The sequence below is a fragment of the Ensifer sp. YR511 genome, assembly GCF_900103045.1.
GTDB classification, from domain to species: domain Bacteria; phylum Pseudomonadota; class Alphaproteobacteria; order Rhizobiales; family Rhizobiaceae; genus Ensifer; species Ensifer adhaerens.
This window is the reverse complement of record NZ_FNGR01000043.1, coordinates 1-48,045: the sequence shown is the minus strand read 5'-3', so window position 1 is coordinate 48,045 and position 48,045 is coordinate 1. Positions and strand designations below refer to the sequence as shown.

Here is a 48,045-nt window from a genome sequence, read left to right as displayed (position 1 = left end):
TGAGGCGGCGGTCAGGTCATGCGACATAGACATATCTCCGCCGGCTCCAGGCCTGGATCGAGTTGATGAGGAGCAGCATGGCAAACGAGATCGCCAGCATGACCGCGGCAATTGCTGTCGCAGCCGCATAGTTGAACTCTTCGAGCCGGATGACGATCAGCAGCGGCGCGATCTCGGAGACATAAGGCAGGTTGCCGGCGATGAAGATCACCGAGCCGTATTCGCCGACACCGCGGGCAAAGGCGAGCGCAAAGCCGGTGAGGCCGGCTGGCAAGAGCCCCGGCAAAAGCACCCGGCTGATCGTCTGGAAGCGGCTGGCGCCAAGGGTGGCGGCAGCCTCCTCCACTTCCTTGTCGATCTCCTCCATGATCGGCTGCACGGTCCTGACCACGAAGGGCAGGCCGACGAAGATCAGGGCAATGACGATGCCGGCCGGGGTGAAGGCGATCTTGAGGCCAAGCGGCTCCAGGAACTGGCCGATCCAGCCGTTCGGGGCATAGAGCGTCGTCAGCGCAATGCCGGCCACCGCGGTCGGCAGCGCAAAGGGCAGGTCGACCATGGCGTCGATCACCCGTTTGCCGGGGAACCGGTAGCGCACCAATACCCAGGCGAGGATGACGCCGAAGACGAGATTGATAACGGCAGCGATAAAGGCCGTGCCGAAGGAGATCTTCAAGGCATTGAGCGTGCGCGGATCAAGCGCCAGCGCCACGAACTGCGCCCAGCCGAGCCCGCTGGCCCGAAACACCAGTCCCGACAACGGGATCAACACGATCAGAACCAGCCAGCTCAGCGTGATCCCGAGCGACAATCCAAATCCAGGCAAAACACTCGGCTGGCGAAATCGCCACCGGTTCCCATTGCGTCGCTCCGTCACCTTTCGGTCACCTCTTAGCCCCGCAGCCGCGAGCGGCTGCGCTATCCCCTCATCCAAACCGATCTTCAAACCGCCGGTTGGCCGGCTTGTTCGAGCGCCAGTATCTTTCGGCGCCAAACTACCAATTTCATGGGCTCCAACAACGCAAATTTTTGACGCTTCGGCGGCCGGAAGGGAAACTGATTTTCGCTTCTGACCGCGTCTCAAGAAACACTCTGCTCCCAACTTTGTTCCATGCCTGACATCTAAAATGATGGAAGGCAAACGATGCAGCTGAAAAGTTATGCTATAGAATTTATAGATATTGAATGTTCCTTGCTTACGCGCTGTGTCCCACTCTTCCATAATCAAGCCATGAATCGGGCGCGGCAGAATGCGCGGCCGTTACTTTGAAACATTCTCGTAAGCGGCTGATGTCATGGCAACAACGCTCATCATTCCCGGGCTGTTCGGATCGGGCAGCGGCCACTGGCAGCGCCATTGGCTCAATGACAATCCGCAGGCGGTTCTTGTCGAACAGGACGATTGGGATCGCCCGAGGCTCGATCTCTGGCGCGACAGGCTCGAACACGAGATCTTCCGGCATGGAACAGTCGACCTCGTGGCCCACAGCCTCGGCTGCCTTCTGGTCGCCAATCTCGTGCGGCGCCCGCTCGCCCGGCAGGTGCGCAGCGCCTTGCTCGTCGCGCCGTGCGATCTCGGTCCGACCGATCGGCTTCATCCGGGCGCCATCGACTTCGGGTCGATGCCCGACCTGCCCTTGCCTTTTTCGAGCCTCGTCGTCGGCAGCCTGAACGACCCCTATATGCCTTTCGACCGCCTGCGTCATTTTTCGACCCGCTGGGGGAGCCGCCTCGTCGATCTTGGCCATGCCGGGCACATCAACATTGCCAGTGGTTTTGGCCGCTGGTCGCATGGCTATGACCTATTGAGGGTGTTGAACGGGATTTCGCGTCGGGAGTTTGCACGTGCGCAGCCGGGCGAATTTTCAGAGCAGTTACCCTTGCCAAACGGCGTGGCTTGAACGCTCCAGAGCATGGCGAGGGAGACCGCTTTGCGTGGTCGTGTCACACGGCCCTTGATGTCGGCGCCGTTTCGCGCTCTAATAACGCACAAAGTTTATAGAGTATACCGTCTAGGGATGCGCATGCGCCAAGGTGCCAGGCCAGCCGGGATAGGACATACGGGCTCGACCGTCCTTGCGGCGGACGATATCTTCTCGCGACCCTGCAGATGGTCGCCGATACCCTCACAATTCGGTCGGTGTCTGCGTTGAGGACCGAAACAGCCATGCATTTCAAACTTTGCCGGCGGGGCCGGCCATAGGAGAGTGCACATGACTGTCCATGGATTGTTTGCCAAGACGTCTCCGACGGAAATGAGTTCCAGGGGCAAGCCGCATATCGCCATCGTCGGCCGCGGTTTTTCCGGTGTAATGATGGCTATCGCCCTGATGAAGTCTGTGCGGGCCGCCTTTCACGTCCATCTCTTCGATCCGCAACCGACGATCAGCGGCGGGCAGGTCCTGGCCGCCGCCCAGAGCGGCGAAATCCTCAACAGCCGCGTTCGCGACCTTTCGGTGGCCGCCGGTCAGCCCGAAGACTTCAACGACTGGCTCTCGGCCAATGCCGAGTTTCGCGCCGCCGTGCCGGCCGCCATTCCCGGATTCCAGCAGATCTTCGTGCCGAAGAGCATCTTCAGCGACTATGTTTACCAGCGCTTCTCCGAGGCGCTGACGCGCCGGCCGGATATTTCGATGCAACTCTCCTGTCAGGCGGTGCTTGGTCTTCGCAAGCAAGCCAATGGGCGCTTTCTCGTGGTGCAGGACAACGCGACGGTGGAATGCGACGCCGTTGTGCTGGCGACCGGTTTTGGTCTGCGTCGCGGCGAGATGGAAGTTGCCGACGAGGAAAAGCCACTGGTGCGCGCCCGTCGTCTCGTCGTGCCGCGCCACACGGTCCTGCTCGGTAGCGGAGTCCGGGTGGTCGACCGCCTGCTGCAGCTTCGCGATAACGGCTTTGCCGGCGAGGTCACCATCCTCTCCCGCCATGGTTTCCTGCCGCAGCCGCATACCCGTCTTTCGGCAGCGCCGACATTTCCGGTCGAGCCGATGCCGACGCGGCTCGGCGAGATCGTTCGCTTCGTCCGGCAGGCCTGTGCCGAGGCAGAAGAAGCAGGGCTCGGCTGGCAGGCGGCCATGAACGGCCTGCGTCGACGGGCGCGGTCCTTGTGGCAGGCGCTGCCTGAGGAAGAAAAACATCGCTTTAACCGGCACCTGCGGTCGATCTACGACAGCCACCGCAATCGCCTGCCGGCACCCCTCTACCTGCGTCTCCGGCAGGAGCTTGCCAGCGAGCGGACCGTGCTACGCAAGGGCTGGGCCGGCCGGCGCCGTCCGGAAGGGTTGATGGTGCGCTTTGCCGGTGAAAGCCAGGAGACGCTGCTGTCAGCCGACCAGGTGATCGACTGTCGTTGTTCGGCGCCTGACCTTCAGGCGCCGTTGATGCAGAGCCTTTTTTCCGGCGGCCTTGCCGAGCCCGACGAACTCGATCTCGGCATTGCCGTCAGCCCGGCGGGCGAAGTGCTCGCGGGCGGAGCCCCGACGCGCGATCTCTACGCAATTGGGCCGCTCGGCGTCGGCAGCCTGCCCGACATCGATCTCGTGCCGGAAATCGTCACGCAGACCTATGCCGCGGCGCGACTGATCGCAACCCGGAACCGGGTCACTCTGAAGACTGGCTAAGGCTTGCCGCTTAACGCCGCGTTGCCCAGGGCACCAGCCAGCGCTCGATGAGGCGTGCCGCCAATTCGAACAGGAAGGCGACAGCGGCGATCACGACGATACCGGCGATGACCACGTCGGTCACAAGGAACTGGGCGGCGGACTGGATCATGAAACCGAGGCCGCGGGTTGCGGCGACGAGTTCGGCCGCCACCAGCGTCGACCACCCGGCGCCGAGCGCGATACGGGTTCCCGTGAGGATCGAGGGCAGGGCGCTCGGCACGATGACATGGCGCAGCACCTGCAGCCGCGACGCGCCGAAGGAGCGCGCCGCATTGACGTGATCGGCCGACGCGGAACGGACGCCCGTTGCCGTCGAAAGGATGACCGGCGGTAACATCGCCAGTGCAATCACCGCAATCTTCGACGCTTCGCCGATGCCGAGCCAGATGATCACCAGGGGAAGATAGGCAAGCGGCGGCAGCGGTCGCAAGAATTCGACGATCGGATCGAGGATGCCTTTGCCGAGACGGCTCGCTCCGATGGCAAGGCCGGCGGGAATGCCGGCGACGAGGGCGACGGCAAGCGCGCCGAAGATCCGCAGCAGGCTGGCGCCGACGTGCTCAGCGAGCGTCGCATCGACAAAACCGGTGATGGCAAGGCTCCGGAGTGCCTGGTAGACGGCAACCGGTGACGGCAGGAACAGCGGCGAGACGAAACCATAGCTGGAGGCAAGGCTCCAGAGGAAAAGCAGTGCCGTAATGGTCGCGAGCGAAATCCAGACAAGCGGCAATGGTGGTCGGTCGGCGCTCTGTTCCGGTTGCTCGTCTAGGTGACGTGCCGTCGGCATGATGGGCGGCAGGCCTTCAACCGAGATGCTCATGCGGCAATTCCTTCTTCTTCGGCATGGATGAGCACGGTCAATTCGTCCTGCAGGCGGCGAAAGGCGGCTGAGCTGCGGATTTCCGAAAGCGGTGTCCCTGCGAGGTGATCGCGGCCGAAGGTCGTGAAGATTTCGCTGGTGATCCGGCCGGGGTTGGGGGCAAGCACGATAACCCGCGTTGCCAGCAGCAGCGCCTCCTCGATGCTGTGGGTGATCAGGAGGGCGCCGACGCGATTCCGTTGCCATATGTCCAGAAGAAAGCCCTGCATACGGCTGCGGGTCAGCGCGTCGAGCGCGCCGAGCGGCTCGTCCATCAACAGAAACTTCGGGCTGGAGGCGAGCGCACGGGCAATGCCGACACGCTGGCGCATGCCGCCCGACAGTTCCCAGACATGCCGCTCGGCTGCATCGCTGAGCCCGACCTGATCGAGAAGGGCTCGCGCCCGCCGAAGCCGATCCGCCTTGGAAAAACCGCGCAGGCGCAGGGGAAAGGCGACATTGTCGAGGGCAGTCAGCCACGGATAGAGTGCATCGTCCTGGAACACGACGGCGCGCTCTGCCCCTGGGCCGGCGACCGGCGCGCCATCGAGCCGAACGCGGCCGCTGCTTGGTTTCACGAAGCCAGCAGCAAGATTGAGAAGGCTGGTCTTGCCGGAGCCGGAGCGGCCGATGACGACAACGAACTCGTCGTGGTCGATCGACAGATCGATCGATGCAAGCACCGGCGTGTTCCGGCCGGCATCGGCCGCGTATCGCAATGTGACATTCTCAAGCGAGAGGACGGACATGCTGTTCTCCTGGCATGGCGAAGTGCGCCCGCCCGAAGATTTCATCCGGGCGGGCAGCAATTGAGTGAACGTCAGAACGAGAGCTTTGCCGCTTCCTGCGCCCAGCGGGCGGAAACGTAGGGCGCGTAGTCGGGGAGGACTGCCGGGATCTTGCCCTGTTCGAGCAGGAAGGCCGAGGTCTGGGCGATCGCCTTGACGGTCGCGCCGCCGAGAAGATCAGCGCTCGCCTGCTCTTCGAGCGAAGGGAAGTAATAGCCCTTTAGCAGGTTCGGCACCTCCTCGGGCTTTGCACCGGTGAGCCGTGCGATCTTCTCGGCCTGGGGCGAGCCCGCGCTCCAGGCCTCCGGCTTGGTGCGGTAGTCCGCATAGGCGTCGCCGGTCACCTTGACGAAGCCGGTGACGATTTCAGGATGTTCCTCGGCAAACTTCTTGCTGACGATCCAGGCGTCGAAGGTCGGGCCGCCCCATTTCGCGACGTCGCTCGATGTCGCAAGCACGGTCGCGGTCTTCTTGATTTCGGAGAGAACCGGATCCCAGACATAGGCGCCATCGATATCGCCGCGCTGCCATGCAGCGGCGATCTCCGGTGGCCGGAGGTTGAGGATTTCAACCGCCTTCGGGTCAATGTTCCAGTGTTTCAAGGCGGTGAGCAGGCTGTAATGCGCCGTCGAGACGAAGGGCGTTGCAATCTTCTTGCCGGCAAGCTCTTCCGGCTTGTCGATTCCCTTGACAGCCAGCGCCTCTGCGTCGCTGATCAGGCCGACGACGAAGATTGTTTCAAGCGGAATTTGGCGGCTCGCGGCGGCGGCCAGCGGCGAGGATCCGACATAGCCGATGTCGATCGACCCGGATGCAAGTGCCGCAATCACGTCTGCGCCACCGTCGAATTTCTGCCAGGTGATCTTGGCGCCGGTCACCTTCTCATAGGTCCCGTCTGCCTGCGGCACGCGCGACGGCTCGACGATGGGCTGGTAGCCGATGGTCAGCGTCGTTTCGTCCGCATGGGCTGGAAGGGAAAGCTGGCTCGCCGCCAAGAGGGCGGCACTGGCGGCAAGAAGGGTGCGTCTGCGGATCGTCATCGTATGCTCCTCAACGGTTGCGGCTTCCTCGGGAAGTCCTCACATTATGTTGATTAAAAGCATGGATTTTATGTAGATAAATTATTCCGCTTTTTGTGGCTTTGCAGAGAGCCCATTCCAAATTTGAGATCCGTGGCAGCGCTCTGTGCCATGCATGGAAAGCAGCGTCAGAACTGCACGCCGCCGTAGCGGCCGTTGTGGTAGACGATCGGTTCGCCGGTCCCCGCGCTAATCGCCACCACCCGACCGAGGATGATCGCATGGCTATGGCGCTCGATGATCTCCTCGACCTCGCAATCGATGGCGGCAAGCGCGCCGGCAAGCGCCGACGCGCCGCTGGCAAGCCGGATCCATTCGGCGCCATCGTAGCGAGCGGCGCCCTTGGTGCCATCGACACCGGAGAAACGCTCGGCGACCCTTTGCTGTTCGCGCGACAGAAGGTTGACGCAGAAATGCCGATAGCGCTCGATGACCGGCCAGGTGGAGGATGTGCGGTTGATGTTGACGATCATGGTCGGCGGATCGACGGCGAGCGCGGTTGCGGAGGTCACGGTGGCGCCGGTACGCTCTTCGCCTATCCCTGCGGTGATGACGGAGACGCCACCTGAGAAGTTGCGCATGGCCGCCTTCAGCGCGGGCGTGGTGATCGACCCGTAACCATTGGCGGTCGGAACGATGGCATCGAATGCGGGAGAAGCGGCAAGCGCAATGGTCATGGCCAAATCCTCGAAAAATTTAATCTAATTCCCGGTCGCTCACGGCTGATGCGGGAAAAATTTTTCCTCACATCAAGGATGATCGTCCGAATTCTTATTGTCAATAAATTTTATAGAGTTTATGCTTTTTGGCAATCGAGGGACGCTCTTGCGTGCCTCCGAAGGAACCTGCGAGGAGGCTTGCGCGAATGGGAATTGTGCCCGACGAAATCCCCGAGAAGATCCCTGAAAAGATCAACGTGCTCTGGTTTCTGCCGACCCACGGCGATAGCCGCTATCTCGGAACCACGCGCGGCGGCCGAAACGTGGACCTCAATTATCTCAAGCAGGTCGCGCAGGCCGCCGATACGCTCGGCTACTATGGCGTGCTCATCCCGACGGGGCGGAGTTGCGAGGACAGTTGGGTGGTCGCTTCGGCGCTGGCGCCGCTCACTGAAAAGTTGCGGTTCCTGATCGCGGTTCGGCCCGGCCTGCTTTCGCCCACGCTCGCGGCACGCATGACGGCCACGCTGGACCGCCTCTCGGGCGGACGGCTGCTGATCAACGTCGTTACCGGCGGCGATCCGATCGAAAACAAGGGCGACGGCATACATCTCGCGCATGGCGAACGCTACGAGGTGACCGAGGAATTCCTGAACATCTACAAGGCCGTGCTTCGCGGAGAAGAGGTCGATTTCAAGGGGAACCACTTCGATATCGAAGGCGGGAAGCTCCTGTTTCCGTGCGTACAGCAGCCCCACCCGCCGCTTTATTTCGGCGGCTCCTCCGGCAAGGGCCAGGAGGTGGCAGCGCGTACGATCGACAAGTACCTGACCTGGGGCGAGCCGGTCGAGGACGTTGCCCGCAAGATCGCCGAAGTGCGCGCCCTGGCCGAAGCCGAGGGCAGGGACGTTACCTTCGGCATCCGCCTTCATGTGATCGTTCGCGAAACCGCAAGGGAAGCGTGGCAGGCCGCCGACGAACTGATACAATATGTGGATGACGACACGATTGCTGCCGCACAGAAGGTGTTCGAGCGCATGGATTCGGTTGGTCAGAGCCGCATGAGCCGCCTGCATGGTGGTCGCCGTGACAAGCTCGAAATCGCTCCCAATCTCTGGGCCGGCGTCGGTCTGGTGCGCGGAGGGGCAGGAACGGCGCTCGTCGGCGATCCCGATCAAGTCAGGGCGCGCATGGAAGAATACCGACAAATCGGCATCGACAGCTTTATCCTGTCCGGTTACCCGCATCTCGAAGAGGCCTATCGGTTCGGTGAACTGGTTCTGCCGCATCTGCCGCTGGCCCACGCCATCCCGGCACGCGAGACGTCGATCAACACCGGGCCGTTCGGCGAAACCATCGCCGGCGATCATCGCCCGAAGCTGAAGGTCTCCCAGTCGTGACAGCTGTGCGGCGACCGGTCATTGCCATTGTCGGCGGCGGCTTCACCGGCGCAGTGGTCGCGGCGAACCTTGCACGCCATGCCGCCAGCGACGGCGCCGCCATCGTGGTCTTCGAGCCGCGAGACCGGCTCGGCGCCGGGCTTGCCTATGATAGCGGCAATCCCGCCCATCGCACGAATGTGCCTGCGGCCCGCATGAGCCTCGTTCCTGATGATCCTGACGATTTTTTGAACTGGCTGGCGGCCCATGGCGAGCCGCGCGGCGACCCGGACGCAAGGGCGGCCGATGGCCATCTTTATGTGCGGCGGGCGGTGTTCGGGCGATACGTCGGCGCGTTCGTCGCGCCGTTCGTGCGGAGCGGCAAGGTCGTGCACCGGCGCGAGCGCATCGCGCGCATCGAGCGGCGTGGAGCGCGCTGGAAGCTGACCTCCGACGCTGGGACGGAGCTGCTGGCCGACATCGTCGTGATCGCCACGACGCATCCCTCGCCTTGTGCGCCGAAGCGCGTTGCACAGGCGCTCGAAGGCCACCCGCGTTTCGTCGCCGACACTACGGTCGCTGGGTCTCTTACCTGCCTTCGTCCCGATGATCACGTTCTGGTGCTTGGAAACGGCCTGACGGCGGCGGACGTGATTGCGTCGCTGAGGCTCGCCGACCACCGCGGCTCGATCGTCGCCCTGTCGCGCCGCGGACTTCGTTCGCGAGGCCATGCGGGAAGAGCACAGGAACCCTTCGGCGATTTTGTCGGTACCCCGGCGCGAACCGCGCTCGAACTGCTTCGACGCGTGCGCCTGGCGGTGCGGCAGGCCGCTCAGGCGGGGCTCAGCTGGCATGCGGTTTTCGACGCTTTGCGTAGCCAGGGCGGACAAGTCTGGCGGGCGTTGCCGGTTGCAGAGCGACGCCGCCTCGTGCAGCGCCTGCGACCGTTCTGGGACGCCCACCGGTTCCGCGTGGCGCCGCAGATCGATGACGCGATCCGGCAGGCAATCGAGACGGGACAGTTGCGTGTCCTCGGCGCTTCGATCGAGGGCGTCGAGCGCTACGGTCAGGTCATCGCGGTCGATATCCGTCACCGGCAGACGCGCATCCGGGAACGCCTGTTGTTCGATGCCTGCGTCGTGACGACCGGCCCGGCGCATACGGGTATTCTTTCCAGCCAGGACTGGCTCGCGGATCTGGCGTCGAAGGGCTGGCTGCGCCTAGACAGTGTCGGACTGGGGCTTGCCTGCGATGAGGCGAGTCGGGCGATCGGGACGAGTGGCGTGGCCGAGAGATCGCTGATCGTTGCCGGGCCGCTGGCGCGCGGCACCTTCGGCGAACTCATGGGCCTGCCGCAGGTCAACGATCACGCCATCTTCATTGCCGATGAGATCGCCGAGATGCTGGCGCGGCCGGACAGGGTCGCCACCCGCCGCAGGTCGGCGTCATCCGTTCGGCAACGACTGGTCACGACCCTCGACGGCGCCGCCAGGCGTTGAAGCCGGAGCCTCGCCGTCGAGCCGGCGGGACCAATCTTCGACAGCCCGCGTCTGCAGGCGCTTGGCTGCATAGTCCCGCCAATTCGGGGGCAGGATGGCGAGATCGGCGATTTCGGACAGGGCATCGCAGTTGAGCGTATCGACATAGAGATAGTGCCACAGCCGGGCGATCGTCCATTCGGGATAGCGCCGCTCGACGAGTTGCATCCGCTCACCGGGCGAAACCAAGCCGGTTTCGATGACCCGGTAGTACCATCCCGTTCGGCCGGTCTGCTGGACGCGGCGGGCCATATCCGGCAGATCGAAACGGCGGTTCAGCTTCCAGCAGGGTTGCCGGCCCTGGCTCACCTCGAGAAGGGCTTTACCAAGGCGAAACCGGTCGCCGACCGCGACATCGCTTTCCGTCAATCCCAAGGCCGAGATGTTCTCGCCGAAGGCGCCCGGCTGCTCCAGCCTGGTTACGCTTCCGAGATCCTTGACCCAAGCCTCGTAGTGGTCGCGCGGGTAATGATGCACGGCCTTATCCGGGCCACCGTGCCTCTTCAGATCACCCTGATGGTCGCCGGCAAAGCCGGTTGTACCGAGATGTACCGGCCCGAGAGCCGGGTGTTTGTCGATACCGCTTAAGGTTCCGCGGTCGTCGATCGGCGTGAGGGTGCCGATGAGCAGGGCGTCGAGCGCAATCGGGGCCTGCTCAACCATCGATGTTCTCCAGCCATTCGCCGATCATCGACGCGGCCGCCGCCTCCAGGCGAGGCCCGTGACGTCGGGCGTCGGCGCGTAGGCCCGGCACGCTGAGCCCGGCGGTCGCCAGTTCGCAGGCGTGACCGACGAGCCAGCGTTCAAAGGCCGCGCCGGCTTGGGCCTCCGGGTGAAACTGAAGGGCGAGCACTGTATTGCCGCGCGCGAAGCCTTGCTGCGCGATCAGCGATGTCGAGGCCAGCAGGTCAGTGCTGGCCGGCAGGTCGTAGGTGTCACCGTGCCAATGCAGGACGGAGACGTCGGCGAGATGGCGGAGAGCCGAGGCCTCGCCTGCGGCGCTAAGGCTCAGCGGCGAAAACCCGATCTCCTTCAGGCCGGAAGGGTAGACGCGGGCACCGAGCGCGCGGGCGATCAGCTGGGCGCCGAGGCAGATTCCGAGCGTCGGCCGGTTGCCGGCAAGACGTGCCTGAAGCATGGCGATTTCCCCGGCGATGAAGGGATAGGCCTCGTCTTCATAGACCCCGATCGGACCGCCGAGCACGATGACGAGATCGGGCTCCAACGGATCGAAAGAGAGGTAATTTTCGTCGCCGACATCGCGGTACTCGATTTCAAATCCCGCCGCCCGCAGCGGTCCGGCAAAGCTGCCGAGATCTTCGAAATGCACATGTCTGAGGGCGAGTGCCATTCTGGTCGTCATCGTCTGTTCTCCCATGCTCAGAGGTTCTAGCCGGCCCGCGCGTCGGGCACGCATCCTTCGCTCGTGCACCCGGCTGAAGTGGCGGTGGCCGCGCTGAAATCGGGGATCGGGGCGGAAAGGAGTGTCGCAAGACGCGCGCCGATGACCATGTCGTCTTCGATGCCGAAGCGGTGGTGTTCGACATGACCGTCGCGTCCGATGATGATTGCCGTCGGCGTGCCTCGCATGCCGTAGCGCTCCATCGTTTTCGGTATCGGTCCCTGCTCGGAAGGCTGGTCGACGGCGATCGGGAAGGTCAGGCGATACTCATGAATGAAAGCCTTCAGCGCCTCGGGTGTCATGACCGCGTGATGCTCGAACACCGAATGCAGGCCGAGGACCTGAAGATCGGTATCCCGAAAAATGCTCTGGACGCGCTGCATCTGCGGCAGTCCGTGCGAAACGCAGGCCGGGCACAGCATCTGAAACGCATGAAGGAAAACGACCCGGCCGCGAAGCTGCGCAAGGCTCGGACGTTCCTGTGTGTTGAACCAGGTCGAAACGGCGAGTTCCGGAGCCGCGGTCCTGTGATTGCTGTTCATTGTTCTCATCTCCAAGACGGCCGGGCGAACGCTCGTCGCCCGGCCTTTGCGACATGTGCGGATCAGGCGGCTTCGCGAACGAGCTTCACGCCGGGGAAGTCGACCGGAACGGCAAGCGCGACGTTGATGTAGTTGGTGAACAGGTTGAGCGCGACATGCGCGATGATCTCGACGACGTCCTCGTCATCGAAGCCGGCGTCGCGCAAGGTGCGCACATCCGCGTCGGATACCTGTCCGCGCGCCTCGACGAGCTTCTGAGCAAAGGTAAGGGCCGCAGCCGTCTTCGGATCGGAGGACTTGCCGTGCTGCGCTGCCGTCATCTCCTCGGCGGTCGCGCCGGCCTTGCGGCCAAGTGCGGTGTGCGCCGCCAGGCAATAGTGGCAATCGTTGCGATCCGCGACGGCAACGGCGATCTGCTCGCCGAGCTTGGCGCCGAGGCGTCCCTTGCCGAGCGCGCCGAAGGAGCCCCACATGCTGGCAAGGGCCGCCGGTGAACTGGCGACGGCGCGGAACATGTTGGGTGCTACCCCGAAGGCGGAGCGGATTTCGCCAAGCAGTTCGGCGCTGGGGCCAGTTGCCGAAACGGGGTCGACTAGATTAATTCTGCTCATGGTTTTCTCTTTCTATTTGCTGGAGGGAGAAAATTGCCGGTCCGCCGATGGCAGTCGTCGGACCGGCGCCGACATCATCGTCTGTCCGCTTGCGACGCAGGAAACAGCGCTCGCGAATTCCGATGGTGAAGCTTGTGGCGAGGCGCCGGGGGGGAGCGACGCCTTCGGGACCGCCGGCATTGGCGCCGGCGGCTGGATCGTTTCGCATGATCAGACCGTCTCGCGATTGTAGAGACGCCAGGCCGCCCTTTGTGCTTCGGGTTCTGCCGTTTCGTATTCGCCGCAATCGACGCGCAGTTCCGCCGGTCCGAACGCAGCATCGACGAACGCGCAGTGATGCGGCGCCTTCGGGTCGTCATAGACATGCGGCCGGAAGTATCGACAGTTGACGCACATGCGCTGTTCCGGGATGGCGCCAGCCGCCTGCAGACCACGGATGATCTTGACGAGATGCATGAGCAGATCCTGCTGCTCCAGCCTCGAAAGCGAAGCGATGGCATCCTCCGTGGCCGATGCGAGCCGCCCCGCCTGTCGTACTGCGTCCTCGCCGGCCGGCGTGGTGGCAACCGAAAGGGCGCGCGCGTCGCTCGGATCCGGCCGCTTCTCGACCAGCCCCTTGCGCAAGAGCGCGTTGACCGAGTCCGTCGTCGTCGGCTGGCTGACGCCGAGATAACCGGCGATCTGTTTTACCCGCATTCCGCCGCGTCTACGGGCAACCAGGAAGGTCAGGATCTGCAATTGCGTCGGATTGAGGCCGATCGCTTCCGCACTCGACCAGGCCTCCGTGCGCATGGCCGTCGCTACGCGGGAAAGGCCGTCGCCGATACGGTCGATCAGGGGCGGTGTCGTGTCAGGTTCCTTGCTCATGCGGTCGTTAATATAGGAATCCTATGTATTGTCAATGCCGACAAAAAAGCGGCGCGAATTTGACGCGCATCAAAGTGGAGGGGGCGTCTCAGGCTTAATCCTCTTCTCGAACAACCCGAGCACGGGCTGGTCGCTCAAATGGAGAAGACGATGTTGAATGCAATCAAGAGCGGATTTGGTATCGCGATCGCGGCAATGCTGGTCGCCGCACCGGCAGCCGCCGCGGACTTCGAAGTGCACATGCTGAACAAGGGCAAGGACGGCGCGATGGTTTTCGAGCCGGCGTCGCTGAAGGTTGCGCCTGGCGACGCGGTCACCTTCATCCCGACCGACAAGGGACATAACGTCGAAACCATCAAGGGCATGATCCCCGATGGCGCCGAGGCTTTCAAAAGCAAGATCAATGAAAACTACAAGGTGACTTTCACGGCGCCGGGCGTCTACGGCGTAAAGTGCACGCCGCACTACGGCATGGGCATGGTCGGCGTCGTTCAGGTCGGCGATGCGCCGGCCAACCTGGAAGCGGTCAAGGGAGCGAAGAACCCGAAGAAGGCTCAGGAACGCCTGGACGCAGCCCTCGCGGCGCTCGGTAACTAAGCGACTTCTAGCGCTTCGGAGCGGGGTGGGGACAGGCCGCTCCTGGCGTCTGCGCACTGGGTGAGGCGCGGGCGCCATCATGCGGAACCAATGCGAAGCATTCGCGTTGGTTCCGCATGGATCAGATCACTGCCGAATTGTTTCCGCCATCACAAATTTCCTATCCGGTCATTTTTGCGCGCATCGTTGGGGCGCTGCTGATGGGCGCGCTCATCGGCTTCGAGCGCGAGGTCAAGGCACGACCAGCCGGCCTCAAGACCCATATGCTCGTCTGCCTCGCAGCCTGCACCTTCGGCATCATCTCGATCGAAAGCGTCCGCCTCGGCGGCTTCTTCGACGAACGCGTCCGCATCGATCCTCTGCGCGTGGTGGAGGCGGTCACAGCCGGTGTCGCCTTTCTTGCAGCCGGCACAATCGTCTTGTCTCGCGGCGAGGTTCAGGGCCTGACGACCGGGGCCAGCCTCTGGCTTGCCGGCGCGATCGGCATTTCGGTCGGCTTCGGCCATTGGATCGTTGCCGGCCTGGCGGTCGGTTCCGCCTTCGCCGTTCTCACCATCATCGGCTACTTCGAAGCCAAGGCCGTGCGACACCAAAAGCCTGACGTGGAGCCGGAGGGTAAGGCGAGCGACGAGGGCGGCAAGAAGCAAGCCTAACGATAGGTTTGCGATAGTCCTGAGCGCCGTCTCGAGTCTTAGGGTAATACCCTGCCGTCTCAGGCTAGGTGCAACGCAATGCTAATATGCATGGAAAGGTTGCATCTCGCTGGCGCCCTCGACCCGGCGTCGCTGTCGTGTCTTCAGGGGCGAGCCCATCTGTTTATGGTCCGGTGAAGGCCGCCTGCGCCATATGGCGTGGCGAGGAAATGTGTTCGGCAATCCCGATCGAAACGGCTAAGCTCGTAAGCGGCCTGTTTCCAAGGAAGGTTCAATGGACGCCACCGGTTCCCTTGCTGCCAAGCTGTTGTCGGAGACCCTGATGTTCGACCAGACGTCATTGGCTGCGTTGGAAGCGTTGGCCGCCAATTCCGATCGCGGCATCGTGCGGCGTGGCGAGATCCTGGTCCGCCAAGGCGAGCCGTCGGACCGGTTTTTCGTGGTCCTGTCCGGCCGCTTTACCGTGCACCGGGATGACGTCTCCGACCCTATTGCCGAGATAGGGCAGGGCGAGCTCGTTGGCGAGGTCGGTTTCTTCGCCGGGCTGCCGCGCATGGCTACGGTCGTTGCTGCTCGCGATTCCATTGTTCTTTCGATCTGTGACCACCAGTTCGAAAAGGCGGCGAGTGCCCTGCCGAGCCTGCGCCAATCGGTCACCACGTTTCTGGCGCGACGGTTTGCCAAGCAGGCACCGGCTTCGCCGCATGCCAAGGGCGCCTGCCGGATAAGGACGCTCGCAATTGTTGCTGCCGGAAGCAGCCGGGTTTCTCCCCGCTTCATCGACCTGCTGCGCAAGGTTTTTTCCGGATCCACGCGCACGGCTTTCCTGGCGAGGGCCGACATCGAAGAGCGCTTTCCCGGCGTTCCGATCGATGATCAGCCGGTGCTGGACTGGCTCAACCAATTGGAAGCCAAGACCGGAGGCCTCGTCTACATCGCCGACGACGAACCAAGCGACTGGACGCGTGTCTGCATCCGCCAGGCCGATGGTGTCCTGTTGGTCGGCGACCCGTCCGGCTCTGCAAAACTCAGCCCGTCAGAGCAACTGGCGCTGTCCGTGCACTCGCCATCGAGCGTGCGGCTCGTTCTGGTGCATGACAAGCGCGCCGCAACGGTCGTCGGCACCAGCGGCTGGCTGAACGAGCGCCCCGGACTCCGGCAGCATCATCACGTGGCGCTCGAAGACATTGAGGATGTCGAGCGTTTGGTCCGCTTCATTGCCGGCGAGGCGAGGGGCTTTGTCGCAGCCGGCGGGGGCTCGCTCGGATGCGCGCATCTTGGCGTCCACAAGGCTTTTATCGAGGCCGGCGCCTCCTTCGACTATCTGGGAGGCACCAGTTCGGGAGCGGCGATGATGGCGGGCTTTGCCCGCGGCATGAACGCCGACGAGATCAATCGTGGGACGCACGAGATCTTCGTCCGCAGCCGCGCGTTCCGTCGCCTGACCGTGCCGCAATATGCGCTGCTGGATCACAAGGTGCTCGACCGCACCCTGCAGGCGGAATATGGCGACGTTCTTATCGAAGACCTCTGGCTGCCATTTTTCGCGCTGTCGACCAATCTCAGCACAGGGCAAGCGCATGTCCATCGCCGCGGAAAACTGTGGCAGGCCGTCAGGGCGTCGGGCTCGATCCCCGGCATACTGCCGCCCTTCTTCACGGCCGACGGTGACATGCTGGTCGACGGGGCGATCATGAACAATCTGCCACTGGAACAGATGAAGGAACTGAAGACAGGGCCGAACGTCGTCGTGAGCCTGGGTGGGGGCGGTCCGGGAAAACAACACATCGACTATGACAGTATTCCCGGCGCGTCCGAACTGACCGTTCGGTTGCTCAACCCCTTCGGCCGCTCGGGCTTGCCGAAAATCCCCAACCTGATCCAGGTCATTGCCGCAAGCATGCTGGCGCACCGGCCGCAGGAGATCGCTCTTGGGGAAAAGGACATCCTGATTTCCCCGCCGGTTTCAGCCGCGATCAGCTTTATGGATTGGAGCCGGCACTCCGAACTGTTCGCCGAAGCCTATCATTGGGCGAAATCATGGATTGGTGAGCGTATTGTCGAGAACGACCCGAGGATGGAAGCCATTTGTGGCCTGCCGGCTCGCTATGGCTCGCCGGAAACACATGGCAGCGCGCAGGCGCATTCCGCGCTCTAGGATGCGCCCTGTCTTCTGGGGCCTGACCGTTATGTAATGCCCGCGAGCGCGTTGAATGCGCAGGGATTTTCGACTGATCTTGCCGCCTCTGTTAAGTTGTCACTGTCCTCTTGCGGTTGTGGTATTTTAGGATAGCCTTGCATCGGGAGAGCCAGTCGCGGTTCTTTCGTTTTGCAGTGAAAAGACCAATGAATAGAGGGCCATCGGAGATATAGCGGCTCGCATTCGAAAATGTTTCGTCCCCGAATTGCACTGCCATTTGGGTTTCCTTGGATGTAACTGCGGGACGTCCCTGGTCATGTGATGCACGGAAGCCGTGTATCGCTTCGTCACAGAGCGCCCATTTGCTTGAAGTGGATCGACGTGATGTCTGACAACAAGAATGCCGGCGCACCTCCAAGTGCACAGGACCTCAGAATGCAGATGCTCCAGCGTGAAATGGACGAGATGGACAAGGAGCGGCGACTAAAATCCATCGAAGAGCAAAAGCTCGCCGACTTTGCCGCGGATTTTCTCAAGAAGCATGTAACGGAAGAGGAAATCGCCATCGTTCGCCGGCTGGTCGCGAACGCCGTGAAGGCCGGCAAGTTCGAAGCGATGGTCTACAGCTTCCCGTCCGAGCTTTGCACTGACAGCGGCCGCGCGATCAACAGCGGCGACCGGGATTGGCCGAACACGCTGCAGGGAAAAGCAAAAGAGTTCTTTGATCGCTATCAGGCCTTCGGCAAGCCAAGTGGCTACAAGTTGAAGGCGATGATCATCAACTTCCCGGGTGGCGTGCCCGGTGACGTCGGGTTCTTCTTGAACTGGGCTCCCGAAAAAGCCTGAGTACGACCGTCCCGGCGTCGCATCGCGTTGTCACGCTGCGGCCCGTCCCCGATCGAAAGTGTTCAAAGCCCGCACCTTTGGTGCGGGCTTTTCAGTCTTATAAAACGTCGGGCACGTTTCTACGCACGTGGTCGTCCGCAGCAAAGTCATCCGGCCGTTTCTGGCGCTTGCCGAGATCGGGCTCCGAGAATTTCACGCGCTCGTATGGGATCGACGAGAGAATGTGCGAGATGCAGTTGATGCGGGCACGCTTCTTGTCATCCGACGGTACGATCCACCAGGGCGCGAAATCGGTGTCCGTCATACGGATCATCTCGTTGTAGGCGCGGGTATAATCCCACCAGCGGCGATAGGATTCGACGTCCATCGGGCTGAGCTTCCACTGGCGCAGCGGATCGGCAATGCGCTGCCGGAAGCGCTTTTCCTGCTCCTTCTCGCTGACGTCGAGGAAGTATTTGAGCAGGATGATGCCGCTTTCGACCATGGCCGCTTCGAAACGCGGCGCGAGCTCGAGAAAGCGTCGGGCACTGTCATCCGAGCAGAAACCCATAACGCGCTCGACGCCGGGGCGGTTGTACCAGGAGCGATCGAAGATCACGATCTCGCCAGCGGCGGGCAGGTGTTGGATATAGCGCTGCATGTAGATCTGCGACTTCTCGCGGTCGGTCGGCGCCGGCAGCGCGGTCACGCGGAAGACGCGTGGGCTGACACGCTCGGTCAGCCGCTTGATCACGCCGCCCTTGCCGGCCGCATCGCGGCCTTCGAAGACGATGACGATGCGCGCGCCTGTTTTCTTCACCCAGGCCTGCAGATGGGCGGTTTCCTGCTGCAGCCGGGCGAGCTCCTTGGCATAGCCCTCGGATGACAAGTCGTCCGAAGTCGTCGCGTCGGCGGCTATTTCGCCTTCGCTCTTGTCTTTGCCCTTTTTCTTCTTGCCGTCATGCTTGCCCATTTTTCCCTCCCGTTCGGACATGGTCATCTGGCTTGATCTCGATAGAACCGGTCGGCTGACCGTCGTTCCGCCCGTACTTGGTCTCGTAAGCGTCGAGCGCATCTTCCATTCCCTCGAAGATCATACCCGGGCCGATCTTCTCGACGACCCCGGAGCGCTCGAGCAGGGCGCGCGCATCGGTATGCAACTCGGCCAGGCCGAGCGTGACGCCGCGGTTCTTCAGGTCGCTCTGCAACTCTCCAAGCATGTCCGCGGCGGTGCTGTCGATTTGCGGGATGGCGCTCGCATCGATCACCAGCCAGCGAGTAGGTTTCGGCAGGCTCTCGGCGATCACCTCGAGGCGCTCGCGGACGTAATCGGCGTTATAGAAAAGCAGACTATCTTGAACCATGCAGGCACCGAAGCCTGGAACCGGGCGTGCCTCGGTCATGCGATGCAGCTTGTAGAAGCCGTCGCGCCCGGGGATGCGGCCCAGCATCGCGTCGTGCGGATACATGGTCTGCAAGATGAGGTACACCAGTGTTGCAGCGATGGCGATGACCACGCCGTTCAGCACGCCGAGGCCGATCGGTCCCCAAAGGGCAATCAGCGCGAAAATGAACTCGATGCGGTTGACGGTCCAGATCCGTCTGAGGCCGTCGATGTCGATCAGGCTGAGCGCCGTTGCCGCAAGGATCGCCCCGAGCGCGGCGACCGGCAGAATGCGAAGGACGTCACCAAGAAAGAGCAGCACCACCATCAGGGTCCCTGCCGCAACGAGGCTCGCGATCTGCGAACGCCCACCCACGGCGAAGTTCACGGCCGTGCGTGAATCCGAGGCGGTCACCGGAAACGTCCCGAACAGTCCTGCCGCAATGTTGGCGGCGCCGAAGCCGCTCAGTTCACGGTTCGGATCGACGCGGTAGCCGCCGAGCGCCGCAAAGCTGCGCGCTGCGATGACGCCGGAACCGAAACTGACGAGGAAGATTGCCGCGCCGCCGGTCAGCAATCCATCGATCGGCAGACCCTCGAGACGAGGCAGGACGAAGGTCGGCAAGCCGTCGGGAATGTTGCCGACGACCGTCATGCCGCGCCCTTCGAAGTCGAAGAGATATGACAACAACACCGCGACGAAGACGACGATAACAGGACCTGGAACGGGTGAGCGATAGAAGCGGGCGACCTGCAGCAGCGCAAAACACGCCAAGGCAAACACCAGAGTGGGCCAGTGGATGGAGCCGGCCTGCCTCAGAAGTTCGAGAATAGGGCTGATCAGCCCGTCCGACTCGATCTGGACGCCGGTGACGCGCTTGATCTGTCCAACCAGAATCGAGAGGGAAATTCCAGCAAAGAAGCCTGTGAGGATCGGGCGCGAAAGAAAGGTCGCGAGCACGCCGAGACGGACGAGGCGTGCAATCAGGCAGAGGATGCCGACGATGAGGGCCAGCAGGGCCGCCGCCGTTACGCGGTCAGCGCCACCGGCAGAGGAGGCGAATACCGTCGTTAGCACGGCCGCCAGCACCGTCATCGTCGCCGCATCCGGTCCGACGATGAGTTGCCGCGACGGACCGAAAAGGGCGTAGGCGACAAGCGGCGTGATGCTCGCATAAAGGCCCGTCTCGGGCGGCAGCCCGGCGATGGCGGGATAGGCGATGGCGCTCGGCAATCCGACCGCGGCAATGGCGACGCCTGCGGAAATGTCACTGCGCAACCAACTTCCCTGATACCCCTTAAGGTTGTCCAGAAGCGGCAGGCGAGGCAGGTTCAGCATGCTGACGGTCCCCGGGGGCACAGCCCTCTTAAAGTGCTCTAAACGCTACAAATCAGGCTGCGCGGGAAGCGCAAACAATGCACTCTACCATTGCGTACATTAGGGTTGCAAAACTTTCCTTTCATCGGCTTCGACAAAAAGAATAAAAGTTGCAGACAATTAGAGGTGGCCTGCCGCGTCGATCCGGCAAGCGCCGGACCGAGGGATCTGCACGAAGTCATGAATCCCGTGTCAGCCGGGCGTCAACGCTTCAGTAGTAGGGGGAGACACACGCCTGGCGCGGACCGTAATACGGCTGGAACGTGTCGTCATAGGCCCTGTAGGACCTGTAACGAGCGTAGCACCAGCGGGTGTGCGCGCTGCCTCCATAATAGGTTTGGCGATAGTAGCGCGGCGCATAGTAACGCGGGGCGGAATAGGTCGGGCCGTAATAGCCTTCGTCATAATAGCCCGGGCCATAGTAGCGAGGCTGCGCGAGCAGCCCGCCGATGATCGCGCCGGTTGCCAATCCGCCGAGCGCCCACGCCCAGTCATCGCCACCGCCGTGGTGATGCCCGTGGTTGTAGCCGCCGTGATAGCCGCCGCCGTGGTGCCTGTACTGAACCGGTTGGACTTGAGATGCCTCGATCTCCGCCGTAACGGCTGGAGGAAATGCCATGGCCGGCGGAACACTCGTCGCTACCGCCGCCAGTGACAAGGCAAAGATTGCTAGCCTCTTCATTGGCTTCACCTTCTTTCCACCCCGCGCCCGATTATAGCGCGGAACCGGTTCGATAGCACTTCGTTTTCCAGGTGCTTCCGCCGCCCGACCAAGCGGCTGTCTATTTGACGACAGTCACGCTCAATACGCCTTCTTCGATCTTTCCGTCTTCATATGGGGAGCGAATGACAAGCCGGTCGCGACCGGTATAGCCTTGGTTCGGCGTATAGTAGGCGACGACGCCATTCACCTTGGTTGTCGCGCATTTTGACTGCTTGCCCACCAGTTTCGGATAGACCGCCTCGTGGACAATCTCCAGGTGGCCATGCTTGGGCTTCTCCGCAATCGTCATCGCCGGATAGTCGATCTGGCTGCAGTTATCGTCGATATGCCAGTTCTTGGCGACGAGCGTCTTCACCCCGCTGCGCGCCGTGATCGATAGCGCCTGCTGCCGGGAATCGTCGGAGGTTGTGGTGCAAGCCGACAAAGCGACAACGATTACGGGCAAAAAGAGAGATCGAAAGGTTTTCATGAGGAATCCTGAGAATACTTTAAGTTTGGATTTAAGTCTCATGAGGGCCCGGGCCGCACCCGTTTCATCGAGATGCACCCCTTGGATCCACACGTTTTGCGTGTGCGATCATGCATTTTTTGGTCTCGGGGGACAGGGGTGTCCTTCGCTCGTCGATCACGTGGCTTTCAAACATTCCGGGCAAACCGGATGAGAACCTCGTTCACGACATCGGGGCGCTCCTGCGGCAGCCAATGGCCGCTGCCGGGCACGATGATGCTTTCCTTGAGCTGCGGGACGAGGGGCGGCATTGCATCGACAATTTCGCGCATCCCGGGGATGGCGAGGCCCGTGTCGCGCTCGCCGACCATGAACAGGGCAGGAATTTCGACCTTTACGCCGGCGAAAGCGGCCTGCAGCTGCCAATTGCGATCGAGGTTTCGATAGTAGTTCAACCCTCCGCGAAAACCGGTCGTGGCAAAGGCGCTGATGTAGGTGTCGAGGTCTGCAGCGGTGAGCCAGTCGGGCATGCTGTCGGGCAGCGGCGCAAGCAGTCCATGCCGGCGCGATACCATGCCGAACGGATTGGGTGTCTGGTCTCCGGCCTGTCGCGCGCCCGCGTCGCCGGAAGCCGCAAAGAGGATCTTTCGCAGCGTCTGGCCGATGTCACGCTCCAGCTCCGCCTCGGCGACATCAGGCTCCTGGAAATAGAGCGTGTACAATTCTGCCTCGTCGGTCCGCGGGAAGATCCGGGTCGGCGGAACGGGCGGCTGGCCCATCATCGGCACGCTCATGGCGACGACGCCGCAGAAACGGTCGGGCCGCATCTGTGCCGCCTGCCAGGCAACGGTCGCGCCCCAGTCGTTACCGACGAGGATGGCCGTTGATAGGTCGAGGGCATCCAGCAGAGCAATCATGTCGCCGACGCTGTGAAACACGCTGTATTCGTCGACCGATGGAGGACATTCCGAGAGGCCGTAGCCGCGCATGTCAGGCGCGATCGCGCGAAAGCCCGCCTCCGCAAGTGCCGCTATCTGGTACCGCCAAGCATGGGAGGTCTCCGGGAAGCCATGGCAGAGCAGAACGGCCGGGCCGTTTCCCTGTTCGATAAAGCCCATGCGGATGGTTCGGGTCTGGATTGTCTGGGCCTGCATCTTCGTTCCTTCTCGACACTCTGATATCGTAATTGTATAAGTTACGGAAACAGGTGGCGTCAAGAGTGCGTAACTTATATTGTTACGCTATGGGGAGTCGAATGAAGCAAGACAGCCGGTTGGCGCGGATGATCCATGTGCTCATTCACATGGCACTGCTCGGGGGACGGGAGACGTCAGAGACCATCGCCAAGATGCTGAACACCAACCCGGTGGTTGTTCGCCGGACGATGGGGGCGTTGAAGCGCAAGGGTGTCGTCGGTTCCGAAGGCGGCCGGGGAGGGGGCTGGGCGCTTCTGCGGCCGCTTGAGGAGTTGACGGTGCTCGATGTGCAGCGGGCGCTGGATGATGGGCAGGTTCTGGCGGCAGGCGTGTCCGAGGACCATCCGACCTGCCCGGTGGAGCACGCAGCGAATGCGGCGCTGGTGGACGCCTTCGAAAAAGCGGAGCGGACCCTGCTGCAGGAGTTTGCCGAACTCAGGCTTTCAACGATTGCGGAGCGTGCGATGAAGGATGCTGCGGGGTCTCAGCGGGCAACGCACCTGGATCATCAAGCCTGAAGGCGCCACGCATGTGGGCGATGAGCCGGCGAAGCGGCAGGATCGAGCGAGCTTGTGGTCAGGCCCTTTCACCAAAAACTGAGCCGGCGGCTCTGCATGATCGTCCGGCAGGACAAGCGGCTTGATCTCGGCCTTCGAAAGACGCTGGCTGCTCTCATATCGCTGGCGGCGCCTGAGCGGCCGGTCAGCGAGCAGGACTAGGCGCGCGATACCGACGACCGTCTCGCCAGCTGATGCTCGCGCCAGATCGTGAAGAGACCGGCGCCTACGACGATGAGCGCGCCGACGATCATGTTGTGAGTGATCGTCTCGCCGAAGAGCATGACGGCGAAGATCACATTGAGGACCAGCTGGAAATAGGTAACGGGCTGGACTTCGGCTGCCGGCAGCAGTCCGTAGGCTTTGATGAGGAAAAAGTGACTGAGGGTGCCACAGACGCAAAGCGCGGCAAGGGCAAACCAATCGGACGGCACCACCTCTGTCCAGTAGAACGGGCCGACCAGCGAGATCGCCACGGCGCCGACAACACCGGCATAAAAGAGGCTCGTGACGGCCGAATCCTCGCGACTGACGGCGCGGGTGGCAATGCTGTAAAGCGCGAAAAGCACGGAGGCTGCGAGCGGCAGAAGCAGCGACATGTCGAAGTGCACGTTGACGGGATTGATGATCACCAGAACGCCGATCAGACCGATCAGAATGGCCGCACCGCGCCGCCATCCCACGGTCTCCCCGAGAAGAGGGATCGAGAGGATGGTGATGATCAGTGGTGTCGCCTGAAAGATCGACTGGCTCATGGCGAGCCCGGCGTGAACGTAGGAAATGACGATGACGACGATTTCGGCGACGAGCAGCAGGCCTCGCACGACCTGCAGCCAGGGATGGCGCGTGTGAGCGGTCTTGCGAAGTCCACCCGATGACGAGGCGGCGAAAGCGAACACGAAGAGCGCAAACGCCCAGAATCGGATCATCGTGATGAACAAAGCGGGGTAGCGGTCGCCAAGATACTTGGTGATGGCGTCCTGGCCAGCAAAGATGCAAATGGCAAGGAAGGCAAACAGATAACCGCGGGTCTTGGGGCTCATTGCACTACAAACTCAGAATCGCTGGCCCCCTGAATAGCATAGTCTTGTCGCCGGGGCTTGAACCAAACGACTTTGGTTTGATGATCCTGGATCCGCGGCAGCAGACGGGCGCGCCGAGCCGGGACTGCCCCCGCGAAGGGGGCAGCCTGCCTCAGCTCAATGATATTTTTCCTGCTCGCGCGTGAGGATCGCCGGAGCGTTCAGACCGGCGATCGGTTGGTTGACATCCGTCGGAATGTCGCCTGACAGCTGCAGGTCGAGATAGCGCGCGCAGCAGACCCTCAGGAATGATGTGAAGTTCCCGAGATCATGCCCGGCATCGATGGACTCGTGGTGCAGCTTGGTGATCAGCTGCGTGACGTTCATACGATCGCGCCGCGCGATCTCCTCAAGCTTCGACCAGAAGAAGTTCTCCAGCCGGACGCTCGTCACCATGCCATCGATGCGCAGCGACCGGGTGGTGCTCTCCCAGAGCCGCGCATCCGCCTTTATGAACAACTCGCACATCTCGCCCCTCCCGTGGCTGCCTTCTCAGGCGGCGTCCGTTTGTAGCAGGGCCGAGGCGTCGAGCACAGCCATGAATTGGCGCAGCCACGACGGATGGGCGGGCCACGCCGGCGCGGTAACGAGGTTGCCGTCGGCGACCGCGTCGCTGATCGCGATATCCGCATAAATGCCGCCGGCAAGTTCGACCTCCGGACGGCACGCCGGGTAGGCCGAACAGGTGCGGCCCTTCAACACGCCGGCCGCCGCCAGCAATTGTGCGCCGTGGCAGATGGCCGCCACCGGTTTTCCCGCCGCGAAGAAATGCTGGACAGCCTTGATGACATCCGGGTTGAGACGCAGATATTCGGGCGCGCGACCGCCGGGTATGACCAGCGCGTCGTAATCTTCAGCGCGGATGGCGGAGAAGGTGGCGTTGAGCGCAAAATTATGGCCGCGCTTTTCGGAATAGGTCTGGTCGCCTTCGAAATCATGGATCGCGGTCGCAACCGTCTCGCCGGCATTCTTGCCGGGGCAGACGGCATGCACCGTGTGGCCGCAGGCAAGCAAGGTCTGAAACGGAACCATCGTTTCATAGTCTTCGGTGAAATCACCGGTGATCATCAGAATTTTCGAGTTTGCCATTTGTTTCCTCCCAAAAAACAATGGGCGGAGCTTAGCAATCCGGCTGAGGCAACGGGTACTAGCGGAATACTACAATGGAAAATTCCGGGCAGGGCCGCGGACTATTTCACGGCCGTCGTTATCTTGGCGATCCCTTCCAGAGTGCGATGGACCGGGCACTTGTCGGCAATCTCGGCGATCTTGGAGCGAAGCTCGTCTGTGACCTCGCCCTCGATCGCTATGACCCGCTCGAACCGGTCGATCTTCCCGCTGTCGGCGCGCTCCGTTGCGGCGCAGTCTTCGCAATCCCGCGCATGGATCTTGGAATGCGAGACCTCCACCTTGATGCGCCCGAGTGGCAGCTTCTTGTGGTCGGCGTAAAGGCGCAGCGTCATGGAGGTACAGGCGGCAAGCCCGATCGACAGGTAGTCATAGGGCGATGGCCCGGAATCGAACCCGCCGACGCTTTGCGGCTCGTCGGCAAAGAGGCGATGCCTGCCGGCTTGAACCGAATTCTGAAATTTGCCTTCGCCCGTTTCCGTCACCTGGACCTGTTCCGCCGGCTCCGTGCCCTGCGGACTGTCGGCCACGAGATAGCGGCTCAGCCACTCCGCAATCACCCGGGCGGCGTAGGCGGCATCGGCAGGATCGGTGAGCAGATGGTCGGCCTTGTCCAGCGAAACGAAGCTCTTCGGATGTTTGGCCGCATGGAAGAGGTCGCTGGCGTTTTCGATGCCGACCGTTTGATCCAGCGGCGCGTGGAGAATGAGAACGGGTTTCCTGAGCGTCGCCACAGCCTCATGAAGGCGCTGGGCGCAAGCGTCGTCGACGAACTGTTTCTTGATCAGGAATTTGCGACCGGCAAGATCGACTTCGGCGGCACCACTTTCCTCTATTTCCTTGAGGCTCGCTCCGAAGTTCTTGAGCACATGGCCGACGTCCGCGGGTGCGCCGATCGTGGCCACGGCGCGGACTTCCGGAATTTCGTTGGCAACCGCAAAGACGGCTGCACCGCCAAGCGAATGGCCAATCAGGAGCGACGGCGCCTCGAAGTGCAGCCGTAGATAGTCGGCGGCCGAACGAAGATCCGCGATGTTGGACGAAAAGTTGGTCGAGGCGAACTCGCCCTCGCTTGATCCGAGGCCGGTGAAATCGAAGCGCAGGACCGCGATCCCTTCGCGCGCGAGTTCGGCCGAGATCTGACGCGCCGCCGCCAGATCCTTGGAGCAGGTGAAGCAGTGGGCGAAAATCGCATAGGCCCGCACCGGGCCGTTTGGAAGGTCGAGTCTGGCGCCAAGGGTAGCGCCGGAATGGCCGGTAAATTCAAGTCGTTGACTATTGAAGTTCATGTGATGCTTCCAGGAAGGAGAACAATCATCCCAAGGTCGCAACGACTGTCCTGAATTCGAATGATGCGGCCGGCGTCCATGTCCGCCGAACCTGGCGGCTGCATGCGGACACGGTTCGCCAGACGCTCGCCGGGGCGTTTGTTACTCCGCGGCGGACCGTCGCGTCAGCACCCAGTTCGGACGCGGGAAGTGGCAGGTATAGCCGTTCGGATAGCGCTCCAGGTAATCCTGGTGCTCCGGCTCCGCCTGCCAGAAGTCGCCGACGGGTTCCAGTTCCGTCACTACCTTGCCCGGCCACAGGCCAGAGGCTTCCACATCCGCAATGGTGTCCTCGGCAATGCGCTTCTGTTCGTCATCGACGTAGTAGATCGCCGAACGATAGGAGGTGCCGATGTCGTTGCCCTGACGGTTTTTCGTGGTGGGGTCGTGGATCTGGAAAAACAGCTCCAGAATCCGCCGATAGGAGGTCTTCGCCGGATCGTAGAATATCTCGATGCCCTCGGCATGGGTTCCGTGGTTGCGATAGGTCGCATTGGGCACGTCGCCGCCGGTATAGCCCACACGGGTGCCGGTGACGCCGGGGAGCCTGCGGATCAGATCCTGCATTCCCCAGAAGCAACCGCCGGCCAGAACAGCTCTCTCGGTCATTCAGATATCCTCCACCTGGTTCGTGAGCGCGTCTTCGCTTTTTCTCCCACTGGCTGCGGGCCAGCGCGGGAGATGGACTGTAATATAGGAACTCCTGCTGCCAAGATCAGGAGGGCGGTTCCAAATCCGCGTTTTGGCTCGGCACGTGTCGCGTTACCGGTGCCACTGCTTTAAAAGGCGATCGATGTCGCTCCCGGCAGCCGACGGGTCGTCGCCCGGCCGATCTGTCCGGTTCCCCCAACAATGGCGGCTCTGGGCATCACGAGATCCTTTGCGAGTTTTCCGCGTTTGACGACCCACAGTGTGAATGTCCGCTGCATTCCGCAGCCGGAAGGAAAGTAGCCAAAGCGCATTCAAATCTACCGTCATGCTGACGGCAAGGCCGCTGAGGACCGGCTTTGTGGCGACAGTTGCGCCAATCGGTGGGCAGGGGCTTTGTCGCCCTACTTCGGGCGGCGGAACTCCGTGTCGCGAGGAGGTTCAACCCCCTAAAATTAACCTATGTTTAAGCATGCGCTTTAAAATTGAGTTCTTCTGTAATAGTATTCGCGGCATGGGAGGGTGTGGGGCTCATTCGCGTCTTCTCTACCGAATGAACGAGGATGCGATGCGCTTTGTGTGATGCGCGGTCGTTTCTGTATGTATTGAATTTCGATCTCAAATGTATTCGTTCCTAGCTGCATAAATTTAACTGCGTAATATCTCTGCGATTTTGCAATGTGGGTTTTTTTAAGTATCTAATTGTGGGCTGGCTTCCATGTGTATTTCCGTGGCATTTGTCGATGATCACCCTATTCTTCTTGATGGTTTAATCAGTGTTTTTTCTGGTAAGAGCGATCTGGAGATCGTTGCGAAGGGCGAGAACGCGGTTGACGCTTTAAGAATTGTCGAAGATCATTCTCCGCGCGTGCTCGTACTCGATCTCAGCATGCCGGGGGATGCCGTTGCGGCCATCGAGTTGATTGCTCGAAAGTACCAGGGCACGCGCATCATCGTCTTCACGGCGAATTCAAGCATAGAAACGGCGATCCAGGTGCTGAACTACGGTGTTGCCGGCTATGTGCTCAAGGGCAGCAGGGCCAGCGATCTGCATCAGGCGATCCGCATGGTCTATGACGGTGAGACTTTCATCTCGGCGGGGTTTGCCACAAAGGTCATCATGGCGATGAAGACCGCGGAGATGCGCCGGCGCGAACAGGCGCAACAACGCCTCAGTCTTCGTGAAGAGCAGATCGTTCGGCATCTGATGCGCGGTAGCACCAATCGGGAGATCGCGCGCTGTCTCGATATCAGCGAAAAGACGGTCAAGCACTACATGAGCGTGCTCATGCAGAAGCTCGATGCCAGGAACCGCCTTGAAGTCGTGCTGGCCGCCCAGCGGCTCGACGTGATCCCGAAGGTTGCCGGCGAGCGCGAGCGGATCAACTAGAGAACGTCGCGCAAAAGTGCGCAGCGGTTTTGCGATAACGACATTCGACAAATCAATAATTCAACGCACCGAGCCAGTCTGAAAGATCGCGACGCCCTTTAGGGCATCCGGCGGCTGGTGAACCGGTGAACGGCCAGCAAATTCGTTTCCGAGGCCGCGTCTTCGGTGAGAGGAATGCACCGACCCTGCCGGCGGTCCGGCTCACGTCTTGCGGCTTGTCGAAAGCTTCAGATGTCGCTGCGCCAGCAGCGCCGCTTCGACCCGGTTCTTGGCGCCGAGTTTGATGAGCAGTCGACCGACATGGAATTTCACCGTCTTGATCTGCACGCTCATTTCCTCGGCGATCGTCCGGTTGGTGCAGCCGCGTCCCAGCAGGCGGAAGACGATCGCCTCCTTCGGCGTCAGCTTGTCGACAAGCCGCTCCACCCGGTGGCCTTCGGTGCGGTTGCGAATGACGCCGAACAGGCGCATGCCAAGTGCGGGCGAAAGATAGGCTCGCCCCTCGGCAACGGTTGATATCGCCGTAATCAAGTCCAGTGCGGGAGCACCCTTGAGCACGTAGCCGGCCGCACCGGCATCAAGTGCCTCCAGCACGTCATCGTCCTCCTCCGACACCGTCAGCATCACGATCTTCGTGGTTGGCCATCGCGTCGAGATTTCACGGGCGGCGTCTATCCCGCTGCCGGGCATGGAGATGTCGAGCAGCGCCACGTTCGGAAGAAAGTTTTCCACGAGCCGGAGGGCATCCTCTTTCGAGCCTCCTTCGCCGACGACGGCAAAGCGCTTGTGCGCTGATAGTGCCTGCAGGACGCCCATTCGAAAGAGTGCGTGGTCGTCGACGACGATGACCGAAGATGGTTCATCCATCGAGCATTCCTCCTCCGAGATCCAGTGTCATCTGGAGCTCCGCCCCGTCCCGTCGATGTACGAACTTCAGCGTGCCGCCAAGGCTCTCCACCCGCTGTTGAAGACCGTGAATGCCGAGACCGCTGCCATCCGGCTTGTCGCTGGAACTGCTCTTGGCAGACGGGCCGCCATGGTCGCGAACGCTGAGGTTCAGAACGGTGCCATCGATGCGGCAACGGATAGCCTGGCCCCGGCCGTTCGCATGCCGGTGGGCGTTGTTCAGACCCTCCTGAACAAAACGGTAGATGCAGGTCTTGATAACAGGCGGGAGAGGCAACTTGCTGCCGCTGCCCTTGATGGCAACCTGGGTTCCCGTCCGCGCCTCGTGAAGTTTTGCTGCCCGCCCGATCACCTGGTCGAGGTCCAGATGCTCGATATCCGGTAGCAGCAGCGACCGCGCGATCAGGCGGATTTCCTTCAGGGCTTCTTCCAGCGTGCCACATATCACCTCCAGCGCCTCTTCACGCTCGGATCTGGACCGTGCGACGCGTACAGGCTCCGTCTGCAGGATGGCAAAGCCGATAAGCTGCGCCGGACCATCATGCAGATCCGCACCAATTCCGCGCGTCAGACGTTCGTTGGAGTCCGTCATGCGCAAGGAAGCGAGCCTTGCGCGATCGCGCAGGACGCGAATTTCTTCCGAAACCCGTTCGGCCTCCTCGGCGCGCTGCTCCAACCGCAGACGCTGCCGCTCGATCGTTGCGCTGCCACGATGAACGATTGCGAGCAGCCCGAGCATGATGAGGGTGGATGCGCCGGCAACGACCGTCCAGCCGATCAGGCGAACCTCGAAGATCTCCCAGTGCAGGGTATCCGTATCTTCGTGTATCTCCGCGACAGCAACGACTTCACCGGTATCGGACCGGCGCAGCGGACTGTAGATTTCCAGATACCGCGTGCTCAGGCTGCGCAGCGTATGCTCGCTCGCGGTCAGGTCCGCATATTCCGCGGCAACGTCGCCCTTGAGCGCGCGCAGAAGCCCCGGCGGCGGGTTGAAACGGCGGCCAATCAACTCCTTCGAGGTAGAGTAGGCGACCGACCCATCCGGCAGCCACAGCTCGAAGTAGGGAAAACGATCCTTGAACTGCGGCTCGGCAAAAAGCTCGTCGAGACGAAGCCGTCGTTCTGCCGAAAGCTGGCCCGACTGGGCAATCTCGTTTCCGGCCGGTTCGAGAATGCTCTGCATGAAGAGGGCCGTCGCAGCCGCGCGATCGACCGCCGCATTATGAGACACTTCGCGAGAGATGAGATAGCCGGAGACGGCTGCGACCAGAAAGATCAGCGCGCCGCAGGCAAGCAGGAACTGCATGGAGAGGGTCTGCCGGCCAAACCATTGTCGTATCGGCAGCAGCAACCGACGGCGGCCCACTAGCGCCGGCTCCGCTGGCGCGGCGAACTCATGCGAAATACCCCCTGAATGCTCAGTCACGCTGCGCGATTTCCTCTCGGATTGCGTGCCGCGGAAATGCAGTGCCCCGGCCAAGCCGCCCAGGCGATGATCGCACTATTCTGGCAAATTGAAAGACCTTCTCCAGTCAATTTCTACGGGAGAAAGAAGAACTGGACCTAAGTCCAGGTTTTTCATTGGACCAATGCCATGAGTGCACGTCCACTAGTCCGAAATCCGCTCCAACCTTCGTCGACAATCTCGTCCGACCTTGCGCCGTTTCTTTCGTCGGCGCCGCAGCTCACCATACGAGCATCAGAAGGCCTATTTCGGCTCACGAACGAGACACGAAAAGCAACCGGCGCGCCGGGGAGGACAGCCTCACCGCCGGACGGTGGAACTTTGTTTGAAAACGGGCGGCCGCGATTGCGGGGTGCTCCGATGGAGGGAAAAATGGTAAAGCTTAACCGGAACGACCTCGACTTCATCCTGACGCAGATCAAGATCGCCGAAGCCCACACGGCAGCCATCAACGGCGGCGCCGATCCGCGTGCCGCTCTCGAACAGCTGGTATCGAGCCCCCTTCTTCCCTACGGCCTCCGCACGGTCGATGGCTCATTCAACAACTTCCAGCCGAACATGACACAATTCGGCTCATCCGATGAAACGATGGTGCGGTTGCTGACGCCGAACTACGCGCCGGCCGAAATCAACCCGCGCAACGGGCAACAGACGAGCTATGCCGATCCGACGGGGTCCGTCTACGATAGCCAGCCACGGCTGATCTCCAACATCGTTGCCGACCAGTCGCTCGACAATCCCGCCGCGATAGCGGCAGCGCTTGCGTCCGTCGACATCAAGGGGGCGGAAGCCCTCGGCATTGTCCGCACGGTTATGGATCTGCAGGCAGCTGCACGCGCAGCGCATGCCGCCGTGGCGACGGCGGCTGCGAACGCTGCCGCCGCCGTCGCTGCCGCCAATGTCGTCGTCGCCAATGCTCAGACGGCGCAGGCAACGGCGCAGGCGACTTATGACGCAGCCGTCGTCGTCCAGTCGGGAGCAACGCAGGCGCTCGCAAGCGCCAATGCCGCTCTGGCCTCGGCAATCGCGGCACGCGATGCCCATGCGCCTGTGGTCGCGACCGCCCAGGCGGCTGCCGCCACGGCACTTGCAGCCAGCCAGGCCGCTGCGTCGGCGGTGTCCGATGCAACGGATGCACGCAACATCGCCTTTGCCAATCTGGCCTTGGCCGAGCAGGCGGAGAGCGCCGCCCTCACGGCGTTCCAGAATGCGCCGACACCGCAAAACAGCGCGCTGTATCTCGCGGCTGTGGATGCACGAGAGGACGCTCAGATCGCCTACGATCTTTCGGTCGAGAATCTGGAAGACGCTTCGGCGGCACTGACGACAGCACAGGCGGAGCACGCGACCGCGGTGATCGTCCTGCAAGACGCTGTGGCCGAGCAACAAAGCCTGGCAAGCGCCGTCGACGGTGCCCAAAGCGCTGCAGCAAGCGCCTCTTCGGCGCTGGCGACCGCCGATGCGGTGCTGGACGCGGCAGCGGGGGACCTGGCGGACGCAACGGATGCCCTCGATGACGCGATTGCCGCGCGCGACGCAATTCCGACTGGAAGTGCCGCGACGGCCGCCGCCGAGGCCGCGGCCGCCGCGGCCGATGCCGCTGTCATCGATGAGCTTTCGTCTCACGGTGTGACGATGGATGGCGACAACGTCTTCATCAAGAACGTTGCCGCCGACCTCGGCGACACCGCTTCGTTCAACGGGTTCATGACCATCTTCGGCCAGTTCTTCGACCACGGCCTCGACCTGACCTCGAAGGGCGGCAGCGGCAACGTCATCATTCCCCTGCAGCCGGATGATCCGCTCTATGTCCCGGGTAGTGCGACCAACTTCATGGTCCTTACCCGCGCGACCAATGACCCGGGCGCTGATGGTGTACTCGGAACGTCGGACGACATCCGCGATCACCGCAACGAGACCACACCGTGGATCGATCTCAACCAGGTCTATACGTCCAATCCATCGCACCAGGTCTTCCTGCGCCAGTATGTGCTTGTGGACGGCAAGCCCCTGGCAACGGGCGAGATGTTACACGGCGCAACGGGCGGACCGCCGACCTGGGCTGATATCAAGAACCAGGCAAGAGACCTGCTCGGCATCGAGCTCAGCGACCTGAACGTTCATAGTGTGCCGCTCCTGGTGACGGACCTCTACGGCGAATTCGTTCGCGGACCCAACGGCCTGCCGCTGATGATAACCGTCAACGGACCTGTCGAGGGCAATCTCGCGAACCCGATCGATGCAGTCACGGCGCTGAGCGCCGGCCGCGCCTTCCTCAACGACATCGCCCACAGCGCCGTACCGAGCGGTCCTGTCGATCACGACCGGAACCCGCAAACTGCCCCCGTTGCTGTTGTCGCGGACGACGACGATGTTGCCGGCAATCCGATCCTTCCGAACGCATTCGGCGTCAACGTCACCTATGACGATGAGTTGCTCGACGCCCACTTCGTCGTCGGCGATGGCCGCGGCAACGAGAACATCGCGCTGACGGCGACCCATTCGGTCTTCCACAGCGAGCACAACCGGCAGGTCAGCGCCATCAAGGCGACGGTGCTGGCCGAAGGAGATCTGGCGCTGCTCAACGAGTGGCTGCTGGTCGACGTGACCACGTTCCCGACCAGTTCCACAGGCCTCGTATGGGATGGCGAGCGTCTCTTCCAGGCGGCGCGCTTCTCGACGGAAATGGTCTACCAGCACCTCGTCTTCGAGGAGTTCGTCCGCGCCGTGGCGCCGCAGATCGATGCCTTCGTGTTCTCCCACTCCGTCGAGATCGACGGTGCGATCTTCGAGGAATTCGCCCAGGTCGTCTATCGCTTCGGCCACTCGATGCTTGCCGAAAACGTCGAGATGCTCACGCTGAACGCTCAAGGCGCGGCAACACCGCAGGAGCTCGGCCTGATTGAAGCCTTCCTCAACCCGCTGGCGTTCAACAATGCAGGCGTCGATGCACACGCTGCCTCCGGCGCCATCATTCGCGGCATGACCCAGCAGGTCGGCAACGAGATCGACGAATTCGTGACCAGCGCGCTGCGCAACAACCTCGTCGGCCTGCCGCTGGACCTCGCGGCGGTCAACATCACCCGAGCGCGCGAAACCGGCATTCCCTCGCTCAACGAGGCGCGACGCCAGATCTACGAACAGACGAACGACAGCTACCTCAAGCCCTATGAGAGCTGGGCGGATCTCGCCCTGCACATCAAGAACCCGCTTTCGATCGTCAACTTCATCGCCGCCTACGGCACCCATGAAACGGTCCTCGCCGCCACCACGGCCGAGGCAAAGCGGGATGCCGCCTGGGACCTCGTGTTCGGCACGACCGGTGAAACGCCGGCGGACCGCCAGGCGCGGCTCGATTATCTGAACTCTACCGGCACATGGGCAGCGCGGGAAACCGGCCTCAACAAGGTGGACTTCTGGATCGGCGGCCTAGCCGAGGCGCTGATGCCCTTCGGCGGCATCCTGGGCTCGACCTTCACTTTCGTCTTCGAACTGCAGATCCAGAACCTCCAGAACGGCGACCGCTTCTACTATCTGAGCCGCACGCAAGGGCAGAACCTGCTCAACGAACTCGAGGCCGACAGTTTCGCCGACTTGATCCGCCGCAATACCGACACTGAGGACAGCGGCCTTCACATCAACGGCTCGGCCTTCCAGACGGCCGACTACATCATCACGATGGATCAGACCAAGCAGTGGAACCACGGGCTCGGCAATGCTGACCCGACCCGTGAAGCCGACGTGATTTCTGCGGTCACGGGCACCGATTCCCTCGTCGTTCGCGGCACCAATTACCTGCGCTTTACCGGTGAGGAGCACGTGGTGCTTGGCGGCACGAACACCGGCGAAACCCTGATCGGGGGTGCAGGCGACGACACGATCTGGGGCGAGGGCGGTGATGACCGCATCGAGGGCGGCTTCGGCGTCGACCATCTGCACGGCGGTGACGGCGACGACATCATCACGGACAGCGGCACCGACATCGGCGCAAGCGACGTCATCAAGGGCGAAGCCGGCGACGACGTCATCAATGGCGGCATGGGCCTCGACCTGATCTTCGGCGGCGACGGCAACGACGTGCTGGCCGGCGGGGAGGATCAGAAGACGCTTTCGGGTGGCCAGGGCAACGACTTCATCCGGGCGCCCACCGGGGGTGGCGGCGCCATTCTCGGCAACGAGGGCGACGACTGGATGGAAGCCCAGGGCAATATGACGACGCTCACGGGCGACAATTCGGAACTGTTCTTCAACTCCCGCATCATCGGCCATGACGTGATGATCGCGGGTGAGAACGATACCGATTTCGATGCAGAATCCGGCGACGACATCATGGTGCAAGGCATCGGCGTCAACCGCTCGAACGGCATGGCCGGCTTCGACTGGACCACGTTCAAGAACAACAACTACGACGCCGATGCGAACATGAACATCAGCATCTTCGTCAACCAGCAGAACAACATCCTGCGCGACCGTTATGATCTGGTCGAAGGGCTCTCTGGCTGGGATCGCAACGATACGCTCACCGGCCGCGACGTAGTCATCGGCGGTTACGATCCGAACGGCAATGCGGCTCAAGTCGACGCCGACGCTCCGATCGAGAGCTTCTCGAACGCGCTGCTCGAAAAGAATGTCGACCGGATCGCCGGGCTGCGCGAGCTCGTCGCCCACCTCCAGCGCTTCGACCTCTACAATCCGCACAACCTCGATGCGAACGGCATTCCGATCAACCCGGCGGGCGCAAAGGAGGTCGCCGTGATGGATACGTCCGACGGGTCGGACATCATCCTCGGCGGCGGCGGTTCGGACACGATCCGCGGCATGGGCGGCAATGACATCATCGACGGCGACAAGTGGCTGAACGTACGCATCCTCGTCTCGCCGCGTGAAGGTCAGGGCTGGTCTGCCTTCAGCGTCGACTCGATCGCCGACATCCAGAGCCGCCTGTTTTCGGGCGAGATCAAGCCAAGCCAGCTTCAGGTCATCCGCGAGATTGTCGATGGCGGCAAGGCTGGCGATGTCGACACGGCCGTCTATTACGACAACTTCGAGAACTACGAGATCACCTTCAATGCCGATGGCAGCGTGACGGTCGCCCACACAGACCCCACCGCCGGCGTCATCGACCCGGTAACCGGACGCAATCTCGAGGCCGAGGGGACCGACCGCCTCTTCAACATCGAACGCATCCAGTTTGCCGATCGGGTCCTCGACCTTCGTGGTCCTTCGCTCGACCTGCACGCTTTCGACAGCGGCAATTATCGCGATGCCTTCGGTTCCGCGAACTACGCCAACTCAAACGGATCGGCGACCTGGACTTCGCCATGGATTGAGACGGACGACCGCACGACAAACGTGGCGACGACGGGCGAAATCCGCGTCACTGGCGGACAGCTCGAATTCCGCCAGGACACAGGCGCCGGCTCTACGCCAGCGGGCGCCACGATCACCCGGACCGTCGATCTTTCCATGGTCGGCGCCGGCACTGCGACGCTGAGCTTCAGCTACGAAGAAAGCGGCCTCGACAACGGCGAAACCTTGCAGGTGCAGTTCTCCGCCGATGGCAACAACTTCACGACCATAGAGACGATTACCGGCGCATCGAACGATGGGATGGCAAACCTCTCGCTTGCGGGTCCGTTCACGGCCTCGTCTGCGATCCGCTTCGTCTTCAGCGGCGTGAACGGCAACACCGAAACCGTTCGGATCGACAATGTGAATGTCGAATACACCACGCCCGTCGACGACGGAACGACGGCCTGGAACGCGACCTTCACGGAAAACCAGGCAGCCGTCGGGATCTCGAGCCTCTCGGGCATCACCACGGACGAGACGATCGTCTCGGCACGCGTCGTGCTGAAGAACATGGCAGCGGGCGACGCGCTCTCGGCAACGACGGCCAACGGTCGCCCCGCGGCAATCGCGGTGTCGCAGGCAGTGATTGCCGGGGAACTCGTGCTGCTGCTCACAGGCGAGGCGAGTGCAGCCGATTACCAGCGCGCGCTGGACGCCGTCCGGTTCTCGAACACCTCGGATAACCCAGCCATCACGGCGCGGACCATCGAGGTGACGGTGAATGACGGCTTCCGGGACAGCCAGCCGGCGACCGCCACAATCAGCGTCGTTGCCGTGGACGATCCCATGATCGCCAACAACGATCGTATCGTGACGAACTGGACCAATGGCAATCCCTTCACGATCCCGAGCTGGGCGCTGCTCGCCAACGATGTTGATCCAGACAGCGCCATGGCGATTTCGGCGATCACGCAGGCGAACAGTCTCACGGCAACCCTCGGCCCGGATGGCGTCACGATCAACGACAACGGCGTTGCTGTCGGTGGCAGCTTCACCTACCGCGGAACCGGTACGGATACGGCAACCGTCGACGTGGTGCGCGATATCCTGGGCACAATCGACGGCGGGACCGGCAACGACATTCTCGTCGGCGACAATGCGGCAAACACGCTGAACGGCAACGCGGGCAATGACATTGTCTTTGCCGGTGGCGGCAATGACACGATCAACCAAAGCAGCACTCAAGGACGCGATATCATCGACGGCGGTGCGGGCAGCGACACCTATGTGCTTTCGGGCAGTGCCGGCGCCGAACTGTTCCGCATCTATGCCATCACCGCCGGCCAGAACGCCAACCTGGCAACAAGCCTGAACACGACGTTCCTGGCCTCGACGGAAATCGTGATCACCCGCACCGTCGGCGGCGTCGAAAGCGTCATCGCCGAGCTCGACAACATCGAGGAGATCAGCGTCAACACCCTGAACGTGACGAACAACAACAACAATGGCGGCCCGGACCAGGGCGTCAGTCAAGGCGACACGATCCAGGTCATCGGGAATTTCGACACGACCAGCCTGAACTACTCCACGATCACCGTCGAAGGCTCCGCCGGCAACGACGTGATCGACATTTCGAGCCTGTCTTCGGCGCACCGCATCGTCTTCCGCAGCAATGGCGGTCAGGACACCATCGTCGGCGCGCTGCGGCCTCAGGATGTCATCGAGATCCCGACGGGTGCCAATCCTGCCGACTATGCTGAAACCGACAACGGCGACGGCACCAGAACCCTTTCGAGCGGCACGCACTCCATCACCTTCGTCGGCGACACGCCGACCCTCGTTTCCGGCGGAGACAATGATGATGATGATGAAGACGAAGGCGGTTCGGACGACGACGGAGATGATGACCACTGCGGCTCGGGTGACGGCTCCGGTGACGCCGACGGCACATCCTTGCCGGTTGCGGCCCGCACGCTGATCGGCACGGCGGCCTCCGATGTGCTGCTCGGTGGGGCCGCCGGCGACATCCTGCTCGGCGGGGCATCGGCTGACATTCTCTCTGGCGACAGCGGCAACGACGTGTTGCGCGGCGAGGATGGCGACGATGTGCTGAGTGGCGGCGACGGCGATGACGTCGCTTCCGGTGGGGCCGGCAACGACGAAGTCCACGGCGGAGCTGGCGCCGACATGCTGTTCGGTAATGGCGGCGACGATCTTCTCTACGGCGATGCCGGCAACGACATCATCGAAGGCGGCGCCGGGGCGGACAAAGTCTGGGCCGGCGACGGCGACGACATCGTGCTTGCCACGCTCAACGACGGTTCCGACAGCTACTGGGGCGGCGATGGCGTCGACACGCTCGACTATTCGGTGGCGACCGGCAACCTGAAGGTGGATCTCGGCAACGGCTTCATGGGCCGCGGCCAGGTGGTGGGGGCCGAGGTCGGCACCGATACAATCTACGGGTTCGAGAATATCATCACCGGTTCGGGTCACGACGAGATCACCGCCTCGACGGCCGTCAACATCATGGACGGCGGCCTGGGTGACGACGTCTTCCGCTTCACGTCGGTGGCGGCGGCCGACGGCGACACGATCTACGGCTTCTCGCCGGGCGACCGGATCGACTTCTCGGCGATCGATGCGAGCAGCGGGCAGGCCGGCAAGCAGGGCTTCACGCTTTCCAGCGGCACGACGCTTTCAGGGGCGGGCCAGATCGTGGTTACGCACGAGACCCGCGACGGTGCCGACGTAACCGTGATCCGCGGCAGCGTCGATGGCGACCAGGATGCCGAGTTCGCACTGACGCTCGACGGCACCCACAACCTCAAGGTCGCCGACTTCAACGGCGTCTCCTGAACATGAAGCACACGTCCCGGCCGACTGACGTCGGCCGGGACGGCATGCGGGGCGGGCAAAAGGGGATCTCATCATGAGCAAGAAGAAAGAGCCGCAACACAAGATCGGCGGCATGCGCGGTATCCTGATTTATCTCTTCGGTCTCTCGGGCATCATCAACATCCTGGCGCTGACCGGCGCCTTCTACATGCTGCAGATCTATGACCGGGCGCTGACCAGCGGCAGCATCTCCACCCTGGTGGCGCTATCGGTACTCGCGGTCGGGCTTTACCTGTTCCAGGGCCTGTTCGATGTCATCCGCTCGCAGATCCTGGTGCGTCTCGGCGCGCGGCTCGATGCGGAACTGGCACCGCTCGCCCACAAGGTGGTGATCGAAATGCCGCGCTTCGGCTATTCGACCGCCGAGGCGACGGAACGCGGCCGCGATGTCGACACGCTGCGCGGCTTTCTCGCCGGCCAGGGCCCGGTGGCGCTGTTCGACCTGCCCTGGATCCCGATCTATCTCGCCTTCGTCTGGCTCCTGCATCCGATGCTGGGTTACCTCACGCTCGGCGGCGCCTTGGTTCTGGCGCTGCTGACGGTGATCGCCGAAGTGATGACGCGGCGCCATTCCAGCCCGACGATCAAGGCCTCCGTGGCGCGCAGCTCGATTGCCGAAAGCAATGCCCGCAACAGCGACGTGCTGCACGCCATGGGTATGACCGGCCGGGCCGTGGCGCGCTTCGAGAAGGCCAATCGTCGCCACCTCGACTGTCAGACCAAAACCTCGGACATCGGCGGCACCTTGTCGGGCCTTTCGAAGGTGCTGCGCATGATCCTGCAATCGGCGATCCTCGGGCTCGGCGCCTATCTGGCGATCCGCGGACAGATGTCGGCCGGCTCGATCATTGCCTCGTCGATCGTGACGGCCCGGGCACTGGCGCCGGTCGACTTGGCAATCGCGCAGTGGAAGGGCGTCGTCGCCGCCCGCCGCAGCTATCACCGCCTCAACGAGACGCTCGGCGTGCTCGACGAACGCGGCGGCAATCTCGACCTGCCGGCGCCGCAGCAGAGCCTTAGCCTCGACAAGGTGACGACGGTTGCGCCTTCGACTGGCGCGGTGCTTCTGAGCGAGGTGAGCCTCGAACTGAAGGCCGGCCAGGCCGTGGGGCTGATTGGCCCGTCGGGTGGCGGCAAGACGACGCTCGCTCGCACCATACTCGGCATCTGGCCGGTGCTGCGTGGGGCTGTGCGCATCGACGGCGCCGATCTCAGTCAGTGGCCGGAGGGGTTGTTCAATCAGCATGTCGGCTACCTGCCGCAGGACGTGGCGCTGATGGATGGCACCGTGTCCGACAACATCTCGCGCTTCGCTGAAGCGCCGAATGCGCGGGCGATCATCCGCGCCGCCAAGGCCGCCGGCATCCACGAGATGATCGTGCACCTGCCGAATGGCTACCAGACCGAGCTTGGTCCCCATGGAACCGCCCTGTCCGCGGGCCAGAGACAGCGCATCGCCTTGGCACGCGCACTCTATGGAGACCCTTTTCTCGTGGTGCTCGACGAGCCCAACTCCAACCTGGACGCCGAAGGTGAGGAAGCGCTCAACCGGGCGATCCTCAATGTGCGCGAGCGCGGCGGCATCGTCGTCATCGTCGCCCATCGCCCGAGCGCCTTGCAGACGGTCGACATGATCGGCCTGGTGCAGGGCGGACGGCTGGTCGCCTTCGGTCCGAAGGAGGAGATCCTGCCGTCGCAAAAGACCCGGCCATTGGTGGTCGAAAAGACCCGACGTGCGGATGCCGGCGGACAACCGCCGCAACGGGTGTCGGCGGCGGCTGAGTGAGAGACCTTAAGAGGTTCGGCCGCAGGCCGAGGAGGATGTCATGGACGAAAAGCTCATCCTGAAGCGCCCCGACAGCCAACAGGCGATCGCGCCGATGAACCGGTACGAGATCGCGGACAAGCCCGGGCGCAAGCGTGGGCGGCTGGTGCTGTCGGCGCTGTTCCTCGGCGCGCTCGGTTCCGTGTTCGGAAGCAAGGAAGGCGAAAGCGAACCGGCGAAGCCCGATCCGAATCCCGAGCCGGTCGGTCCCGGCCAGCCGAGCGAGGTGCTCGACATGTCCGGGGCACTCGGGGCGATCGAGGATGCCGCCGCTTACGTGCAGGGGCTTCTGCAAGACCTGGCGTTTCCGGACGAGGCCTTGCCGTCAAAGCTCGGCCGCCTGCGCTCCTCGGTGCGGCTTGCTTTCGACGAGGGCCTGCCCACAACCGATCTCATCGACGAGCGGCCCTATAAGACAAGCGCGCGCCCCGCCAACGACAACGGCCCGCAGGGTTTCGATTTCCCCGGTCTGGCGTCCTTCGGCAGTTCGCCGTCCGGCCGGGTAGAGGACGACGATGCTGATGACGATGACGGCAGTCCCGGTGGCGGCGATGACGACGACGATGACGAGCCGGGTGGTCCTGGTGGTCCCGGCGATGGTGACGACGACGACGGCAGTGCCCGCAGCAATCGCCTGCCTGTCGTCACCGGACGCAATGTGCTCGCCAACGGCCTGATGAACCTCTCGGCCGTCATCCTGTTGAACGACCTTCTCGCCAACACGGTCGATCCGGACGGCGACAGGCTGTCGATCGCCAACCTGACGGTATCGAATGGATCTATTCGCGCCTATGGCGAGGGCATGTGGCTCTATACGCCGGAACGCGGCGATCTCGGTGAGGTCACTTTCACCTATTCGGTCTCGGATGGCACCGGCCGTACCGTCAATGGTGCGCTGATGACGCTGATGGACTGGCCGGCGAACGAGATCAGGGGCACCGAAGGTGACGACGTGATGCGCGGCACGCCGCAAAAGGACATCATTGCGGCCCTTGGTGGCGACGACATCGTCTATGGCCGCGAGTCCGACGACACCATTCTCGGGGGCACCGGCAACGACACGCTCATCGGCGGCGACGGTAACGACACGCTTTACGGTGAGGCCGGCAATGACCGTCTCTATGGCGGGCGCGGCAACGACATTCTGTTCGGCGGGATGGGGGACGATCACCTCTATGGGGAAGAGGGGGACGACATCCTGCTTGGTGAGGCCGGTGACGACTATCTCTCGGGCGGCGCGGGAAATGACCGCCTGTTCGGTGAGGAAGGTACCGATGTTATCGATGGCGATGCCGGCAACGACCTCGTCGATGGCGGGGCCGGTAACGACCGGCTGACCGGTGGCTCCGGCGACGACACGGTGCTTGCCGGCACCGGCGATGACATCATCGTCACTGGCCTCACCGCCGATGAAACCCGCAGCGCATCGCCGCCCGCCAGCGATGGCGACGATCACTATTCCGGTGGCGAAGGCCACGACACGCTCGATGCCAGCAGCGCACAGGAGACGGTCGTCATAGATCTCGTCGCAGGCACTGCCACCGGCGCGGAAATAGGCTCCGATACGATCGAGAGCATCGAAAACGTGATCGGCGGTTCCGGCGACGACCGGATCACCGGCGACGAGAACTGCAACACGCTGATCGGCAATGACGGCAACGACGTCATTGCCGGAAATGCCGGGGACGATACCCTGATTGGTGGCAATGGCGACGATGTCGTCTCCGGAGGCGCCGGCAACGACACGATCGTGGTCGTCGCCTTCGATGGCAGCGGCGACGCCGACGATGACGGCAACGACAGCTATAGCGGCGGCGATGGCATCGACACGCTCGATCTGTCCGCGCTGGTGCAGGCGGTTCTCGCCGACATGGATGCCGGCATCGCCGAAGGCGACGAGATCGGCGAGGATCGCATCGAGGACTTCGAGATCATCGTCGGCGGGCGCGGCAGTGACCGGATCTCCGGTAGCCGCGGTGACGACATGCTGTTCGGTGGTAATGGCGACGACAGGCTGCGCGGCCGCGACGGCGATGACGTGCTCGTCGGCGGTGCTGGCGACGACGAACTGAAGGGCGAAGATGGCAACGACACCTTCGTCGTCGTTCTCCTCCCCGGCACCGACGACGGAGACGATACGATCGACGGCGGTGACGGCGTTGATCGCTACGATGCCTCCGCAGCGACACAGGCGGTGGTGATCGATCTCGACCGCGGCGTTGCCACGGGTGTCGAGATCGGCAACGACAGTTTGAGTTCCGTCGAGACCGCGATCGGCGGCAAGGGCAACGACATCATCGTCGCCAGCAATGCCGTCAACGTCCTGGCCGGTGGCGCAGGCGCAGATATCTTCGTCTTTCGTAGCCTCGCTGCCCTTGCCAATGGCGGGGAGGGGCGCGATGAGATCCGCGACTTCCAGGTCGGAGACCGCATCGATCTGTCGAAGATTGCCGAAGCCATCGGCGGCCTCGCCTTTGCGCCGTTTGCCGATGACGGCAGCCCGACGCCGGTCAACCGCATCACCTTCTACCACGAGACCTTCAGCGACAGCGAGCGCACGGTCGTGCGCGCCGTCATCGATCTCGAGCGTGACGAAGATCTCGAATTCCTGATCGCCGGCCGCCACGCGCTGACCGAGCAGGATTTCATTCTCGCCGCCATTGAGACGGCCGCGGAGCAGCAGAGAGACGCCGTCTAAGCAATCGCAAGCAACACCACCCGCATCAACCAGAGCTGTCACGCGTTACCGGGAGAAGGCCATGATCAGCAGAGAGAACGAGACCAAGACCACCAAGGTCGAAGACAAGATCGCAAAGGACAGCAGCCAGTTTGGCATCACCTCGCGCATCGTCGTCTCCGCTGCCTTTGCCGCCACTCTGCTTTTCGGCGTCGGCGGTTGGGCCGCCCATGCCCGGCTTTCCGGGGCCGTCATCACCCAGGGCCAGGTCGCCATCTCCCAGCAGGTCAAGCTCATCCAGCACCGTGACGGCGGCATCGTTTCCGAGATTGCGGTGCGCAACGGCGACCAGGTCAAGAAGGGCGACGTGCTGATCCGCCTCGACGAGACGCAAACCCGGGTGGAGCTCGCGATCGTGCGCGGTCAGTTGCAGCAGTTCTACGCCATGCGCGCCCGGTTGAAGGCCGAGCGGGATGGCGAGGCCGCCGTGTCTTTCGATGGCCTCGATGTCAGCGAGGTGCTGAAGGTCAGCGAGCTCAAGCTGTTTGAGGCCAATCGCCGGATGATCACCAGCCAGGAAGAGCAGATGCGCCTGCAGATCACCCAGCTCGAAGAGCAGATCCGCGGCCTCAAGGCTCAGACCGGATCGAGCGACGCGGAAAGGGAGATCGTCGAGAAGGAGATCGCCAAACTCGAGACCTTGCTGAAGAGCGGCCTGGTGCCAGTCTCCGAACACCGTGATCTCCTGCGCCAGATGGCCCGGATCGACGGCTCCAAGGGCGAACTCGTGGCGCGGATCGCCGAGGCGGTCGGGCAGATCAGCGAACTACGCATCAAGCTGCTCGCCATCGACCAGAACACCCGCAAGGAAACCCAGACCCAGATCGTCGGCATTGAGGCCAAGATCGCCGAACTCAGCGAGCGCGAGGTCGCCGCCCGCGACCGGCTGTCGCGCATGGAGGTGCGCGCGCCTGTCGATGGGCTCGTCTACGACCTGCAGGTCCATACCATCGGCGGCATCATCGCTCCCGGCGCCAGCGTGATGTCGATCGTGCCCGAGGATGACGACCTGACCGTCGAAATCCGCATCCCGCCGGCCGACATCGACCGTATCGCGCCGGGCCAGGCCAGCCGCCTGCGCTTCACCGTCTTCAATCAGCGCACCACCCCGGAACTCGATGGCCAGGTCGGTGTGGTTGCCGCCGCAACAACCATCGATCGCGCCACCGGACAACCCTACTATCTCGCCACGGTCGACATCACCCAGGCGCTGAATAAGCTTGGCGACCGCAAGCTGATGCCGGGCATGCCGGTCGAAGTCTATGTCCAGACGGACGAGCGCACGGCCATCTCCTATCTAACAAAGCCCTTCACCGACCAAATGCTTCGAGCCTTCCGCGAGGAATGATTGCGTGCTTCACAGTCGAGGGAGCGCGCCCGCACTTTGTCCTTGAGCAGGGGGCCATAGAGGCGACCATGCATCGTCGCCTCTATCGCGAGCGCGCCTATCAGAGGGACGCCTTGCGCACCTGGCGGACGCCGAGCGTGAGCCCTAAGGTGGTGACGTCGGCTGCGACGAGTGCGCCATGGAGGCGGCCTGTTTTTCCCAAGGAAAACGGCGTCCAGGGAAGCAATCACGAATTGCATGGCCGCGGGAAATAAATCTTCACTTGCCGCTTAGCTTCCGATAATGCGCGAGGGGTCTGCGCCTAAGAACCTGCGCGCAAGAGGAGAACCATCTTGAATGTCGATGAGAAGCTGGAACCAATTCTAACGGAAGTGCTGAGGCGGAACGCCGGCGAGCTGGAATTTCACCAGGCCGTACGGGAAGTGCTTGAAAGTCTGGGGCGTGTCATTGCCAAGCATCCGCGTTATGCGGAACAGGCCCTTATAGAACGGATCTGCGAACCCGAGCGGCAGATCATCTTCAGGGTGCCTTGGGTCGACGACGCCGGGCAGGTACAGATCAATCGCGGTTTCCGCGTGCAATTCAACTCCGCACTTGGGCCCTATAAGGGCGGGATACGCTTTCATCCTTCCGTCAACGTCGGGATCATCAAGTTCCTCGGCTTCGAGCAAACCTTCAAGAACGCCCTGACAGGCATGCCGATCGGCGGCGGCAAGGGCGGCTCCGACTTCAACCCGAGAGGGCGAACGGATGGGGAAATCATGCGATTTTGCCAGTCGTTCATGACCGAGCTCCACCGACACCTGGGCGAATACACGGACGTTCCTGCCGGCGATATCGGCGTCGGAGGCCGGGAGATCGGCTATATGTTCGGCCAGTACAAGCGGCTCACCAACCGGTATGAGGCCGGGGTGCTGACGGGCAAGGCGTTGATTTACGGCGGCTCGCGCGCACGCAAGGAGGCAACGGGCTTCGGCGCGACCTACTTCGTCCAGCGGATGCTCAGCACCAAGGGCCTCGATTTCGAGGGCAGGCGCGTGACCGTATCGGGATCCGGAAACGTCGCTATCTACACCATGGAAAAGGTCGCGGAGTTCGGTGGCAAGATCGTCGCATGCTCCGACTCCAACGGTTATGTCGTCGATGAGGACGGGATCGATCTCGAATTGGTCAAGCAGATCAAGGAGGTTCGCCGTGAGCGGATATCCGAGTACGCCAGGCTGAAAGGCTCCAGGGCACACTATGTCGAGGGCGGCTCCGTCTGGGACGTTCCTTGCGATGTCGCGATGCCCTCGGCGACCCAGAACGAGCTCACGGGCAAGGATGCCCGCACTCTGGTGAAGAATGGCGTCATCGCAGTAGGCGAGGGGGCAAACATGCCGTCGACCCCGGAAGCGGTTCGCATCTTTCAGGATGCAGGTGTCATGTTTGCCCCTGGCAAGGCCGCCAATGCGGGCGGTGTTGCGACATCGGCTCTCGAGATGCAGCAGAATGCCTCTCGCGACAGCTGGACGTTCGAGCAAACCGAAACACGGCTTGCCATTATCATGCAGTCGATCCACGACCGTTGCGCCGAGACCGCCGAGGAATACGGGAACCCCGGCGACTATGTGCTCGGAGCCAACATCGCCGGCTTCGTGAGGGTCGCCGAAGCGATGGACGCGCTCGGCGTCATCTAATGCTTCTGCTGGAGGGAGCCGGCTTGCGCTGGCTTCCTTCAGTAATTCGTCGAAGCTCTTGGGGCTGAGACTGTAGTACCACCGGTCACGGCTAGTTTCGTGAGCATGGCGCGCGATAGGCCATACCACGCCGCCCGCGGATCCGGGTTGCGAGACGGCAGTAAGAGCCAATCGATCGAATTTATGAAGCGACGAGACCGTCGAAAACCTCGAGCATGGCATCGCTGATCGCCTGGCCGAGGGCGGCCGCGGTTTGCGACAGGGCTTCCTCGTCTGCGCCCTGGGCTGCGATTGCGAAGGCTGCGCCTTCTCCCGTCACGATTTCCTGAGCGCGCTGAATGGCCCAAAGGGCAAAGTCGTTACGATCGCTGATTTCTACCGTTTCCATGATTTCCTCTGATTGTCCGTGTGGAAGAATTCTTGTGGCTTTGCCGGGCGGCCGAGAGCCCGGGGTCGGCTTCGCAACCCCATCTAACCGTCAACGGCATCACTGCCAAAGCCCTAGAACCGGGAGCAGGGTGCTTTGAAGCCTTAAAATGGCATCCGGGCTATCCGCCCATTTCCGTCGACTGTCAATCCGCGGTCGATGCCGCTTTGCAATTGGCTTGCCTTATCAGAGGCTTCGGGTCATCTTTTGAGAGACGTCGGCCTCCGTTGCGCAGTTGATGTTGACAATCGTAAGCGCCTGTTTGCGGGCCATCTTTTAGCTTACGTCCCGCTCGGGCGCGCGCTCGACGACCGACCGAGCCACCACGCGCCCTTTACCCGATTTTCAGGGGAGCTCGAAGACTACATGTCTTAGGAAGATGCCGAACATACGGTGCGCACCGTCATAGCGTGGGGCCGGGTCGACGCCGTACCGCCGGTGTTGATCCGCTCCAGCAACCGGCGAACCTGGTGGGTGCTTAGCTCAAGCACGTGCTCCGCCGACGCCAACGTCATGCGTCCGGCGATCACCTTCGACAAAACCTCAATCCGCTGCAGATCGCGCTCGCTCATCGCAATCAATCCCATCCGCAATCTCCCAG

At 62.5% G+C, this 48,045-nt stretch carries 38 protein-coding genes and 1 pseudogene; 15 read left to right on the top strand and 24 right to left on the bottom strand.

Annotated features, from left to right (window positions below; translation table 11 throughout):
- Nucleotides 1–16 precede the first annotated feature (16 nt).
- Nucleotides 17–877: a sulfate ABC transporter permease subunit CysT gene (gene cysT, locus BLU15_RS35105; protein ID WP_064817029.1), complete on the bottom strand. Its 861-nt coding sequence runs from the start codon at nt 875–877 to the stop codon at nt 17–19.
- A 418-nt stretch (nt 878–1,295) separates the two neighbouring features.
- On the opposite strand from cysT, the gene BLU15_RS35100 reads away from it, so the two are divergent.
- Both BLU15_RS35100 and BLU15_RS35095 read left to right on the top strand, forming a co-directional pair.
- Nucleotides 1,296–1,901, top strand: a complete 606-nt coding sequence (locus BLU15_RS35100) for an RBBP9/YdeN family alpha/beta hydrolase (protein WP_034801968.1) — start codon at nt 1,296–1,298, stop codon at nt 1,899–1,901.
- A 312-nt stretch (nt 1,902–2,213) separates the two neighbouring features.
- Nucleotides 2,214–3,620 (top strand): FAD/NAD(P)-binding protein, encoded by a 1,407-nt coding sequence (locus BLU15_RS35095; protein ID WP_090301752.1) that lies wholly within the window; start codon nt 2,214–2,216, stop codon nt 3,618–3,620.
- A 10-nt stretch (nt 3,621–3,630) separates the two neighbouring features.
- Here the strand turns inward: BLU15_RS35095 and BLU15_RS35090 are convergent, their stop codons facing one another.
- From BLU15_RS35090 to BLU15_RS35075, 4 genes are all read right to left on the bottom strand, one after another.
- Nucleotides 3,631–4,482: an ABC transporter permease subunit gene (locus BLU15_RS35090; RefSeq protein WP_034801973.1), complete on the bottom strand. Its 852-nt coding sequence runs from the start codon at nt 4,480–4,482 to the stop codon at nt 3,631–3,633.
- The gene (locus BLU15_RS35085; RefSeq protein WP_034801977.1) at nt 4,479–5,270 is read right to left on the bottom strand and encodes a taurine ABC transporter ATP-binding protein; all 792 of its coding nucleotides are present in this window, start codon (nt 5,268–5,270) and stop codon (nt 4,479–4,481) included. Before BLU15_RS35085 ends, BLU15_RS35090 begins: the two co-directional genes overlap by 4 nt.
- Before the next feature lie 71 nt (nt 5,271–5,341).
- The gene (tauA, locus tag BLU15_RS35080) at nt 5,342–6,349 is read right to left on the bottom strand and encodes a taurine ABC transporter substrate-binding protein (protein WP_060610805.1); all 1,008 of its coding nucleotides are present in this window, start codon (nt 6,347–6,349) and stop codon (nt 5,342–5,344) included.
- Nucleotides 6,350–6,516: 167 nt separating this feature from the next.
- Entirely contained in the window at nt 6,517–7,065 is a 549-nt protein-coding gene (locus BLU15_RS35075; protein WP_083523842.1) for a flavin reductase family protein, read from the bottom strand.
- A gap of 188 nt (nt 7,066–7,253) precedes the next feature.
- Between BLU15_RS35075 and ssuD the strand changes: the two genes are divergently transcribed.
- Both ssuD and BLU15_RS35065 read left to right on the top strand, forming a co-directional pair.
- Nucleotides 7,254–8,447, top strand: a complete 1,194-nt coding sequence (ssuD, locus tag BLU15_RS35070) for an FMNH2-dependent alkanesulfonate monooxygenase (protein ID WP_210187493.1) — start codon at nt 7,254–7,256, stop codon at nt 8,445–8,447.
- Nucleotides 8,444–9,925 (top strand): FAD/NAD(P)-binding protein, encoded by a 1,482-nt coding sequence (locus tag BLU15_RS35065; RefSeq protein ID WP_060582211.1) that lies wholly within the window; start codon nt 8,444–8,446, stop codon nt 9,923–9,925. The genes ssuD and BLU15_RS35065 overlap by 4 nt, the downstream gene beginning before the upstream one ends.
- Here BLU15_RS35065 and BLU15_RS35060 read toward each other — a convergent pair.
- The 5 genes from BLU15_RS35060 to BLU15_RS35035 form a co-directional block, all read right to left on the bottom strand.
- Nucleotides 9,872–10,627, bottom strand: coding sequence for an MOSC domain-containing protein (locus BLU15_RS35060; RefSeq protein WP_090301751.1), 756 nt, complete (start codon nt 10,625–10,627; stop codon nt 9,872–9,874). The two genes, BLU15_RS35065 and BLU15_RS35060, sit on opposite strands and share 54 nt — an antisense overlap.
- Complete coding sequence (locus tag BLU15_RS35055) at nt 10,620–11,327, bottom strand: glutamine amidotransferase (protein WP_090301749.1); 708 nt, start codon at nt 11,325–11,327, stop codon at nt 10,620–10,622. The genes BLU15_RS35060 and BLU15_RS35055 overlap by 8 nt, the downstream gene beginning before the upstream one ends.
- Nucleotides 11,328–11,353: 26 nt before the next feature.
- A complete protein-coding gene (locus BLU15_RS35050) occupies nt 11,354–11,908 on the bottom strand; it encodes a peroxiredoxin family protein (protein ID WP_210187492.1) in 555 nt (184 codons plus the stop codon).
- Between the two features lie 62 nt (nt 11,909–11,970).
- Nucleotides 11,971–12,519, bottom strand: a complete 549-nt coding sequence (locus BLU15_RS35045) for a carboxymuconolactone decarboxylase family protein (RefSeq protein WP_090301747.1) — start codon at nt 12,517–12,519, stop codon at nt 11,971–11,973.
- Nucleotides 12,520–12,729: 210 nt separating this feature from the next.
- Nucleotides 12,730–13,386 (bottom strand): MarR family winged helix-turn-helix transcriptional regulator, encoded by a 657-nt coding sequence (locus BLU15_RS35035; RefSeq protein ID WP_090301743.1) that lies wholly within the window; start codon nt 13,384–13,386, stop codon nt 12,730–12,732.
- A gap of 150 nt (nt 13,387–13,536) precedes the next feature.
- Between BLU15_RS35035 and BLU15_RS35030 the strand changes: the two genes are divergently transcribed.
- The 4 genes from BLU15_RS35030 (at nt 13,537) to BLU15_RS35015 (ending at nt 17,622) form a co-directional block, all read left to right on the top strand.
- Nucleotides 13,537–13,983 (top strand): pseudoazurin, encoded by a 447-nt coding sequence (locus tag BLU15_RS35030; protein WP_090301740.1) that lies wholly within the window; start codon nt 13,537–13,539, stop codon nt 13,981–13,983.
- Nucleotides 13,984–14,099: 116 nt separating this feature from the next.
- A complete protein-coding gene (locus BLU15_RS35025) occupies nt 14,100–14,636 on the top strand; it encodes an MgtC/SapB family protein (protein WP_090301739.1) in 537 nt (178 codons plus the stop codon).
- 274 nt (nt 14,637–14,910) lie between these two features.
- The gene (locus BLU15_RS35020; RefSeq protein WP_090301737.1) at nt 14,911–16,794 is read left to right on the top strand and encodes a patatin-like phospholipase family protein; all 1,884 of its coding nucleotides are present in this window, start codon (nt 14,911–14,913) and stop codon (nt 16,792–16,794) included.
- Nucleotides 16,795–17,160: 366 nt separating this feature from the next.
- Nucleotides 17,161–17,622 carry a hypothetical protein gene (locus BLU15_RS35015; RefSeq protein WP_034802042.1) on the top strand — a complete coding sequence of 154 codons (462 nt, stop codon included), beginning with the start codon at nt 17,161–17,163 and terminating at the stop codon, nt 17,620–17,622.
- A 97-nt stretch (nt 17,623–17,719) separates the two neighbouring features.
- Here the strand turns inward: BLU15_RS35015 and ppk2 are convergent, their stop codons facing one another.
- The 5 genes from ppk2 to BLU15_RS34990 form a co-directional block, all read right to left on the bottom strand.
- Nucleotides 17,720–18,574 (bottom strand): polyphosphate kinase 2, encoded by an 855-nt coding sequence (ppk2, locus tag BLU15_RS35010; RefSeq protein WP_060520555.1) that lies wholly within the window; start codon nt 18,572–18,574, stop codon nt 17,720–17,722.
- A complete protein-coding gene (locus tag BLU15_RS35005) occupies nt 18,561–20,324 on the bottom strand; it encodes a SulP family inorganic anion transporter (RefSeq protein ID WP_060520554.1) in 1,764 nt (587 codons plus the stop codon). The genes ppk2 and BLU15_RS35005 overlap by 14 nt, the downstream gene beginning before the upstream one ends.
- A 250-nt stretch (nt 20,325–20,574) precedes the next feature.
- Nucleotides 20,575–21,045 carry a BA14K family protein gene (locus tag BLU15_RS35000; protein WP_034802004.1) on the bottom strand — a complete coding sequence of 157 codons (471 nt, stop codon included), beginning with the start codon at nt 21,043–21,045 and terminating at the stop codon, nt 20,575–20,577.
- Nucleotides 21,046–21,145: 100 nt separating this feature from the next.
- A complete protein-coding gene (locus BLU15_RS34995; protein WP_244546914.1) occupies nt 21,146–21,634 on the bottom strand; it encodes a hypothetical protein in 489 nt (162 codons plus the stop codon).
- A gap of 89 nt (nt 21,635–21,723) precedes the next feature.
- A complete protein-coding gene (locus BLU15_RS34990; protein ID WP_090301734.1) occupies nt 21,724–22,689 on the bottom strand; it encodes an alpha/beta fold hydrolase in 966 nt (321 codons plus the stop codon).
- Between the two features lie 101 nt (nt 22,690–22,790).
- Between BLU15_RS34990 and BLU15_RS34985 the strand changes: the two genes are divergently transcribed.
- The gene (locus BLU15_RS34985; RefSeq protein WP_090301732.1) at nt 22,791–23,249 is read left to right on the top strand and encodes an RrF2 family transcriptional regulator; all 459 of its coding nucleotides are present in this window, start codon (nt 22,791–22,793) and stop codon (nt 23,247–23,249) included.
- Between the two features lie 197 nt (nt 23,250–23,446).
- Here BLU15_RS34985 and BLU15_RS34980 read toward each other — a convergent pair whose 3' ends face one another.
- From BLU15_RS34980 to msrA, 5 genes are all read right to left on the bottom strand, one after another.
- Complete coding sequence (locus BLU15_RS34980) at nt 23,447–24,331, bottom strand: DMT family transporter (protein WP_034802010.1); 885 nt, start codon at nt 24,329–24,331, stop codon at nt 23,447–23,449.
- Nucleotides 24,332–24,487: 156 nt separating this feature from the next.
- On the bottom strand, nt 24,488–24,838 hold the full coding sequence (locus BLU15_RS34975; RefSeq protein WP_060520550.1) for a ribbon-helix-helix domain-containing protein: 351 nt from the start codon (nt 24,836–24,838) through the stop codon (nt 24,488–24,490).
- Nucleotides 24,839–24,862: 24 nt separating this feature from the next.
- Nucleotides 24,863–25,459, bottom strand: a complete 597-nt coding sequence (locus BLU15_RS34970) for a DJ-1/PfpI family protein (protein ID WP_034802015.1) — start codon at nt 25,457–25,459, stop codon at nt 24,863–24,865.
- Nucleotides 25,460–25,560: 101 nt separating this feature from the next.
- Nucleotides 25,561–26,787 carry a bifunctional alpha/beta hydrolase/OsmC family protein gene (locus tag BLU15_RS34965; RefSeq protein ID WP_090301730.1) on the bottom strand — a complete coding sequence of 409 codons (1,227 nt, stop codon included), beginning with the start codon at nt 26,785–26,787 and terminating at the stop codon, nt 25,561–25,563.
- 141 nt (nt 26,788–26,928) lie between these two features.
- Nucleotides 26,929–27,435: a peptide-methionine (S)-S-oxide reductase MsrA gene (gene msrA / locus BLU15_RS34960; protein ID WP_090301728.1), complete on the bottom strand. Its 507-nt coding sequence runs from the start codon at nt 27,433–27,435 to the stop codon at nt 26,929–26,931.
- Nucleotides 27,436–28,192: 757 nt separating this feature from the next.
- Between msrA and BLU15_RS34955 the strand changes: the two genes are divergently transcribed.
- On the top strand, nt 28,193–28,864 hold the full coding sequence (locus tag BLU15_RS34955; RefSeq protein WP_060520546.1) for a response regulator: 672 nt from the start codon (nt 28,193–28,195) through the stop codon (nt 28,862–28,864).
- A 201-nt stretch (nt 28,865–29,065) separates the two neighbouring features.
- On the opposite strand, the gene BLU15_RS34950 is transcribed toward BLU15_RS34955, so the two are convergent.
- Entirely contained in the window at nt 29,066–29,731 is a 666-nt protein-coding gene (locus BLU15_RS34950) for a response regulator (protein WP_060582226.1), read from the bottom strand.
- A complete protein-coding gene (locus BLU15_RS34945; RefSeq protein WP_244496920.1) occupies nt 29,724–31,199 on the bottom strand; it encodes a sensor histidine kinase in 1,476 nt (491 codons plus the stop codon). The genes BLU15_RS34950 and BLU15_RS34945 overlap by 8 nt, the downstream gene beginning before the upstream one ends.
- A 411-nt stretch (nt 31,200–31,610) precedes the next feature.
- On the opposite strand from BLU15_RS34945, the gene BLU15_RS34940 reads away from it, so the two are divergent.
- The 5 genes from BLU15_RS34940 (at nt 31,611) to gdhA (ending at nt 47,017) form a co-directional block, all read left to right on the top strand.
- Nucleotides 31,611–39,389 (top strand): peroxidase family protein, encoded by a 7,779-nt coding sequence (locus BLU15_RS34940; RefSeq protein WP_162766052.1) that lies wholly within the window; start codon nt 31,611–31,613, stop codon nt 39,387–39,389.
- 73 nt (nt 39,390–39,462) lie between these two features.
- The gene (locus tag BLU15_RS34935) at nt 39,463–41,214 is read left to right on the top strand and encodes a type I secretion system permease/ATPase (protein ID WP_090301724.1); all 1,752 of its coding nucleotides are present in this window, start codon (nt 39,463–39,465) and stop codon (nt 41,212–41,214) included.
- Between the two features lie 40 nt (nt 41,215–41,254).
- Nucleotides 41,255–43,951 (top strand): calcium-binding protein, encoded by a 2,697-nt coding sequence (locus BLU15_RS34930; protein ID WP_176960449.1) that lies wholly within the window; start codon nt 41,255–41,257, stop codon nt 43,949–43,951.
- 61 nt (nt 43,952–44,012) lie between these two features.
- Complete coding sequence (locus BLU15_RS34925; protein ID WP_090301723.1) at nt 44,013–45,338, top strand: HlyD family type I secretion periplasmic adaptor subunit; 1,326 nt, start codon at nt 44,013–44,015, stop codon at nt 45,336–45,338.
- A 332-nt stretch (nt 45,339–45,670) separates the two neighbouring features.
- Nucleotides 45,671–47,017 (top strand): NADP-specific glutamate dehydrogenase, encoded by a 1,347-nt coding sequence (gene gdhA / locus BLU15_RS34915; RefSeq protein ID WP_089046067.1) that lies wholly within the window; start codon nt 45,671–45,673, stop codon nt 47,015–47,017.
- Nucleotides 47,018–47,198: 181 nt separating this feature from the next.
- Here the strand turns inward: gdhA and BLU15_RS34910 are convergent, their stop codons facing one another.
- Together BLU15_RS34910 and BLU15_RS34900 are read right to left on the bottom strand one after the other, a co-directional pair.
- On the bottom strand, nt 47,199–47,405 hold the full coding sequence (locus BLU15_RS34910) for a hypothetical protein (RefSeq protein WP_060520539.1): 207 nt from the start codon (nt 47,403–47,405) through the stop codon (nt 47,199–47,201).
- A gap of 443 nt (nt 47,406–47,848) precedes the next feature.
- Nucleotides 47,849–48,031: pseudogene (locus BLU15_RS34900) on the bottom strand (ISNCY family transposase); the annotation flags it as partial.
- Nucleotides 48,032–48,045 lie beyond the last annotated feature (14 nt).

What these genes read in the sequence shown, in the direction of transcription:
- BLU15_RS35100 (WP_034801968.1), top strand. Translation starts at nt 1,296, where the DNA reads ATGGCAACAACGCTCATCATTCCCGGGCTGTTCGGATCGGGCAGCGGC.
- BLU15_RS35095 (WP_090301752.1), top strand. Translation starts at nt 2,214, where the DNA reads ATGACTGTCCATGGATTGTTTGCCAAGACGTCTCCGACGGAAATGAGT.
- BLU15_RS35090 (WP_034801973.1), bottom strand. Translation starts at nt 4,482, where the DNA reads ATGAGCATCTCGGTTGAAGGCCTGCCGCCCATCATGCCGACGGCACGT.
- BLU15_RS35085 (WP_034801977.1), bottom strand. Translation starts at nt 5,270, where the DNA reads ATGTCCGTCCTCTCGCTTGAGAATGTCACATTGCGATACGCGGCCGAT.
- tauA (WP_060610805.1), bottom strand. Translation starts at nt 6,349, where the DNA reads ATGACGATCCGCAGACGCACCCTTCTTGCCGCCAGTGCCGCCCTCTTG.
- BLU15_RS35075 (WP_083523842.1), bottom strand. Translation starts at nt 7,065, where the DNA reads ATGACCATTGCGCTTGCCGCTTCTCCCGCATTCGATGCCATCGTTCCG.
- ssuD (WP_210187493.1), top strand. Translation starts at nt 7,254, where the DNA reads ATGGGAATTGTGCCCGACGAAATCCCCGAGAAGATCCCTGAAAAGATC.
- BLU15_RS35060 (WP_090301751.1), bottom strand. Translation starts at nt 10,627, where the DNA reads ATGGTTGAGCAGGCCCCGATTGCGCTCGACGCCCTGCTCATCGGCACC.
- BLU15_RS35055 (WP_090301749.1), bottom strand. Translation starts at nt 11,327, where the DNA reads ATGACGACCAGAATGGCACTCGCCCTCAGACATGTGCATTTCGAAGAT.
- BLU15_RS35050 (WP_210187492.1), bottom strand. Translation starts at nt 11,908, where the DNA reads ATGAACAGCAATCACAGGACCGCGGCTCCGGAACTCGCCGTTTCGACC.
- BLU15_RS35045 (WP_090301747.1), bottom strand. Translation starts at nt 12,519, where the DNA reads ATGAGCAGAATTAATCTAGTCGACCCCGTTTCGGCAACTGGCCCCAGC.
- BLU15_RS35035 (WP_090301743.1), bottom strand. Translation starts at nt 13,386, where the DNA reads ATGAGCAAGGAACCTGACACGACACCGCCCCTGATCGACCGTATCGGC.
- BLU15_RS35030 (WP_090301740.1), top strand. Translation starts at nt 13,537, where the DNA reads ATGTTGAATGCAATCAAGAGCGGATTTGGTATCGCGATCGCGGCAATG.
- BLU15_RS35025 (WP_090301739.1), top strand. Translation starts at nt 14,100, where the DNA reads ATGGATCAGATCACTGCCGAATTGTTTCCGCCATCACAAATTTCCTAT.
- BLU15_RS35020 (WP_090301737.1), top strand. Translation starts at nt 14,911, where the DNA reads ATGGACGCCACCGGTTCCCTTGCTGCCAAGCTGTTGTCGGAGACCCTG.
- BLU15_RS35015 (WP_034802042.1), top strand. Translation starts at nt 17,161, where the DNA reads ATGTCTGACAACAAGAATGCCGGCGCACCTCCAAGTGCACAGGACCTC.
- ppk2 (WP_060520555.1), bottom strand. Translation starts at nt 18,574, where the DNA reads ATGGGCAAGCATGACGGCAAGAAGAAAAAGGGCAAAGACAAGAGCGAA.
- BLU15_RS35005 (WP_060520554.1), bottom strand. Translation starts at nt 20,324, where the DNA reads ATGCTGAACCTGCCTCGCCTGCCGCTTCTGGACAACCTTAAGGGGTAT.
- BLU15_RS35000 (WP_034802004.1), bottom strand. Translation starts at nt 21,045, where the DNA reads ATGAAGAGGCTAGCAATCTTTGCCTTGTCACTGGCGGCGGTAGCGACG.
- BLU15_RS34990 (WP_090301734.1), bottom strand. Translation starts at nt 22,689, where the DNA reads ATGCAGGCCCAGACAATCCAGACCCGAACCATCCGCATGGGCTTTATC.
- BLU15_RS34985 (WP_090301732.1), top strand. Translation starts at nt 22,791, where the DNA reads ATGAAGCAAGACAGCCGGTTGGCGCGGATGATCCATGTGCTCATTCAC.
- BLU15_RS34980 (WP_034802010.1), bottom strand. Translation starts at nt 24,331, where the DNA reads ATGAGCCCCAAGACCCGCGGTTATCTGTTTGCCTTCCTTGCCATTTGC.
- BLU15_RS34975 (WP_060520550.1), bottom strand. Translation starts at nt 24,838, where the DNA reads ATGTGCGAGTTGTTCATAAAGGCGGATGCGCGGCTCTGGGAGAGCACC.
- BLU15_RS34970 (WP_034802015.1), bottom strand. Translation starts at nt 25,459, where the DNA reads ATGGCAAACTCGAAAATTCTGATGATCACCGGTGATTTCACCGAAGAC.
- BLU15_RS34965 (WP_090301730.1), bottom strand. Translation starts at nt 26,787, where the DNA reads ATGAACTTCAATAGTCAACGACTTGAATTTACCGGCCATTCCGGCGCT.
- msrA (WP_090301728.1), bottom strand. Translation starts at nt 27,435, where the DNA reads ATGACCGAGAGAGCTGTTCTGGCCGGCGGTTGCTTCTGGGGAATGCAG.
- BLU15_RS34955 (WP_060520546.1), top strand. Translation starts at nt 28,193, where the DNA reads ATGTGTATTTCCGTGGCATTTGTCGATGATCACCCTATTCTTCTTGAT.
- BLU15_RS34950 (WP_060582226.1), bottom strand. Translation starts at nt 29,731, where the DNA reads ATGGATGAACCATCTTCGGTCATCGTCGTCGACGACCACGCACTCTTT.
- BLU15_RS34940 (WP_162766052.1), top strand. Translation starts at nt 31,611, where the DNA reads ATGGTAAAGCTTAACCGGAACGACCTCGACTTCATCCTGACGCAGATC.
- BLU15_RS34935 (WP_090301724.1), top strand. Translation starts at nt 39,463, where the DNA reads ATGAGCAAGAAGAAAGAGCCGCAACACAAGATCGGCGGCATGCGCGGT.
- BLU15_RS34930 (WP_176960449.1), top strand. Translation starts at nt 41,255, where the DNA reads ATGGACGAAAAGCTCATCCTGAAGCGCCCCGACAGCCAACAGGCGATC.
- BLU15_RS34925 (WP_090301723.1), top strand. Translation starts at nt 44,013, where the DNA reads ATGATCAGCAGAGAGAACGAGACCAAGACCACCAAGGTCGAAGACAAG.
- BLU15_RS34910 (WP_060520539.1), bottom strand. Translation starts at nt 47,405, where the DNA reads ATGGAAACGGTAGAAATCAGCGATCGTAACGACTTTGCCCTTTGGGCC.